General features: G+C 68.1%; 58 protein-coding genes (1 of these 58 only partly in view). 31 read left to right on the top strand and 27 right to left on the bottom strand.

The features are described 5' to 3' along the window. Positions 1-113: 113 nt before the first annotated feature. The 8 genes from nuoH to FDA38_RS41315 are packed head-to-tail and all read left to right on the top strand — an operon-like array spanning position 114 to position 9066. Positions 114-1427 (top strand): NADH-quinone oxidoreductase subunit NuoH, encoded by a 1314-nt coding sequence (gene nuoH / locus FDA38_RS41280; RefSeq protein ID WP_137256610.1) that lies wholly within the window; start codon positions 114-116, stop codon positions 1425-1427. Beyond that, positions 1420-1968 carry an NADH-quinone oxidoreductase subunit NuoI gene (gene nuoI, locus FDA38_RS41285; RefSeq protein ID WP_137256611.1) on the top strand — a complete coding sequence of 183 codons (549 nt, stop codon included), beginning with the start codon at positions 1420-1422 and terminating at the stop codon, positions 1966-1968. The genes nuoH and nuoI overlap by 8 nt, the downstream gene beginning before the upstream one ends. After that, the gene (locus tag FDA38_RS41290) at positions 1965-2765 is read left to right on the top strand and encodes an NADH-quinone oxidoreductase subunit J (protein ID WP_137256612.1); all 801 of its coding nucleotides are present in this window, start codon (positions 1965-1967) and stop codon (positions 2763-2765) included. The genes nuoI and FDA38_RS41290 overlap by 4 nt, the downstream gene beginning before the upstream one ends. Then, complete coding sequence (gene nuoK, locus FDA38_RS41295; RefSeq protein WP_130441814.1) at positions 2762-3061, top strand: NADH-quinone oxidoreductase subunit NuoK; 300 nt, start codon at positions 2762-2764, stop codon at positions 3059-3061. The genes FDA38_RS41290 and nuoK overlap by 4 nt, the downstream gene beginning before the upstream one ends. Before the next feature lie 11 nt (positions 3062-3072). Beyond that, entirely contained in the window at positions 3073-4941 is a 1869-nt protein-coding gene (nuoL, locus tag FDA38_RS41300) for an NADH-quinone oxidoreductase subunit L (RefSeq protein WP_137256613.1), read from the top strand. Continuing rightward, complete coding sequence (locus tag FDA38_RS41305) at positions 4938-6461, top strand: NADH-quinone oxidoreductase subunit M (protein ID WP_137256614.1); 1524 nt, start codon at positions 4938-4940, stop codon at positions 6459-6461. Before nuoL ends, FDA38_RS41305 begins: the two co-directional genes overlap by 4 nt. 5 nt (positions 6462-6466) lie before the next feature. Next, a complete protein-coding gene (gene nuoN / locus FDA38_RS41310; protein ID WP_137256780.1) occupies positions 6467-8047 on the top strand; it encodes an NADH-quinone oxidoreductase subunit NuoN in 1581 nt (526 codons plus the stop codon). Further along, positions 8044-9066, top strand: a complete 1023-nt coding sequence (locus FDA38_RS41315; RefSeq protein ID WP_137256615.1) for a polyprenyl synthetase family protein — start codon at positions 8044-8046, stop codon at positions 9064-9066. The genes nuoN and FDA38_RS41315 overlap by 4 nt, the downstream gene beginning before the upstream one ends. A gap of 6 nt (positions 9067-9072) precedes the next feature. On the opposite strand, the gene qcrB is transcribed toward FDA38_RS41315, so the two are convergent. The 5 genes from qcrB to rarD all read right to left on the bottom strand — a co-directional run bounded on the left by qcrB (position 9073) and on the right by rarD (position 14025). Continuing rightward, positions 9073-10434: a cytochrome bc1 complex cytochrome b subunit gene (qcrB, locus tag FDA38_RS41320; protein WP_137256616.1), complete on the bottom strand. Its 1362-nt coding sequence runs from the start codon at positions 10432-10434 to the stop codon at positions 9073-9075. A gap of 74 nt (positions 10435-10508) precedes the next feature. Next, positions 10509-12023 carry a phospholipase D-like domain-containing protein gene (locus tag FDA38_RS41325; RefSeq protein ID WP_137256617.1) on the bottom strand — a complete coding sequence of 505 codons (1515 nt, stop codon included), beginning with the start codon at positions 12021-12023 and terminating at the stop codon, positions 10509-10511. A gap of 24 nt (positions 12024-12047) precedes the next feature. Beyond that, entirely contained in the window at positions 12048-12512 is a 465-nt protein-coding gene (locus tag FDA38_RS41330; RefSeq protein ID WP_137256618.1) for a cupin domain-containing protein, read from the bottom strand. Positions 12513-12566: 54 nt separating this feature from the next. Further along, complete coding sequence (locus FDA38_RS41335) at positions 12567-13049, bottom strand: RrF2 family transcriptional regulator (RefSeq protein WP_137256619.1); 483 nt, start codon at positions 13047-13049, stop codon at positions 12567-12569. A gap of 58 nt (positions 13050-13107) precedes the next feature. Beyond that, complete coding sequence (gene rarD, locus FDA38_RS41340) at positions 13108-14025, bottom strand: EamA family transporter RarD (protein WP_137256620.1); 918 nt, start codon at positions 14023-14025, stop codon at positions 13108-13110. Between the two features lie 110 nt (positions 14026-14135). Between rarD and FDA38_RS41345 the strand changes: the two genes are divergently transcribed. Together FDA38_RS41345 and FDA38_RS41350 are read left to right on the top strand one after the other, a co-directional pair. Then, positions 14136-14690: a hypothetical protein gene (locus tag FDA38_RS41345; RefSeq protein WP_137256621.1), complete on the top strand. Its 555-nt coding sequence runs from the start codon at positions 14136-14138 to the stop codon at positions 14688-14690. Between the two features lie 63 nt (positions 14691-14753). After that, positions 14754-15506, top strand: a complete 753-nt coding sequence (locus FDA38_RS41350) for a sugar phosphate isomerase/epimerase family protein (protein WP_137256622.1) — start codon at positions 14754-14756, stop codon at positions 15504-15506. Here the strand turns inward: FDA38_RS41350 and FDA38_RS41355 are convergent. After that, a complete protein-coding gene (locus tag FDA38_RS41355; RefSeq protein ID WP_137256623.1) occupies positions 15503-17305 on the bottom strand; it encodes an HAD family hydrolase in 1803 nt (600 codons plus the stop codon). The genes FDA38_RS41350 and FDA38_RS41355 overlap by 4 nt on opposite strands. A gap of 5 nt (positions 17306-17310) precedes the next feature. Continuing rightward, positions 17311-17955: a hypothetical protein gene (locus FDA38_RS41360; RefSeq protein ID WP_137256624.1), complete on the bottom strand. Its 645-nt coding sequence runs from the start codon at positions 17953-17955 to the stop codon at positions 17311-17313. A gap of 173 nt (positions 17956-18128) precedes the next feature. Between FDA38_RS41360 and FDA38_RS41365 the strand changes: the two genes are divergently transcribed. Next, positions 18129-18869, top strand: coding sequence for a D-Ala-D-Ala carboxypeptidase family metallohydrolase (locus FDA38_RS41365; RefSeq protein ID WP_137256625.1), 741 nt, complete (start codon positions 18129-18131; stop codon positions 18867-18869). A 3-nt stretch (positions 18870-18872) separates the two neighbouring features. Here the strand turns inward: FDA38_RS41365 and FDA38_RS41370 are convergent, their stop codons facing one another. The 3 genes from FDA38_RS41370 to FDA38_RS41380 are packed head-to-tail and all read right to left on the bottom strand — an operon-like array spanning position 18873 to position 22328. Beyond that, entirely contained in the window at positions 18873-20120 is a 1248-nt protein-coding gene (locus FDA38_RS41370) for a DUF445 domain-containing protein (RefSeq protein WP_137256626.1), read from the bottom strand. A 35-nt stretch (positions 20121-20155) separates the two neighbouring features. Continuing rightward, the gene (locus FDA38_RS41375) at positions 20156-21352 is read right to left on the bottom strand and encodes an MFS transporter (RefSeq protein WP_233714922.1); all 1197 of its coding nucleotides are present in this window, start codon (positions 21350-21352) and stop codon (positions 20156-20158) included. Then, on the bottom strand, positions 21342-22328 hold the full coding sequence (locus FDA38_RS41380) for a hypothetical protein (RefSeq protein ID WP_137256628.1): 987 nt from the start codon (positions 22326-22328) through the stop codon (positions 21342-21344). The genes FDA38_RS41375 and FDA38_RS41380 overlap by 11 nt, the downstream gene beginning before the upstream one ends. Before the next feature lie 140 nt (positions 22329-22468). Between FDA38_RS41380 and FDA38_RS41385 the strand changes: the two genes are divergently transcribed. The 6 genes from FDA38_RS41385 to FDA38_RS41410 are packed head-to-tail and all read left to right on the top strand — an operon-like array spanning position 22469 to position 28182. Beyond that, positions 22469-23053, top strand: a complete 585-nt coding sequence (locus FDA38_RS41385; RefSeq protein ID WP_170989857.1) for a TetR/AcrR family transcriptional regulator — start codon at positions 22469-22471, stop codon at positions 23051-23053. Beyond that, entirely contained in the window at positions 23037-24668 is a 1632-nt protein-coding gene (locus tag FDA38_RS43335; RefSeq protein ID WP_137256630.1) for a nitrilase-related carbon-nitrogen hydrolase, read from the top strand. The genes FDA38_RS41385 and FDA38_RS43335 overlap by 17 nt, the downstream gene beginning before the upstream one ends. Beyond that, a complete protein-coding gene (locus FDA38_RS41395; protein WP_233714923.1) occupies positions 24556-25578 on the top strand; it encodes an alpha-hydroxy-acid oxidizing protein in 1023 nt (340 codons plus the stop codon). The genes FDA38_RS43335 and FDA38_RS41395 overlap by 113 nt, the downstream gene beginning before the upstream one ends. Then, a complete protein-coding gene (locus FDA38_RS41400) occupies positions 25575-26228 on the top strand; it encodes an HAD family hydrolase (RefSeq protein WP_137256632.1) in 654 nt (217 codons plus the stop codon). Before FDA38_RS41395 ends, FDA38_RS41400 begins: the two co-directional genes overlap by 4 nt. A gap of 51 nt (positions 26229-26279) precedes the next feature. Further along, positions 26280-27428: a serine hydrolase domain-containing protein gene (locus FDA38_RS41405; RefSeq protein ID WP_202877810.1), complete on the top strand. Its 1149-nt coding sequence runs from the start codon at positions 26280-26282 to the stop codon at positions 27426-27428. A 4-nt stretch (positions 27429-27432) separates the two neighbouring features. Further along, entirely contained in the window at positions 27433-28182 is a 750-nt protein-coding gene (locus FDA38_RS41410; protein WP_137256634.1) for an alpha/beta fold hydrolase, read from the top strand. On the opposite strand, the gene FDA38_RS41415 is transcribed toward FDA38_RS41410, so the two are convergent. After that, positions 28175-29254: a 2-oxoacid:ferredoxin oxidoreductase subunit beta gene (locus tag FDA38_RS41415; RefSeq protein ID WP_137256635.1), complete on the bottom strand. Its 1080-nt coding sequence runs from the start codon at positions 29252-29254 to the stop codon at positions 28175-28177. The genes FDA38_RS41410 and FDA38_RS41415 overlap by 8 nt on opposite strands. Then, positions 29251-31275: a 2-oxoacid:acceptor oxidoreductase subunit alpha gene (locus FDA38_RS41420; RefSeq protein WP_233714924.1), complete on the bottom strand. Its 2025-nt coding sequence runs from the start codon at positions 31273-31275 to the stop codon at positions 29251-29253. The genes FDA38_RS41415 and FDA38_RS41420 overlap by 4 nt, the downstream gene beginning before the upstream one ends. A 268-nt stretch (positions 31276-31543) precedes the next feature. Here FDA38_RS41420 and FDA38_RS41425 point away from each other — a divergent pair, with 268 nt between their 5' ends. Together FDA38_RS41425 and FDA38_RS41430 are read left to right on the top strand one after the other, a co-directional pair. Continuing rightward, positions 31544-32338: a hypothetical protein gene (locus FDA38_RS41425; protein WP_137256636.1), complete on the top strand. Its 795-nt coding sequence runs from the start codon at positions 31544-31546 to the stop codon at positions 32336-32338. 10 nt (positions 32339-32348) lie between these two features. After that, positions 32349-32705, top strand: a complete 357-nt coding sequence (locus tag FDA38_RS41430; protein WP_137256637.1) for an NADH-quinone oxidoreductase subunit A — start codon at positions 32349-32351, stop codon at positions 32703-32705. Positions 32706-32710: 5 nt separating this feature from the next. Here the strand turns inward: FDA38_RS41430 and FDA38_RS41435 are convergent, their stop codons facing one another. Continuing rightward, positions 32711-33610, bottom strand: coding sequence for an ornithine cyclodeaminase family protein (locus FDA38_RS41435; RefSeq protein ID WP_137256638.1), 900 nt, complete (start codon positions 33608-33610; stop codon positions 32711-32713). 22 nt (positions 33611-33632) lie between these two features. Between FDA38_RS41435 and FDA38_RS41440 the strand changes: the two genes are divergently transcribed. Both FDA38_RS41440 and FDA38_RS41445 read left to right on the top strand, forming a co-directional pair. Next, entirely contained in the window at positions 33633-34655 is a 1023-nt protein-coding gene (locus FDA38_RS41440; protein ID WP_137256639.1) for a dipeptidase, read from the top strand. A 168-nt stretch (positions 34656-34823) separates the two neighbouring features. Further along, positions 34824-35039, top strand: coding sequence for a hypothetical protein (locus tag FDA38_RS41445; protein ID WP_137256640.1), 216 nt, complete (start codon positions 34824-34826; stop codon positions 35037-35039). Here the strand turns inward: FDA38_RS41445 and FDA38_RS41450 are convergent. The 7 genes from FDA38_RS41450 to FDA38_RS41465 all read right to left on the bottom strand — a co-directional run bounded on the left by FDA38_RS41450 (position 35036) and on the right by FDA38_RS41465 (position 42332). Then, the gene (locus FDA38_RS41450) at positions 35036-37975 is read right to left on the bottom strand and encodes a helix-turn-helix transcriptional regulator (RefSeq protein ID WP_233714925.1); all 2940 of its coding nucleotides are present in this window, start codon (positions 37973-37975) and stop codon (positions 35036-35038) included. The two genes, FDA38_RS41445 and FDA38_RS41450, sit on opposite strands and share 4 nt — an antisense overlap. 110 nt (positions 37976-38085) lie before the next feature. After that, positions 38086-38256, bottom strand: a complete 171-nt coding sequence (locus tag FDA38_RS42550; RefSeq protein WP_170989858.1) for a hypothetical protein — start codon at positions 38254-38256, stop codon at positions 38086-38088. A 13-nt stretch (positions 38257-38269) separates the two neighbouring features. Then, positions 38270-38398, bottom strand: coding sequence for a hypothetical protein (locus FDA38_RS43520; protein ID WP_267901761.1), 129 nt, complete (start codon positions 38396-38398; stop codon positions 38270-38272). Between the two features lie 273 nt (positions 38399-38671). After that, positions 38672-38824 carry a hypothetical protein gene (locus FDA38_RS42555; protein ID WP_170989859.1) on the bottom strand — a complete coding sequence of 51 codons (153 nt, stop codon included), beginning with the start codon at positions 38822-38824 and terminating at the stop codon, positions 38672-38674. An 828-nt stretch (positions 38825-39652) separates the two neighbouring features. Further along, the gene (locus FDA38_RS41455) at positions 39653-40360 is read right to left on the bottom strand and encodes a GntR family transcriptional regulator (protein ID WP_137256641.1); all 708 of its coding nucleotides are present in this window, start codon (positions 40358-40360) and stop codon (positions 39653-39655) included. After that, entirely contained in the window at positions 40360-40875 is a 516-nt protein-coding gene (locus tag FDA38_RS41460) for a cysteine hydrolase family protein (RefSeq protein WP_137256642.1), read from the bottom strand. Before FDA38_RS41460 ends, FDA38_RS41455 begins: the two co-directional genes overlap by 1 nt. After that, positions 40875-42332 (bottom strand): purine-cytosine permease family protein, encoded by a 1458-nt coding sequence (locus FDA38_RS41465; RefSeq protein ID WP_170989860.1) that lies wholly within the window; start codon positions 42330-42332, stop codon positions 40875-40877. Before FDA38_RS41465 ends, FDA38_RS41460 begins: the two co-directional genes overlap by 1 nt. Positions 42333-42414: 82 nt before the next feature. Between FDA38_RS41465 and FDA38_RS41470 the strand changes: the two genes are divergently transcribed. Genes FDA38_RS41470 through FDA38_RS41485 form a run of 4 tightly spaced genes read left to right on the top strand, consistent with a single transcriptional unit; the run spans position 42415 to position 45554 of the window. Then, positions 42415-43263 carry an alpha/beta fold hydrolase gene (locus FDA38_RS41470; protein WP_137256643.1) on the top strand — a complete coding sequence of 283 codons (849 nt, stop codon included), beginning with the start codon at positions 42415-42417 and terminating at the stop codon, positions 43261-43263. 4 nt (positions 43264-43267) lie between these two features. Next, positions 43268-43819: an NADH-quinone oxidoreductase subunit B gene (locus FDA38_RS41475; protein ID WP_137256644.1), complete on the top strand. Its 552-nt coding sequence runs from the start codon at positions 43268-43270 to the stop codon at positions 43817-43819. Then, positions 43816-44622: an NADH-quinone oxidoreductase subunit C gene (locus tag FDA38_RS41480; RefSeq protein WP_137256645.1), complete on the top strand. Its 807-nt coding sequence runs from the start codon at positions 43816-43818 to the stop codon at positions 44620-44622. The genes FDA38_RS41475 and FDA38_RS41480 overlap by 4 nt, the downstream gene beginning before the upstream one ends. Continuing rightward, positions 44619-45554: a GNAT family N-acetyltransferase gene (locus FDA38_RS41485; protein ID WP_233714926.1), complete on the top strand. Its 936-nt coding sequence runs from the start codon at positions 44619-44621 to the stop codon at positions 45552-45554. Before FDA38_RS41480 ends, FDA38_RS41485 begins: the two co-directional genes overlap by 4 nt. On the opposite strand, the gene FDA38_RS41490 is transcribed toward FDA38_RS41485, so the two are convergent. From FDA38_RS41490 to FDA38_RS41500, 3 genes are read right to left on the bottom strand one after another with little or no spacing between them, the layout of a single operon-like run. Continuing rightward, positions 45545-45970, bottom strand: a complete 426-nt coding sequence (locus FDA38_RS41490; protein ID WP_137256646.1) for a PIN domain nuclease — start codon at positions 45968-45970, stop codon at positions 45545-45547. The genes FDA38_RS41485 and FDA38_RS41490 overlap by 10 nt on opposite strands. Beyond that, a complete protein-coding gene (vapB, locus tag FDA38_RS41495) occupies positions 45967-46188 on the bottom strand; it encodes a type II toxin-antitoxin system VapB family antitoxin (RefSeq protein WP_137256647.1) in 222 nt (73 codons plus the stop codon). The genes FDA38_RS41490 and vapB overlap by 4 nt, the downstream gene beginning before the upstream one ends. A 31-nt stretch (positions 46189-46219) precedes the next feature. Continuing rightward, positions 46220-47398, bottom strand: a complete 1179-nt coding sequence (locus tag FDA38_RS41500; protein ID WP_137256648.1) for an NAD(P)H-binding protein — start codon at positions 47396-47398, stop codon at positions 46220-46222. Positions 47399-47460: 62 nt separating this feature from the next. Here FDA38_RS41500 and FDA38_RS41505 point away from each other — a divergent pair, with 62 nt between their 5' ends. Then, positions 47461-48408, top strand: coding sequence for a complex I subunit 1/NuoH family protein (locus tag FDA38_RS41505; protein WP_233714927.1), 948 nt, complete (start codon positions 47461-47463; stop codon positions 48406-48408). Here the strand turns inward: FDA38_RS41505 and FDA38_RS41510 are convergent. From FDA38_RS41510 to FDA38_RS41525, 4 genes are read right to left on the bottom strand one after another with little or no spacing between them, the layout of a single operon-like run. After that, positions 48395-49594, bottom strand: coding sequence for an ABC transporter permease (locus tag FDA38_RS41510; protein ID WP_137256650.1), 1200 nt, complete (start codon positions 49592-49594; stop codon positions 48395-48397). The two genes, FDA38_RS41505 and FDA38_RS41510, sit on opposite strands and share 14 nt — an antisense overlap. After that, positions 49591-50256 carry an ABC transporter ATP-binding protein gene (locus FDA38_RS41515; RefSeq protein ID WP_137256651.1) on the bottom strand — a complete coding sequence of 222 codons (666 nt, stop codon included), beginning with the start codon at positions 50254-50256 and terminating at the stop codon, positions 49591-49593. Before FDA38_RS41515 ends, FDA38_RS41510 begins: the two co-directional genes overlap by 4 nt. Beyond that, positions 50253-51305 (bottom strand): peptidoglycan-binding protein, encoded by a 1053-nt coding sequence (locus FDA38_RS41520; protein WP_137256652.1) that lies wholly within the window; start codon positions 51303-51305, stop codon positions 50253-50255. The genes FDA38_RS41515 and FDA38_RS41520 overlap by 4 nt, the downstream gene beginning before the upstream one ends. Further along, positions 51305-51814 (bottom strand): hypothetical protein, encoded by a 510-nt coding sequence (locus FDA38_RS41525; RefSeq protein ID WP_137256653.1) that lies wholly within the window; start codon positions 51812-51814, stop codon positions 51305-51307. Before FDA38_RS41525 ends, FDA38_RS41520 begins: the two co-directional genes overlap by 1 nt. 106 nt (positions 51815-51920) lie before the next feature. On the opposite strand from FDA38_RS41525, the gene FDA38_RS41530 reads away from it, so the two are divergent. From FDA38_RS41530 to FDA38_RS41550, 5 genes are all read left to right on the top strand, one after another. Further along, the gene (locus tag FDA38_RS41530) at positions 51921-52577 is read left to right on the top strand and encodes a response regulator transcription factor (protein WP_137256654.1); all 657 of its coding nucleotides are present in this window, start codon (positions 51921-51923) and stop codon (positions 52575-52577) included. Then, positions 52574-53779, top strand: coding sequence for a sensor histidine kinase (locus tag FDA38_RS41535; RefSeq protein WP_137256655.1), 1206 nt, complete (start codon positions 52574-52576; stop codon positions 53777-53779). The genes FDA38_RS41530 and FDA38_RS41535 overlap by 4 nt, the downstream gene beginning before the upstream one ends. Positions 53780-53820: 41 nt before the next feature. After that, positions 53821-54165 (top strand): YciI family protein, encoded by a 345-nt coding sequence (locus FDA38_RS41540; RefSeq protein ID WP_137256656.1) that lies wholly within the window; start codon positions 53821-53823, stop codon positions 54163-54165. Continuing rightward, positions 54153-55358 (top strand): RNA polymerase sigma factor, encoded by a 1206-nt coding sequence (locus FDA38_RS41545; RefSeq protein ID WP_202877839.1) that lies wholly within the window; start codon positions 54153-54155, stop codon positions 55356-55358. The genes FDA38_RS41540 and FDA38_RS41545 overlap by 13 nt, the downstream gene beginning before the upstream one ends. Positions 55359-55473: 115 nt before the next feature. Beyond that, on the top strand, positions 55474-55875 hold the 5' portion of the coding sequence (locus tag FDA38_RS41550; protein ID WP_233714928.1) for a methylenetetrahydrofolate reductase. It continues 276 nt past the right edge of the window; only the first 402 of its 678 coding nucleotides appear in the window; the start codon lies at positions 55474-55476; its stop codon lies beyond the right edge, outside the window.

Raw genomic sequence — 55875 nt, forward strand, 5'->3', positions numbered from 1 at the left:
ACCCCGATGACCGACAACGTGGTCTGGCTGCCGACCAACTCGGCCGACTCCCACGTCCGCCGGTCACTGCACGCAGACCATGGCTCGATCGTGACGATCGCCGGAGGGAACGCATGACCATCCCACTCGCCGTGCCGGATGCGGGGGTCGGTCACGACCCCTGGTGGGTGATCCTGATCAAGGTCCTCTTCATCTTCGTCTTCCTGGTGGTGTTGACGCTGTTCAACATCTGGTGGGAGCGCCGGGTCGTGGCCCGGATGCAGCAGCGGATCGGCCCGAACGTGCACGGCCCGCAGGGTCTGCTGCAGTCGCTGGCCGACGGCGTCAAGCTGATGCTGAAGGAAGACCTGATGCCGAAGGGCGTCGACCGGTTCGTCTTCGTGCTCGCGCCCGCGATCGTCGCCGTACCGGCCTTCCTCACCTTCGCGGTGATCCCGTTCGGGCCGACGGTGCGGATTCCCTGGACCGACACCTACACCCGGCTGCAGCTGACCGACCTGCCGGTCTCGGCGCTGTACGTGATGGCGGTCGCCTCGATCGGCATCTACGGCATCGTGCTCGGCGGCTGGTCGTCGAACTCGACGTACTCGCTGCTCGGCGGTCTGCGCTCGAGCGCGCAGATGATCTCGTACGAGGTCGGCATGGGGCTGGCCCTGGTGACCGTGTTCCTGTTCGCCGGTTCGATGTCCACCTCGGAGATCGTGGCCGCGCAGTCGCACCAGACCGTGCACTGGTTCGGGACGGCGATCCCGCTGCCCGGGTGGTACGCGTTCCTGTTGTTCCCGTCGTTCGTGATCTACGTGATCTCGATGGTCGGCGAGACGAACCGGGCGCCGTTCGACCTGCCCGAGGCCGAGGGCGAGCTGGTGGCCGGCTTCCTGACCGAGTACTCCTCGATCAAGTACGCGATGTTCTTCCTGGCCGAGTACATCAACATGGCGACCGTGTCCGCGCTGGCCACCACGCTGTTCCTGGGCGGCTGGCGGGCACCGTGGCCGATCTCGATCTGGGACGGCGCGAACTCCGGCTACTGGCCGGTGCTGTGGTTCATGGGCAAGCTGATGGCCTTCATCTTCTTCTACATCTGGCTGCGCGGAACGCTGCCGCGGCTGCGCTACGACCAGTTCATGAAGCTCGGCTGGAAGATCCTGATCCCGATCTCGCTGGCCTGGATCCTGCTGGTCGCCACCGTCCGCGCGGTCGGCCGGGAGACCAACTTCAGCCGGACGACGCTGCTGGTCGCGGCCGCCGTGGTGCTGGTGATCGCGGTCATCAGCATGTTCGTCCCGCAGAAGCCGAAGGACGAGGACAAGCCTGAGGTTGCCGACGGCAAGGAATTCGACGCCTTCGCCGGTGGCTTCCCGGTTCCACCACCGATCACCACTCAACAGTCCGAGACGAAATCGGGGGCAGCCTCCCGTGGCTAGTGTCAAAGAGTCCCTCTGGGACCCGGTAGCCGGGTTCGGCGTCACCTTCCGGACGATGTTCCGGAAGGTGTTCACCGAGGAGTACCCGTTCGAGAAGAAGCCGACCGCACCGCGCTTCCACGGCCGGCACCAGCTGAACCGCTGGCCGGACGGGCTGGAGAAGTGCATCGGCTGTGAGCTGTGCGCGTGGGCATGCCCCGCGGACGCGATCTACGTCGAGGGTGCCGACAACACCGAGGGCGGCCGGATGTCGCCGGGTGAGCGGTACGGGCGCGTCTACCAGATCAACTACCTGCGCTGCATCCTCTGCGGTCTGTGCATCGAGGCCTGCCCGACCCGGGCGCTCACGATGACCAACGAGTACGAGCTGGCCGACACCAGCCGCGAGTCCCTCATCTACGAGAAGAAGGACCTGCTGGCGCCGCTGCTGCCGGGTATGCAGGAGCCGCCGCACGAGATGCAGCTCGGCGCGACCGAGAAGGACTACTACCTCGGTCTGACCGGTGCCGCCGTACCGGCCGAGGGGAGTGACGCGAAGTGATCACCCTGGTGACCGGCCCGCAGGTCGCGTTCTGGCTGCTGGCCCCGGTGATGATCCTGGCCGCGATCGGCATGGTGCTGGTCCGCAAGGCGGTGCACTCGGCGCTGCTGCTGGCGACCGTGATGATCTGCCTCGCGGTGCAGTACGCCGCCCAGGACGCGCCGTTCCTGTTCGCAGTACAGATCATCGTCTACACCGGCGCGATCCTGATGCTGTTCCTGTTCGTGCTGATGCTGGTCGGCGTCGACGCCTCGGACTCGCTGGTGGAGACGATCCGCGGTCAGCGGCTGCTGGCCGGGATCGCGTTCATCGCGTTCGGCGTACTGCTGGTCGCCGCCGTCGGCAACGCGACGTTCGGGCACCCGACCGGGCTGGCCGACGCGCAGCCGGACGGGAACCCGAAGGCGATCGCGGCGCTGTTGTTCGGCAAGTACGTCTGGGCGTTCGAGGTCACCTCGGCGCTGCTGATCACCGCGGCGATGGGCGCCATGATGCTGGCCCACCGCGAGCGGCTGACCAAGAAGCGCACCCAGCGTGACCACGCCGAGGAGCGGATCCGCAAGTACGCCGAGCAGGGCATCCACCCTGGTCCGCTGCCGACCCCCGGCGTACTGGCCCGGCACAACGCCGTCGACACGCCGGCGCTGCTGCCCGACGGGTCGATCGCACCGACCTCGGTTTCGCGCGTGCTCCAGGCACGTGGCACCGTGTTCCCCGAAACCGAGGAGCGCGAAGAGATCGAGACGGTCCGGGAAATCAGCGAAGGCGAGTACCCGGCAGAGGAGGACGACAAGTGAGCACCGAGCCGTACATCGTGCTTGCGGCGATTCTTTTCAGCATCGGCGCACTGGGCGTGCTGGTACGCCGGAACGCGATCGTCGTCTTCATGTGCGTCGAACTGATGCTGAACGCGACCAACCTCGCGTTCGTCAGCTTCGCCCGCCAGCACGGCAACCTCGACGGTCAGATCGCCGCCTTCTTCGTGATGGTGGTGGCCGCGGCCGAGGTCGTGATCGGGCTGGCGATCATCATGGCCATCTTCCGCACCCGTCGCTCGGCCTCGGTCGACGACGCCAACCTGCTCAAGTACTGAGGTAAGCACCGATGAGTCATGAGCTGACGTGGCTGCTGGTCGCGGTACCGGCGGTGTCCGCGGCGATCCTGTTGCTCGGTGGCAAGGCCACCAACGCATGGGGTCACCTGCTGGGCACGCTGGCGCCGCTGATCTCCTTCGCCTTCGGCGTCGTGCTGTTCTTCCAGATGCGCGGCAAGCCCGACGGCGAGCGGTCCGAGACGGTCAAGCTGTTCGAGTGGTTCTCGGTCGGCCACATCACGGTCGACTTCACCCTGCTGATCGACCCGCTGTCGATCCTGTTCGTGCTGCTGATCACCGGTGTGGGTTCGCTGATCCACATCTACTCGATCGGCTACATGGAGCACGACGAGCGCCGGCGGCGGTTCTTCGGGTACCTGAACCTGTTCATCGCCTCGATGCTGCTGCTGGTGCTGGCCGCCGACTACCTGCTGGTCTTCGTCGGCTGGGAGGGCGTCGGTCTGGCGTCGTACCTTCTGATCGGCTTCTGGCAGTACAAGACGACGGCAGCGGTCGCCGCGAAGAAGGCGTTCGTGGTGAACCGGGTCGGTGACATCGGCCTCTCGCTCGCGGTGATGAGCATGTGGGCGCTGTTCGGCTCCTCGGCCTTCGGCACCGTGAACGCCGGCGCCGAGCACCTGTCGAAGACCTGGGCCACACTGCTCGGCCTGATGCTGCTGCTGGCCGCCTGCGGTAAGTCCGCGCAGGTGCCGCTGCAGTCCTGGCTGCTGGACGCGATGGAAGGCCCGACCCCGGTGTCGGCGCTGATCCACGCGGCGACCATGGTCACCGCGGGCGTCTACCTGGTGGTCCGCTCGCACGCGATCTTCGAGCAGTCCGACGCCGCCTCGACCGCGGTGGTGATCGTCGGTACGGTCACCGCGCTCGCCGGCGCGATCATCGGTTGCGCCAAGGACGACATCAAGAAGGCGCTGGCCGGTTCGACGATGAGCCAGATCGGCTACATGATGCTGGCCGCCGGCCTCGGCCCGGCCGGGTACGTGTTCGCGATCTTCCACCTGCTCACCCACGGCTTCTTCAAGGCCAACATGTTCCTCGGCGCCGGATCGGTTATGCACGGCATGAACGACGACGTGAACATGCGCCACTACGGAGCCCTGCGGACGGCGATGAAGGTCACCTTCGTGACGTTCGGCTTCGGCTACCTGGCGATCCTCGGCATCCCGCCGTTCGCCGGCTTCTTCAGCAAGGACAAGATCATCGAGGCCGCGTTCGCGGACAACATCGTGATCGGTCTCTGTGCGCTGCTCGGCGCCGGTATCACCGCGTTCTACATGACGCGGGTGATGATGATGACGTTCTTCGGCAAGAAGCGCTGGGACGACGACGTGCACCCGCACGAGTCGCCCAAGGTGATGACGTGGCCGCTGATCATCCTGGCCGCGCTCTCCCTCGGCGGCGGTGCGCTGTACTTCGCCGGCCACTGGATCGTCGACTGGCTGACCCCGGTCGTCGGTCACGAGGAGGAGCACGCTCGGCTGAGTGCGACCGTGATGACGATCATCACGCTCGCGGTCGTTGCCGTCGGCATCGCGATCTCGGTGCTGATGTACCGCCGGGACATCCCGCGCGAGGCGCCGGCCGGCTCGCCGATCACCACGTTCGCGCGCCGTGACCTGTACGGCGACGCACTGAACGAGGCCCTCTTCATGCGCCCGGGCCAGTACCTGACCCGGACCCTGGTCTGGCTCGACAACCGGGGCGTCGACGGCCTGGTCAACGGCCTGGCCGCACTCTTCGGCGGACTGTCCGGCCGGCTCCGCCGGTTCCAGACGGGCTTCGTCCGTTCGTACGCACTCAGCATGGTCTTCGGCGCCGCATTCGTGGTCGTCGCCCTCCTCGCGGTGAGGTTGTCGTGAACATCGGTTGGCTGACCCTGTTACTGCTCCTGCCATTCGTCGGGGCCGTCGCGACGATGCTGGTGCCCAAGGCGAAAGGCCTGCTGGCCAAGCAGATCGCGCTCGGGTTCTCGCTCGTCACGCTGGTGCTGACCGTGATCGTTGCGATCGGCTACCACCGCAACGGCGCCGACGACTACGCCGAGACGTACACCTGGATCAAGGCCTTCGGCGCGCACTACGCGCTCGGCCTCGACGGTGTCGGCGTGGTGCTGGTGGTGCTGACCGCGCTGCTGTCGCCGATCGTGATCATCGCGTCTTGGAACGACGCACAGAACGGCCGCTGGTCGGAGAAGTCCTTCTTCGCCTGGATCCTCGGCCTGGAGGCACTGTCGATCGGCGTGTTCGCCGCGACCGACGTGTTCCTCTTCTACGTGCTGTTCGAGGCCACGCTGATCCCGATGTACTTCCTGATCGGCGGCTTCGGCGGTCCGCAGCGTTCGTACGCCGCGGTGAAGTTCCTGCTGTACTCGCTGCTCGGCGGTCTGCTCATGCTGGCCTCGGTCGTCGGCCTGTACGTCGTCTCGGCCAAGCACGGCGCCCCGTCGTACCTGCTGTCCGACATGGTGAAGCTGGACATGAGCCAGAACACCGAGCGCTGGCTGTTCCTCGGCTTCATGTTCGCGTTCGCGGTCAAGGCGCCGATGGTGCCGTTCCACACCTGGCTGCCGGACGCGGCCGGTGAGGCGACGCCGGGTACGTCGGTGCTGCTGGTCGGCATCCTGGACAAGATCGGCACCTTCGGGATGATCCGGTTCTGCCTGGGCCTGTTCCCGAACGCGTCCCAGTGGGCCACCCCGGTCGTGCTGGTGCTCGCGCTGATCTCGGTGCTGTACGGCGCGCTGCTGGCGATCGGGCAGACCGACATCAAGCGGCTGATCGCGTACACCTCGATCTCGCACTTCGGCTTCATCGTGATGGGTATCTTCGCGCTGACGTCGCAGGGCCTGACCGGGTCGACGCTGTACATGTTCAACCACGGTCTCTCCACCGCGGCGCTGTTCCTCGTCGCCGGATACCTGATCTCCCGGCGCGGGTCCGCGCGGATCGCCGACTACGGCGGGGTCGAGAAGGTGGCACCGGTGCTGGCCGGCACGTTCCTGTTCGCCGGCCTGTCCAGCCTCGCGCTGCCCGGTCTGTCGCCGTTCATCTCCGAGTTCATGGTGCTGGCCGGGACGTTCAGCCGGCACAAGGTGATCGCGGTGATCGCCGTACTCGGTATCGTGCTGGCCGCGCTGTACATCCTGCTGATGTACCAACGCACGATGACCGGTCCGGTCCGCGACGGGATCGAGAAACTGAAGGACCTGAACCCGCGTGAGGTGCTCGCGATCGCGCCGCTGGTGATCCTGATCATCGGCTTCGGTATCTACCCCAAGCCCGTGGTCGACATCATCAAGCCCGCGGTCGAATCGACCATGCAGCGGGTCGGCGTGACCGACAAGGCACCGCAGATCCCCGTGACGGAGGGACAGAAGTGAGCGCGATGTTGCTGCCGCTGGCGGACTTCACGGCGCCGAAGATCGAGTACAACGAGCTGGCTCCGCTGCTCGTCGTCTTCGGTGCGGCGTGCGTCGGCGTCCTGGTCGAGGCGTTCCTGCCCCGGTCCTTGCGGCACCTGGTGCAGCTGTCGATCACGGTGGTCGCCGTGGTCGTGTCGGGGGTCCTGACCGGCATCCTGATGAACGACAACAAGGAACTGATCGCCGCGCAGGGTGCGATCTCGGTGGACGGCCCCGCGCTGTTCACCTGGCTGATCCTGCTGGCGCTGACGCTGATCAGCGTGCTGCTGTTCGCCGAGCGGTCGATCGACGGCGGCCTGTCCGCGTTCGCCGGCCAGGCGGCCGCCGTACCGGGTTCCGAGGCCGAGCGGGAGGGTACGGCGGCCCGGATCGAGCACACCGAGATCTTCCCGCTGACCCTGTTCGCGGTCGGCGGCATGATGCTGTTCGCCGCGTCGAACGACCTGCTGGTGCTGTTCGTCGCGCTCGAGGTCTTCTCGCTGCCGCTGTACCTGCTCTGCGGCCTGGCGCGTCGTCGCCGGCTGATCTCGCAGGAAGCCGCGATGAAGTACTTCCTGCTCGGTGCGTTCTCGTCGGCGTTCCTGCTGTTCGGCATCGCGCTGCTCTACGGGTACGCCGGCACCATGTCGCTCGGCGGGATCGCGGACGCGCTGTCCACCCAGACCGGTGGCGACACGATCCTGCTGGCCGGGACCGGCCTGGTGGGTGTCGGCCTGCTGTTCAAGGTCGGCGGCGTACCGTTCCACTCCTGGACCCCGGACGTGTACCAGGGCGCCCCGACGCCGGTCACCGGCTTCATGGCGGCCTGCACCAAGATCGCCGCGTTCGTCGGTCTGATGCGGGTCTTCTACGTCGCCCTCGGCGGCACGCGCTGGGACTGGGCGCCGATGATGTGGATCGTCGCGATCCTCACCATGGTCATCGGTTCGATCGTCGCGATCACCCAGACCGACGTGAAGCGGATGCTGGCGTACTCGTCGATCGCGCACGCAGGCTTCCTGCTGACCGCGTTCGTCGGCCTCGCGCAGGCGGGCAGCGGCGTACACAACGGGATCACGTCGACCCAGGCGGTGCTGTTCTACCTGGTCTCGTACGGCTTCCCGACCATCGGCGCGTTCGCCGTCGTCACGCTGGTGCGCGACGCCGGGGGCGAGGCGACCCATCTGTCCCGCTGGGCGGGCCTGGGCAAGAAGTCGCCGCTGCTGGCCGGCATCTTCGCGTTCTTCCTGCTGTCCTTCGCCGGTATCCCGCTGACCGCGGGCTTCACCGGCAAGTGGGCGGTCTTCAGCGCGGCCTGGACCGGCGGCGCGTGGCCGCTGGTCGTCGTCGCCGTACTGTCGAGCCTGGTGGCCGCGTTCTTCTACGTCCGCGTGATCGTGCTGATGTTCTTCTCCGACCTGCCGGCCGACGCGCCGGACGTGGCGCTGCCCGGCTGGCAGACCACGTCGGCCGTTGCGCTGGGTCTCGCCGCCACGGTGGTTCTCGGTCTGGTTCCCGGACCGGTCCTCGACCTGGCGGCCCGAGCTGGTGAGTTCATCCGTTGAGTCCGACCCCGCTGCCGGCCGAGAGCCTGGGATTCGAGTTCGCCGACGCGGCGCTCGAGTCCCGGGTTCGTGCTGGGCTGGAACGGGTCGAGCAGGCCTTGCTCGACGCGACCCAGTCCGAGGCGCCGTTCGTCACCGCGGCCGCCCAGCACGTGATGCTTGCCGGTGGCAAGCGGTTCCGGCCGCTGCTGGTGCTGCTCGGCGCCGAGTTCGGCGCTGATGTCGCGTCCGACGAGGTGGTGAAGGCGGCGGTCGTCGTCGAGCTCACGCACGTCGCGACGCTGCACCACGACGACGTGATGGACGAGGCGGCGCTGCGGCGCGGCTCGTCCACCGCGAACGCGCGCTGGGACAACTCGGTCGCGATCCTGTCCGGCGACTGGCTGTTCGCCCGCGCGTCGGACCTGGTCGCGGACCTCGGGCCGGAAGCGGTCCGGATCCAGGCCCGCACCTTCGGCCGGCTGGTCGAGGGGCAGATCCGCGAGACGATGGGTGTCGGCGAAGGCCAGGACCCGTTGAAGCACTACCTGTCGGTGGTCGCCGACAAGACCGGTTCGCTGATCGCGACGTCCGCCCTCTTCGGCGCCCGGTACGCCGGTGCGTCGGAGGAAGTGCAGGAGTCGCTGCGGGCGTTCGGCGAGGAGATCGGCGTCGCCTTCCAGCTCGCCGACGACCTGCTCGACATCGCCTCCGAGTTCGACCAGTCCGGCAAGACGCCTGGCACGGATCTCCGTGAAGGCGTGCCGACGCTCCCGGTCCTGATCTTCCGCGCCCAGGCAGATCCCACGGATCCGAGGGACGCCCGGCTGCTGGATCTGCTGGACTCCGACCTCTCCGACGACGAGCGGTTGTCCGAGACGCTGGACCTGCTCCGCTCCCACCCGTCCTTCCAGCAGGCCGAGGACGACGTACGCCGCCGTGCCGCCGACGCCCGCAAGCTCCTCAGCACGCTCCCCGAAGGCCCCGGCCGGGAAGCCCTCGACACCCTCTGCGACCTGGTAGCCACCCGCTCCGTCTGACGCGAGTCACCTTCGGGTGAGGTGGAAACGCCGGTAGGCGGTGATCGGGCGGTGCTTCTCGACGTACCCGCCGTCCGGGGTGCGGGTGATCTGGCCGGTCTCGATGCCGTGTTTGACGACCTCCGCGTCCTGCTGCTGCAGGCCCAGGCAGATGCGACGGGTGATGGTGAAGGCGATCGGCGGGCCGAGGATCAGCAACGCCTGGAACAGGTGGATCAGCGCGTTCACCGACAGGTGGAACTGGACGGCCATCGTGTCGGCGCCGGCCGCGGCCCAGAGGACGCCGTAGAAAACGACTCCGGCCACACCGATGCCGGTGCGGATCGGGTTGCTGCGGGGGCGTTCGAGCAGGTTGTGCTCCCGTCGGTCGCGGGTCACTCGCTCCTCGATGAACGGGTAGATCCCGACGAGCGCGAGGAACAGCGTGCAGATCGCAACCGGGAGCAGGATGGCGAAGCTGATGGTCCTGCCCCACCACACGACCTCCCATCCCGGTGCCAGCCGCAGCGCTCCGTCGAGGAAGGCCAGGTACCACGCGGGACCGACTCCGGCCGACGTGTTCGCTGGATCGGCCGGACCGAACAGCCACACCGGGTTGATAGTCGCCAGCGCGGCCATCAGGCTCACCACTCCGGTGACGAAGCAGAACAGGCCCGCGCCCTTGACCACGGCGACAGCCGCCGGACTTCCCACCACGTTGTCCTCGGTTCGCCCGGGGCCGGCGAACTGCGCCGGCTTGTTCCTCAACGCGAGAAGCCCGCTGACGATGAAGAGCGCAAAGAGCAGTGCGGGTAGGACGATGACGTGCAGCGGGTAGAACCGCGTGATCACGTCGCCGGGGAAGTCTCCTCCGAACAGCAGCGCGGACAGTTGAGTACCCACGAACGGGGTCGCCTGCAGCACGCCGTCGAGTACGGCGAGGCTCGTGCCGGAGGCCATGTCGTCCGGGAGCGACGTACCGGTGAGGCAGGCGCCCAGCGTGATGATCAGCAGCCCGAAGACGACCACCCAGTTCAGTCGCCGCGGCCGGCGGAACCCGGCGGTGAAGAACAGCCGCAACAGGTGTAGCAGGATCGCCGCCACCATGATCAGCGCGCCCCAGTGGTGCATCTGCCGGATCAGCAGGCCACCGCGCATCTCGAAGCTGATCGACATCGTCGAATCGAGGGCCTGCGACATCTGTACGCCGTGCAGCGGTGTGTACGGGCCGTCGTACACAACGTGTTGGACCGACGGTTCGTACGGCACCATCAGCACGAGGCCGGTGAGCGTCACCACAACGAAGCTGTAGAAGGCGATCTGGCCGAACAGCAGCGACCAGTGGTCAGGAAAGACTCGCGCTCGCAGATTGCTCCAGGGACCATGCATGATTCGGCCCTCCTCATACATACGACCCCGCAGCACCCGAGACTGTGACGCCTCGTGTCACACCTCACAGGCTCCTAGAAGGAGTTCTGCCGGCGTGCGGCCCGTGGGCGGGCGTCGGGGTCGTAGAGGTGGCGGGCCAGCCAGGGGGCCCAGAGCGACTGGGTGCGGGTCAGGGGCTGTGGGTGATGGGCGCGGATGCGGCCCTGAGGGCGCGGGCCCTGCCGGTTTCCGGCGTACCACTGGTCAAGGCTGGCGGCGACGGACTTCCACTGCGCGAAGCCGGTGTGGGGATCGAGGTCGGGGGACTCGGTGCAGAGGTGCTCGGACCACAGTTCGTGGCGGAGGGAGCGGGCGAGTTCGGGGGAGTCGATTGCGCAGGTCAGTTCGCTGTCGTTGGTCCAGGAGCGGCGGTTGAAGTTGTCGGAGCCGCAGGTCATCCACCTGTCGTCGACGATGCAGACCTTGGCGTGGACATAGATCGGTACGCCGTTCTCGTTCTCGAGGTCGTAGATGGCGACCCGGTCGGAGTCGAGCCGGCGGAGTGCGTCCAGTTGGGCGTGCCGCGCGGGTGGTCCGCTGACCCGGCCGTCCTGGTCCGGGTACCGCGGTACGACGGCGATGATGCGCAGGTCCGGCGACCGCTGTAGGGCCGCGTGCAGTCCTTCGGTCACCGCGTCCGACCAGAGGTACTGGTCCTCGACGTAGATCAGCCTCTGCGCGCGCCCGAACGCCTTCAAATAGGCGCGCGCGATGCTGCGCTCGCCATCCGGCGCGAACGGGAATCCGGGATGCTTGTGTGCGTACGTCCGCAGTACCTGGACGGCATGCGGTCCGGCCGGCGGCGGGTCCGGGAACGCCTCCGGCAGGTTGCCCGGACGCCGCGGCATCCGGGCCAGCCGCTGCACCAGCATCCGGTACGGCGTACGCCGGTCCAGCGGGTGTGGATCGTCCCACCGTTCCACGAAGCACCTGAGCAGATCGCCAACCACCGGTCCGCGGACCTCGAGCGTCAGGTCGTGCCATGGCGCGCGGTCGCCGTACCGCGGATCCATCGGCGCGGTCTGCGGATCGCCCTGGTGGCGTTTGTCGTCGCGGCGGCCGTGGCACAGGTCGATGCCGCCGACGAACGCGACATCGGCGGCCGGATCGTCGTGGTGCCTGATGACGAAGAGCTTCTGGTGGTGCGAGGCGAGCCGGCGTACGCGTTGGTCGAGCAGGACCTCACCGCCGGCCTCGTTCAACTCGGTGCCGAGGTGCTGGTTTTGCTGGGCGTTGAAGCTGAGGCGATCGGAATGCGAGCGCCACAACAGCGCGCGGACCTCCACTCCGGACCGGGCCAGGTCGCAGAGCACCTCGCCGATGGACGGGCCGCCGTCGTACAGGACCTCGTCCGGATCGCCGCGCCAGTCGGTGAAGTAGACGCGATCACCCGGCCGCAGGGCGCACAGTTCGTCGTACAGATGCTGGAAGTACGTCGCGCCGTGCACCAGCGGCCGGACGAGATTCCCCTCGGTCCAGGCTCCGTCGGCATCGATGTCGGTGGCCGGATTGCCCCGCTCACCCGGCGTCAGGAACCACTCGTGCGTCATCTGCCCCAGGTGCCCCTACCCGGCTCAGTCCATGAGCCGACCCTGCCAGGTGGGGCTTTCGATGTAGTGGTTGTCGTACAGGTCGCTGGTCTTCGCGACCTCGGCCCAGTCGGTGTCGCCGCGGTACGCGCCTTCGAGCAGGCGGTAGTAGCCGAAGCGGGGCTTGGCCTGGGTGAGGACGAACAGGACCTCGGCGGGCTCGTCGCCCGCGGCCTCGAAGGCGTGCGGGGTGTTCGGTGGGACGAGCAGGAAGTCGCCCTGCTCGAGCGTGACGAGTTCCTCGCCGAGGAGCACGCGGAGCGATCCCTTCAGTACGAAGAACAGTTCCGCAGCCTCACGGTGCAGATGCGGGGGAGCGCCTTCCTTGCCGGCCTGGAAAACCGAACGGTGGCTGGTCAGATGCCCCTCGGTCTCGGTCACGTCGGCCAGCAGCGTGACACCGCTCGCAGCAAGTACTTCGGCCTCGTTGGCGCGGATCAGAACGGTCATGGCAGGATCTCCTTGGTATTCGAGATGTTTGATGTCCAGGATTAAGTCCTGGGTTCAGGACCTGAGGTTGGCGAAGCGATTTCGGGTGTTGTCCGGAGCGGCCGGGTTGAGGCGGACGACCTCGGCCGCGATGTCGGCGATCGACTTGCCGGCCAGCTCGCGGCGGTACGTCAGTTCGGCGCCGTGCATCGCCTGTGAGATCACGCAGATCTTCGTGTAGTCGGCCCGCGCGTCGGCGCCCGGACCCTCCTTGAGGATCTCCATGCAGCGGAACGCGTCATCCGGCCCGTCGATCGCGACGACGATGTCGAGCAGGCTGATGTTGCGCGGATCGCGGGCCAACTGGAAGCCGCCCTTCGGCCCGGAGACCGAGGTGAGGATGCCGGCCCGGGTGAGTGCCTGGAGCTGTTTGTTCAGGTACGCCGTCGGCAAGTTGTAGAAGGCTGCGAGCCGCTTGGCGGTGACCGCCTCGCCCGACGCCCAGCTGAGATTCACGCAGCTGTGCATCGCCCACTCGACGCCCTCGTTCATCTTCATAACCTGGATACTAAATGTCCTGAATAGCTGTCGTCAAGCGCGCCGCGACCGCTGGGCGTCAGATTGCGGAAGCGGTGACCGCGGCGCGTTCGAGGGCGAGAGTGCGGCGGCGGCTGTGCATGCTGTCGAAGGTGAACAGGGCCAGTGCGACCCAGACCAGGCCGAAGCCGGCCCAGCGCATCGGCGTCATCTGCTCGTGGAAGATCAGCAGGCCGCAGATGAACTGCATGATCGGCGCGATGTAGTTCAGCAGCCCCAGAGTGGTCATCGAGATCCGGGTGGCCGCGGCCCCGAAGAGCAGCAGCGGTACGGCGGTGATCGGGCCGGTCAGCAACACCAGCACGAGGTACGCCGTCCCGTGGTGCGTGACCGTCGCGTGGCCCTGCAGTCCGAGTACGGCGATCGCTATCAGCGCGAGCGGAGCAACGGTGCCGGACTCGACAGCCATGCCCTCGATCGCGCCGGCGCCGGCCTGCTTCTTCGCCAGGCCGTAGCACCCGAACGAGAACGTCAGGATGATCGCGACCCACGGCGGCTTGCCGTTCTCGATCGCCAGGCCGAGGACGGCCACGAAGGCGATCCCCAGCGCGGTCCACTGCATCGGCCGGAGCTGTTCCTTCAGTACGAAGACGCCGAGCAGGACGGTGAACAGCGGCGTGATGAAGTACCCGAGCGAGGTCTCCACGACGTGGCCGTGGCCGACGGCCCAGATGTACGTGCCCCAGTTCACCGAGATCAGGAACGCCGCCGCGATCAACGGCCAGCGCCGGCGTGGCTCCGCGAGTAGCGCCTTCACCCCGGCGAACTTCCGCAGTACGGCGACCAGGATCACGATCGTGACCAGCGACCAGAGGATGCGGTGGGCGAGCAGTTCGATCGCGCCGGAGTGGTCGAGAAGTTTCCAGTACAGCGGGAAGAGACCCCAGATCAGGTAGGCGGTGAACCCGTAGGTGAATCCTCTTCGCTGTTCCGGCACGGCGTCAGCGTAAGCCCGCGCGACAGTCGCATCCAACTACTTTGCTCATGACGTGAGACGGAGGGCCGTTAGTCTGTCCGGCGACCTGCCCCAACCACAGGAGGTAACCGATGTCGCCCCGACAGGAACTGCTCGACGCGTTGGTCGACGACGCGACCCGAACGGCGCTCGGGGCGACCGAGCTGAGCCCGGAGGATCGCGTCCTGGCCCGGCTGCGGGTGCAGGACGCGATCGAGCGGACGGCTACGCGAGCGCATGGCGATGTCATCGCTCTGGCCCACGGCGACGGTCATGGGCCGGAGGCGGAGCGGTTCGTGGCACATCTGGACACCAGGTACCAGGAGCAGGGCGGGCCGGATCCGGCGCTGCGGGACACGGCGGCCGGGAGACTGGCGGCTGAGCTGGTGGCGTCCGACGACAGGACGAACGGGTTCCACCCGTTGCTGAAGGGGCGGGCGGAGGACTACATCGCGCATTCGGTCACCGTCGCAGCGCAGGAGGCGGCGCAGAAGTTGCCCCATGGGCCGTCCCAGGCGCGTGCCGCCGCAGGGGCCGCCGCCGCGGCTGGTGCCGATGTGGTGGCTGCTCCGATCGACATCGCCACCAGCCGTCTGAACGATCTCCGAACCCACGACGCGAAGCGAGGCGGACCGTCGATCGGGTGATGTGGGGCGTGAGTCCGTTGGTGTGATGGGGTTGGATGGAAGGGTGAACACCAGGAGGCACGCGTGGGTGTGAGGACCGGTCTGGTCTCGGTGACGTTTCGGCAGTTGCCGGTCGACCAGGTGGTGGAGGTGGCGGCGAAGTCCGGGCTTGCGGCGATCGAGTGGGGCGGTGACGTGCATGTCCCGCTCGGCAATCTCGTCAACGCCAAACGGGTGCGGAACCTGACCGAGGTGCACGGCCTGCAGGTCGCGGCGTACGGCTCGTATCTTCGGGCCGGCAACGTCGATCGGGAGGAGATGCGCTCCGCGGTCGCCACCGCCGAGGCGCTCGGCGCACCCCGGATCCGGGTCTGGGCCGGCAACGTCGGTACGGCGGAAGCCGGCGTCGGCGACCGGATGGCGGTGACTCGCGGGCTGGGCGAGCTGGCCGATATGGCTGCCGGTGCTGGGATCGAGATCGCGATGGAGTTCCACCGCAACACGCTCACCGACGAGGTCGACTCGACGATCACGCTGCTGCTCGACGTCGGCGCGCCGAACCTCAAGACGTACTGGCAGCCGCCGGTCGACCTGGACGACGCGCAGTGCCTTCAGCAGCTCGAGGCGTTGATGCCGTGGCTGAGCACGGTGCACGTGTTCTCATGGTGGCCGTCCAACAATCGGCTGCCGCTCGCGGCCCGCGAGTCCTTGTGGCGCCCGGTCCTCGACCGCCTTGCCGTCGAGCCTCGCGAGATCAACGCGCTGTTGGAGTTCGTCGCTGACGACTCACCGGAGCAGTTCACCAAGGACGCCGCCGACCTGCACAGTTGGGTCTAACTGACGCGCTCCGAACCGCCCCGGCGCGCTCTGGCTGCGGCGTTGAGGCGGTCCGGGAGCGGGAGGTGAGCGACCCGGTTGAGGTAGCCCATGTCGCGGAGGATCGTGTGTGAGGCCGCGGCTGCCGCAGCTCCTGGCTGGTAGCCCGCCGCGAAGCCGACGGCTTCGAACATGTCGACGTCGTTGCTGCCGTCCCCGATCGCGACCGTGCGTTCGCGCGGGATCCCGAGCTCCTCGTTCCACCGACGGATCGCGGTGACCTTGCCGGGTCCGTCGACGAGTCCGCTGACCTCACCCGTCAGTACGCCGTCCTCGATCCCGAGCGTGCCCGCGGCGTACCGCTCGACGCCGAGACGTTCCGCGAGCGGCCCGACGATCGTGTCGAACCCGCCGCTCGCGATTGCGACCTCGTGGCCTGCCGCCTTCAGGTCGCGGATCAGATCCTCGACGCCTTCGCTCAGCTCGACGGTCTCCGCGACCTGGCGGACCAGCGAGGCGTCGACACCACGCAGTACGGCGATCTTCGCGCGGATCGACGTCTCGTAGTCCGGGGCGTGTACTGCGTTGACCTCGGGCAGCCGCCCGGCGAGCTCGGCCAGCGTGGCGAGGGTGTCGTGTTTGCTGATCGTCTGGTCGACGTCGAACACGAACAGGTGTTTCTGCATCGGAACGATGGGTTCCTTGTCAGCAGTCCCCGGGCTGAGCGCGTGACTCATCGCCGACGAGACCTCGCTCCGGACCGACGGCCGCCACTGTCCACGCGCCGGATCCCACACGCCGTTCGACTGATCCGCGGCGCCGTCCAGGAACGTGGTGATCGTGCCGACCATCTCCCCGAACTCCGGGTAGTCCTTAAGCTGCGCGATCCGCGACCGCAGCTGCTCGAACCCCTGGTGCCAAAGGATTTCGGTCTCGCCGTCCTGAGCCGGCGCCTGCCCGTAGAACCGATACGGGTACGGCGGTCCGCTGCGACCAGCCTCGCGCCAGTGCCAGTTCTCGGCCAACGCGTTCCGCAGCTTGTCGCCGTCCACCGGGCAGGTCTGCGCGATGTAGTACAGGTCGGCGATGTCCTTGAAGCGGGGAGCGAGGATGCCGTCGCCGACGCCGGGCTGGCAGGCGAGCGCCGCCATCTTGTCGGCCGCGAGATCCGCGACCGGCCGCAGCAGCGGCGTGATCGGCTGCAGACCAGGGAGTTGTACGCCGACGAGCGACCGCCGCGCGCGCTCGGACTCGCTCGTCCGCTGGATCATCGTCGGCAGCTTCACGTCGATCTCGATCGAGAAGCTGTCCCCGTCACGCCGTACGCCGAGTGGGCCGCGGGTGTCGTCGACCGGGTGTACGTCGACGGTGAAGACGGCATGTCCGCTGCCCGCGACCTTCACGTCCCGGGTCGTGTAGCGGACCAGTCCGCCGAGACCGACGCCGCCGTCGAGGGGCGCGCGGCCCTCCGGGGCGACCGCGAGGATGGCGTCGCGGACCTTGTCGACGTACTCGTCGGCGTCGAAGGCGCTGTTGTAGATGTCGAGATCGTTCGCCGTCCGCGCCATCTCGTACACCGGATCGATGTCGCCGCCGGCCGTCGCGGGCCAGCTTTCGGCGTACGCCGCGAGCGGGTTCGAACCGGTCGCCTCCCAGGTGTCGCCGTCCTGGTTCAGCAGGCTGATGAGGTCACCGGCGATCAGTTGGCGCTTCGCGCGGTCGGCCGAGAATCGCGGCGTACTGATGTCGTCGAGGTGCTTGGTGAGCGCAGCCCAGGTGCGGAAGGCGCGACGAAACTCGCGCACATCGAGGTGGCGCATGCCAGTCAGCCCTTCGCGGCGGCGTCGAGCGCGGCCTGGAGCCAGGCGGGCCCGTCGTACGCCTGATCGGCGAACTGCTCGGTGAGCTCGGTGCCGAGGCGGTCGGACGTCGTCCAGCCCTGGCTGATGAAGGACCGAGCCAGCCGGCCGAGGTCGGAAAGGTCGAGGCCTTGGCCGTCGGAGAGGTCGGCCAGGGTGCGCGCCGGGCCGGTGACCGGAAGGCCTTCGATCACAGTGCACTCGTCCTCACGGACCGAGCGCGGATGCACCGTGACGCCGTTGGGTAGGTCCTTCCGGGCTCGGCCGGAGAACTCGATCCCGTCTGCGCTGACGCTGCCGGCGCCGTACAGCTCGGCTGCGGATCGGTGCGACACGACCAGGGTGGTCAGGGGTCGTTCCCAGGCAGGGGTGGCGTCGGCCAGGAGCCAGGTCGCGTACAGCGTTTGATGTGCGTGGCTCGCCCCGGCCCGGACCCGGATCACGCCGTCGATGACGGGTTCGACGATCTCGGCGTCCTGCCATTGCGCGAGGACCTGGTCGGTCACCTGGTCGTGCAGTTGGGCGATCGCGACCAGGCCGTGCTGACCCTCGGCCAATGCGCAGAGCCGCGCGAACGCCTCCAGGTTCTTAGGCCGTGCGAAGCCCTTCATCGTCAACCCCGTAGCCGTATCGGTGGACAGTTGCCGCGATCATCATCCAGCCCTTGTGGTTCAGGAAGATGAACAGCTGGTGGTCGGAAAGTTTCGCTGAGTACTGGCCAATCGACGGATTGTGCCGGAATGCTGGGGTGCGACAGGTTCCTTCCCCGCCCCGGAGGTGTCCGATGTCCATCACGTTCCCGCGACTGTTCGCCGTACTGCTGCTGTTTGCCGCAACCCTGACCGCGTCGCAGGTCGTGGCCACGACGGTCGCGCACGCGGACGGTTGCTATACCTGGGGCCGCACGCTCAGCCAGGGGATGAACGGCGAGGACGTGCGGCAGTTGCAGATCCGGGTCGCCGGCTATCCCGGGTACGGCGGTCATCTCGCGACCGACGGTGATTTCGGGCCGGCCACGAAGGCGGCGGTGCAGCGCTTCCAGTCGGCGTACGGGCTGGGTGCGGACGGGGTCGCCGGGCCGGCGACGTTCAGCAAGATCTACGCGCTGCAGGACGACGACTGCACGCCGATCCATTTCACGTACGCCGAGCTGGATGACGGCTGCGGTGGGTCCGGGTACGACGGCGGGCCGTTGTCGGAGGCGGCGACCAAGGCGAACGCGCTGCAGACGATGTGGCAGCTCGAGGCGCTTCGTCACGCACTCGGCGACCAGGCCCTCAACATCTCGAGCGGCTTCCGCAGCATCCCGTGCAACAACTCGGTCGGCGGCGCGAGCAACAGCCAGCACCTGTACGGCCGCTCCGCCGACCTCACCGGCGTCCACTCCTTCTGCACAATGGCAAAGGAAGCCCGCAACCACGGCTTCGGCGGCATCTTCGGCCCGGGCTACCCCGACCACAACGACCACACCCACGTAGACATCCGCACCACAAACTCCTGGAGCGCCCCCAACTGCGGCATCTAGCCGTCAGAGGAGCTGGCTCACCGTGTGGATGATGAGGCCGACGAGGGCGCCGACGACGGTGCCGTTGATGCGGATGAACTGTAGGTCCCGTCCGACGTGGAGCTCGATGCGGGCGGAGGCCTCGCGGCCGTCCCAGCGTTCGATGGTGTCGGAGATGACGGAGACGATCTCGGTGCCGTACGTGCGTACGACGTACCCGACGGCCTCGGATGCGCGGGTGTCGACCCTCGTGCGGAGCCCTTCGTCGTTCTGGAGCCGGTGGCCGAGGTCCTGTAGCGCCTTCACCGCGCGGGCTCGCAGCGTGCTGTCCGGGTCGTTGATCGAGTCGATCAGCGCGGTCCGCATCGCGTCCCAGACCGCGGTCAGACTCGAGCCCATGTCGGGATGCGTGAGCATCCGCGCCTTCCACGCCTCGAACCGTTCCATCGTCTCCGGGTCGTGCTGCAGATCGTCGGCCAGTTGCGCAAGCAGCCGGTCGACAGCCCGCCGCGCCGGGTGCGCCTGGTTGTCGCGTACGTCGGCCAGCCACGCCAGCGCCTCGCGGTGGATCCGGTCGATCACCAGCCGGTCCACCCACTGCGGCGACCAGCGCGGCGCCCGCGGACCGACCACGTCCGCGAGCAGCTCCCGGTTATTCGCCAGCCAGTCGTACGCCTCGACCATCAGCAGGTCGAACAGTGCGTGATGCGCGCCGTCCTCGACCACCGACTGCACGAAGTGCCCCGCGATCGGGCTCAGCGGCTCCTTCACGAACCGCGGCAGCAACGACCCCCGCACGAACGCGGCCACATCCTCGTCGCCGAGCCTCGGCAACGCCGCCCCGATCGTCCGGGCGCCCTCCGCCACGATCCGCTCGGCGTGGTTGCCGTCCGCAAGCCACTCACCGGCCCGCCGGCTCACCTCCGCCGTACGCATCTTCTCCCCGACGACTTCCTCGGACAGGAAGTTCTCGGTGACGAACTGCTCCAGGCTCTCGGCCAGGCTGTCCTTCCGGGTCGGCACGATCGCGGTGTGCGGGATCGGCAGCCCGAGCGGGTGCCGGAACAGCGCCGTCACCGCGAACCAGTCGGCCAGCGCGCCCACCATCGCCGCCTCGGATGCCGCGTTCAGGTACGCCCAGCCGCCGCCGTGGTGCAGCGTCGCCACGTAGATCACCGCGGCGAGCACCAGCAGCGCCAACGCCACCGACCGCATCTGCCGCAGCCCACGCCGCCGTACCTGATCGGCCGCGCTCAGGGTCATTGTCGCCATACCCCGATTCAACCAAGTGGGCGGTGACGAGGAGGTCAGGCAAGCACCTGATTTGTCCCTCGACGTTCTATCAGGCCGGAAATCAGAGCCAGAAGCAGGCCCGCGACGGCGAGTGCGGAACCCAGCCGGCTCGGCCATTCGTAGCCGTAGCCGGCCGCGAGTACGACGCCGCCGAGCCAGGCGCCCAGTGCGTTGGCGATGTTCAGCGTCGAGTGGTTGAGCGACGCGGCCAGCGACTGGCCCTCGTGGGCAACGTCCATCAAGCGGGTCTGCAGCGCCGGCACGAGGATGCTCGCCGAGCACCCCATCGCGAAGACCGCGACCAGCGCCCCGGTCCGCGTCTGTGCGAGCCAGCCGAACGCCCCCAGTACGACGGCTACCGCGACGAGCCCGCCGTACACGCTGCCCATCAGCGACCTGTCGGCGAGCCGGCCGCCGACGACCGTCCCGACCGTCATGCCCACGCCGTACACGGCCAGCACGATCGTCACCGCGGACTCCGAGAACCCGGCCAGTTCCGTCATCGTCGGGGTGATGTAGGAGTACGTCGCGAACATCCCGCCGAAGCCGACCATCCCGACCAGCAGAGCCATCCACACCTGTGGCCGCGCCAGAGCGCTCAGCTCGCTGCGGATGTTCACGTCGCTGCCGACCGGCTGCGGCGCTACCCAGAACCACACCGCGACCAGCGTCAGCAGGCCCAACGCTCCGACCGCCAGGAACGGCACCTGCCACCCGAGCCGCTGTCCCAGCAACGTCGTCAGCGGTACGCCGATGATGTTCGCGATCGGCAACCCGACCATCGTCATCGACACCGCCCGTGCACGTCGCTCGGGCGCCACCATCGACGCCCCGACAACAGCGCCGATCCCGAAGAACGCGCCGTGCGGCAGCCCGGACAGGAACCGCGCCGCCATCAGGAACTCGTAGCTCGAGGCAACAGCCGACAACACGTTGCCGACCACGAACACTGCCACCAGGCCAAGCAGCAACCGCTTTCGCCCGGTCCGCGCGCCGAGCGCCGCGATCACCGGAGCACCGACCACGACACCCAGCGCGTACGCCGAGATGACGTGGCCGGCCGTCGGGATCGACACGTGCACGCCGTCCGCGATCTGCGGCAGCAGCCCCATCGAGACGAACTCGGTGGTCCCGATCGCGAAACCACCGGTCGCCAGCGCGAACAACGCCAGGCTGACATGCCGCGCAGTACCGCGTGTGTCAGGAGTCACCGAACTTGTCACACCTGATTGTCGCAGAGATCAGCAGGGCCACCGCGAGGAGGGCGAAGACCGCGTTCCCGATCAGATCGGCTGTCCGCGGGGCATCGAAAATGGGGGCTTCCGGGAAGGCGTGCCACGCGTAGGTGAGCATGGCGCCGCCTGCCACGGCCAGCGCGTGCATCTGGGTCCAGCCGGTCCGGCGCGAGCAGTACACCAGCACGGTCGCCGCCACGGCGTCGATGAGGAGCATGACGGCCGCGGCCAGCCAGGCGTTCTTCACCAGGTCACTCGTCACCATCCAGGCCGAGCTCAACGCCAGCGCCGCGATCGCGAACACCCAGGCCGGTGGCACTGTGCCGGTCGTACGACGCTGGGGCCGCCGGCCGACCCGGGCCGCGACGAAGACCAGGACGACGATCGCGATCACGACGCCGGCGAACTGGGCCGGGGATGCGACGAAGGAGTCCGTGCCGAGCTGGATGGCGGTCGTGGCGATGATGCCGACGACGAACAATGCGGCGTACACGCTGAAGCCGACCTTGCCGAGCCATGGTTCGCGGCGTCGTCGTGACATCGACTCGACCACGACGATCGGCACCGTGATGCTCCAGATCGTGTGCAGCCCGAGCACGAACACCGTCCACGGCGCACCCATCCCGAGGAAGCCGATGTGGCCGGGGTCGAGGAGTCGCTGGCCGGCGTAGTTCGGGTTGAACAGTGACTGGGTGGTGATGCCTTCCTCGAGGACTCCGTACGCGAGGGCGAGGATCACCACGCTCGGATAACCCCACCCGCGCCGCCGCACGACCTCCCGGATCAGGACCGCGCCGCCGCCGTACAGCGGGGCCAGGCCGATCAGAGCGAACAGCGCGGTGATCGGGATGTTCCCGAGCAGGAACTCCGCGACCAGGGGCGACAGGAAGAACAGGCCAAGGGCGGGCAGGGCTCGCTTCACACTCGTTTGCTGGGGCGCGGTAATCGTCATGCTCATCACTCTGAGGTCCGTGGGGCGGTCGTACGGATGCGATCCGTCCGGTTCCGGCGCTGACGGATGTCATGGCTCAGGGTTCGACCAGGGTCATTCTCCCTATACGGCGTATAGGGAATGTGTATTTAATGGTCGCTATGAACGACGTGACGACCAAGGACCGGATCACCGCCGCGGCGACGTACCTGCTGACCGAGCACGGCGCGGCCGGGGTGTCGATGCGGAAGGTGGCGGCCGCGGTCGGGATCACACCGATGGCGATCTACCAGTACTTCCCGGACCGGGAGACGCTTCTGAACGCGATCGCCGACGCGGCGTTCGTCGAGCTGGTCCGCCGGTGGGAGTCGGCGGAGCGTCCTACTGCGGCGGATGAACTGCTGCGGGAGATGCTGATCGATCACGTCGACTTCGCGCTCGAGCATCCCCGGCTCTACGACTACATGTTCACCGAGCGGCGTGACCAGGCGCGGAAGTTCCCCGCGGACTTCCGGGCCCGCAAGTCACCCACGCTCAACCTCGTCGCCGACGCGATCACCGCCGGCGTCGACCAGCAACTGTTCCGCGCCGACACGGACATCTGGGAAACCAGCCTGATGTTCGCCGCCCTGCTCCACGGCCTGATCCAACTCCACCACGGCGACCGCATCGGCATGCCGGAGCAATCCTTCCGCGCCCTCTGCCTCCGCCTGGGCGAAAGGATGATCGATGAACTACGTATCTAGATGGGTCGCGCTGGCAGCGGCCCTCGCGACAGGTGTGCTGCTGTACTTCGGGTCCGGCCTGCACACCGTGCCTGCGCTGACCTGGCTCGCTCCCGTTCCCGTGTTTCTGGTCGCTCCCCGCCTTCGACCCGGAGCGGCGTGGCTGACTGCGTTTGTGGGGTGGCTTCTCGGGCTGTCCAACCTGGCGCGGTATTTGCTGAGTGATCTCGAGTTGCCTGTTGTGGTGTTGGCATTCCTGCTTCTGCTAGCGGGGGTGTTTGCGGGCACCGTGTTGTTCTTCAGGGGACTTGTGGTGCGCGGGCATCCGGTGGTCGCGGCGTTTGTGGCTCCGGCTTTGTGGGCGGGGCTTGATTATCTGATTGCGAGCGTCTCGCCACACGGAGCGTTCACGAGTCTCGCGTACACGCAGGTAGAGGTTGCCCCGATCAACCAGATCGTGTCGTTGGCCGGGCCGTGGGGGCTCAGCTTTCTGCTGCTGTTCCCGGCTGCGGTGATTGCCGCGCGCAAGCTCCTGCTGGTCGGCGTGCTCGCGATGGTTGCCGCTAGCACCTGTGTGTACGGCGTTGTGCGGCTGCACGGGACGCCGCAGAGCGAGCCCGTCAAGATCGCTGTGCTGTCAGCGCAAGGAGCCGACGACGCGGGCTGGCCCGACGCTGCAGGGCCGGCGATTGTCGATCGCTACCTTCCGATGATCGGCGCGGCTGCCCGAGCCGGTGCGAAGATCGTGCTGCTGCCGGAGAAGATTGTCGATGTTCGGACGACCGATCTGCCACAGCTCTCGCAGCAGTTCCAAACGATTGCCACGAGCAACAAGATCGAGCTCGTCGTCGGTCTCACGGTGCTCGGCGACGGGGACCACAACCGCGCCCTGATGTTCCACCCCGACGGCGCCGCGCCGACGTCGTACGACAAGCACCACCTGATCCCGGGCATCGAGCCCTACACGCCCGGCGACCGGTTGGCGACGTACGACACCTGGGGTCTGATGATCTGCAAGGACCTGGACTTCCCCGCGCTGGCTCGGCAGTACGGCGAACTCGACACCTCGCTCCTGCTCGTCCCCGCGCTCGACTTCGTCGACGACGGCTGGCTGCACAGCCGGATGGCGTTGCTCCGCGGTATCGAGAACGGCATCCCGATCGCCCGTGACGGCAGCCAGGGCCGCCTGACCCTGACCGACGCCAACGGCCGCATCGTCGCCGAAACCACCGCCCCCGCAAACGGCCCGGCCGTCCTGATCGGCGAGCTCCGACCGGGGATCGATCACACGCTCTACACCGCCTGGGGCGACTGGTTCGCCTGGCTGTGCGGGCTCCTCGCACTGGTTGGGATGGTGTTGTTGAGGTCCCGCGGTGGGCGTGAAAGCATCCGGCATGGCCAACTTCGGGGACTACCAGTTGCAGATCTACCTGCAGGGGATGTTGCAGGGGACGACGCCGAAGATCACGACCGACCTGGCCCGGCTGGAGTCGCAGGCGGCCGGGAAGCTCCCGCTGGAGGCGATGGGGTACATCGTGCCGAGCGCGGGCGGCGGCGCGACCGCGCGGGCCAACCAGGCGGCGTTCGACCGCTGGCGTCTGGCGCCGCGGATGCTCCGCGGCAGCACCGACCGTGACCTGTCCTGCACCATCCTCGGTACGGCGATGCCCGCGCCGGTCCTGGTCGCACCGATCGGTGTCCAGACCCTCGCGCATCCCGACGGCGAACTGGCCACCGCTCGGGCCGCCGACACCCTCGGCCTGACGTACACGCACTCGACCCAGGCGAGCCACGCGATCGAGCAGATCGAAGCCGCCAACAAGTGGTTCCAGCTGTACTACCCGACCGACCGCGACGTCTGCCTCAGCTTTCTCCAGCGCGCCAAGGCGGCCGGGTACGGCGTACTCGTCGTCACGCTCGACACCGGGACGATCGGGTGGCGACCGGCCGATCTGGATCGCGGGTTCCTCCCGTTCCTGAAGGGGGAGGGGCTCGCGAACTACTTCAGCGACCCGGTCTTCCGGTCGAAGCTCGCGAAGCCGATCGAGGAGGATCCCGGCGCGGCGGTGATGCTCTGGGCGCAGATCTTCCCGAACGTCGGGCTGGCCTGGGACGACCTGTCGTTCCTGCGCGACAACTGGGACGGCCCGATCGTCCTCAAGGGCATCACCGCGGTCGAGGACGCCAAGCTCGCGGCCGAACACGGCGTCGACGGCATCGTCGTCTCGAACCACGGCGGCCGCCAGGTCGACGGCGCCGTCGCGTCGCTGGACGCGCTGCCCGCGATCGCGGACGCGGTCGGCGAACAACTCACAGTCCTGTTCGACTCCGGCGTACGCACCGGCTCCGACGCCGCGAAGGCGCTCGCCCTGGGCGCCAAGGCAGTCCTGCTAGGCCGCCCCCTCCTCTACGGCCTCGCCCTAGCCGGCCAGGCCGGCGTCGAGCATGTACTCCGGTGCTTCCTCGCCGAGCTGGACCTGACCCTCGCCCTCTCCGGCTACGCCAACCACCGCGAACTCAACCGCGACTCGGTGGTCCGCGCGTGAAGGCGGTGATCTTCGATCTCGATGACACGCTGTTCGATCACACCGGGTCCGCTCAACAGGCCGTTCGCGGTTGGGTGACGGGGCTCGGGATCGCGCCGACGGACGAGCTGATCGCGCAGTGGTTCGTGATCGAGGACGGGGTGTACCCGCGATACCTGGCGGGCGAGCTGACTCACCACGAACAGCGTCGCGAGCGGCTGCGTGCGTTCCTGCCGGTCCTCGGGCTGTCGGTGCCGGTGACGGATGCGGAGCTGGACCAGGTGTTCGACGGGTATCTGACCCAGTACAAGAGCAGCTGGACGGCGTTCCCGGACGCACGGCCCGCGCTGGAAGTTGCTCGGGGCAACGGTTTGCGGATCGGTGTGCTGACCAACGGGAACCCGGTGCAGCAGAACGCGAAGCTGGCAGCGATCGGCCTGGCGGACCTGATCGACGTGGTGCGCACGTCCGAAGAGCTCGGGGTCAGCAAGCCGGATCCGCTGACCTACCTGTCCACGTGTGAGGCGTTGGGAGTCGAGCCGGGGGAGACGTTGATGATCGGCGACAACCTCGAGCTGGATGTGCTCGGCGCGCGGGCCGCCGGGTTGGCGGCGCGGCATCTGGATCGGTCCGTGGGACAGAGTCTGCCGGAGCTGCTCGACCTGTTGTAGTCTTTGCGACAGAGATTGAATTCTCTGAAGCGATCATTACAGGAGGTCGCGGTGCGGAACGTGACGGCGCTGGTCCGGCGGTACGTCGACGACGGCCGGTTCCCCGGCACGGTCACGGTGGTCGCCCATCGCGACGAGGTCGTGTTGTTCGACATGTACGGGCGTCGTGACGTCGAGCGCGACCGTCCGATGACCGCGGACACGATCTTCCGGATCTACTCGATGACCAAGCCGATCGTGAGCCTCGGGCTGATGCAGCTCTACGAGGAGGGCCGCTTCCAGCTCGACGACCCGGTGGTGAAGTACCTGCCGGAGCTCGGCCGGCCGAAGGTGTACACGGACGGCTCGGTCCGCGAGTCGATCCGCGACATGACCGTGCGGGACCTGCTCATGCACACCTCCGGCCTCGCCGCCTCGAACGGGAGTCATCCGGTCAGCCTGCTGTACCAGGACGCCGGGCTGACCCGGACGTCGGACCTGACGCTCGCCGAGCTGCCGGCCCTACTGGCCGAGCTGCCGCTGCGGGCCGATCCTGGCACCCGCTGGATCTACGGGATCTCCACCGATCTCGTCGGCCGGCTGTGCGAGGTGCTCGGCGGCGTACCGCTCGATGAGTATCTGAAGACCCGGATCTTCGATCCGCTCGGCATGACGGACACCGGCTTCTCGGTGCCCGAGGCAAGCCTGTCCCGGTTCGCCGCGGCCTACGGGTACGACGATGGCGGCTTCACGCTGCTCGACGATCCACTGACCAGCGCCTACACCCAGCAACGGACCTACCTGTCCGGGGTGGCCGGGCTGGTCTCCACCGCGGGCGACTACCTGCGCTTCACCCGGATGCTCGCGGGCGGCGGTTCGCTCGACGGGACACGGATCATCGGGTCGCGGACGCTGCGGTTCATGACGATGAACCACCTGCCTGGGGGTCAGGATCTCGCCGCGTTCGCAGACTTCGGCGGTGAGACGAAGCGGGCTGGGCAGGGCTTCGGGCTCGGCTTCGGGGTGTTGCTCGATCCGACCGTCGCGCAGACCATCGGGACCCCTGGCGAGTTCTTCTGGGGTGGCAAGGCCTCGACCGCGTTCTTCGTCTCCCCGGCCGACGAACTCGTCGTCGTCTTCCTCACCCAACTCCGCCCCTCCGCCAGCTACCCGATCCGCCGCGAACTCAGAGCTGCTATCTACGCGTCCCTCGACGACTGACGCCATGCTGACAACGGATGACGGCTGCCGGATCTGGACCGACGTCACCGGCGACGGCCCGCGCGTCGTTCTGGTGCATGGCGGTCCGGGATGGTGGGACGTGTTCCACCACCTGTCGCTCCCCGGGTTCACCTTGCATAGGTGGGACCAACGAGGATGCGGCCGATCCGACCGCCGCGGCCCGTACACCCTCGACCGGTACGTCGCCGACCTGGCCACGGTCGCCGGCCCCGACCCGTGCATCGTCATCGGACATTCGTGGGGAGCTGCGCTCGCCTTGGAATATGCCCAAGCGCATCCACACGCCGTCGAGCGGTTGGTGCTGGTGTCGTCGGTCGGCCTCGACGGTCCGCCGGCCGACTACCGCGCGAGGCGTGCTGCGTTGCTGGCCGAGACTCCGGAGGACGATCCCTGGATCGCCCAGATCTCCGTGAACATCGCCGATCGGGAGACGGCCGTCGACTGGTCGAGGAAGTTGAACACGCCCTGGTTCGAGCCGAATCCGGTGTGTGCAGAGGCCTTACGGGCGGAGCTGCACGCCCTGCCGGATCGGGCCGCGGCCTGCGCGCGGGCCGTCGTACCGACGCTCCTGGTGCACGGCGCTGAAGACCTGCGGCCGCCGTACGTCACCGACAGCCTGCTGGACGCGCTGCCCAACGCAGAACGGGTAGTGCTCGACGGTGTCGGGCACTACCCGTGGGTGGAAGACCCGGACGGCTTCCAGAAAGTCGTCCGGGAGTTCCTCGCTAGCTGATCGTCCAGGTGTCGGCGCCGGTGACGAGGGCCTGCAGGTCGCCGGTGCCCTGTGCCTCCTGGGCGGTGGCGATCTGCTGACGGACCAGGTCGTCGTACGCCGGACGCTCGACCGAGCGGAACACGCCGATCGGGGCCTGGTGCAGCACGCCCGCATCGGTCAGCCGCGACAGCGCGAACGCGTACGCCGGATCGTCCGTGTGCGCGTCGTGGATGACGAGATCCGCCTCGCCGCCGGGCAGGTCCGCAACCTCGCGTACGGCGAGAGACGCGAACCCGTCACGCACCACCCCGAGATGCCCGTCCTTGCCGAAGCGGATCGGCTCGCCGTGAACCAGCGGGATGATCGCGTCGTCCCGGGTCTCCGGGTCCTTGAACGCCTCGAACGCGTTGTCGTTGAAGATCGGGCAGTTCTGGTAGATCTCGACGAAGGCCGTACCGCGGTGCTCGGCGGCGGCGCGCAGCACCGAGGTGAGGTGCTTGCGGTCGGAGTCGACCGTCCGGGCCACGAACGTCGCCTCCGCGCCGAGCGCCAGCGAGACCGGGTTGAACGGGTTGTCGACCGAGCCCATCGGCGTCGACTTCGTCACCTTGCCCGGCTCCGAGGTCGGCGAGTACTGGCCCTTGGTCAGGCCGTAGATCCGGTTGTTGAACAGCAGGATCTTCATGTTCACGTTGCGGCGCAGTGTGTGGATCAGGTGGTTGCCGCCGATCGACAGCGCGTCGCCGTCACCGGTGACGACCCACACGCTGAGGTCCGGACGCGACACCGCCAGCCCGGTCGCGATCGCCGGCGCGCGCCCGTGGATCGAGTGCATGCCGTACGTCGACAGGTAGTACGGGAACCGTGAGGAACAACCGATCCCGGACACCATCGCGACGTTCTCGCGCTTGATCCCGAGCTCGGGCAGGAACCCCTGGAAGGCCGCGAGTACGGCGTAGTCGCCGCAACCCGGGCACCAGCGGACCTCCTGGTCCGACACGTACTCCTTGCGGTTCTGCGGCTCGGTCGCGGCCGGTACGCCACGCAGGCCACCGGGCAGACTCGGCAGGCCGAGGTCGACCGTGCTCATCGTGCTCCCTCCGACTCGTGCAGTTGGCCGTTGGACTGACCGTTGGGCTGACCGTTGGTACGGCCGTTCGGCTCGGTGCGCAGCGCCTCGCCGTGCGTCAGTCCGGCGGCGGCCGAACCGAGGTGACGGGCGTCGTCGTCGATGCCGGCGGTCTCCTCGACCAGGTTGCCGATCACCTCGGCAAGCTCCGCGGCGCCCAGCGGCATACCGCGAACCTGCGCGTAGGAGACGACGTCGACCAGGTACTTCGCCCGCAGCAGCATCGCGAGCTGGCCGAGGTTCATCTCGGGGACCAGGACCTTGTCGTAGCTGCGGATCAGATCGCCGAGGTTCGACGGGAACGGGTTCAGGTGCCGCAGGTGCGCCTGCGCGATCTTTCCGCCGACCGCGCGGACCCGGCGGACGCCGGCGCCGATCGGGCCGTACGTCGAACCCCATCCGAGCACCAGGACCTTCGCCGTACCGTCGGGGTCGTCGACCTCGATCGGCGGGATCGACCGGGCGACCGCGTCCACCTTGGCCTGGCGGGTGCGGATCATCAGGTCGTGGTTGGCCGGGTCGTAGGAGATGTTGCCGGTCTTGTCCTCCTTCTCCAGACCACCGATCCGGTGGTCCAGACCCGCCGTACCCGGGACGGCCCAGGCACGGGCCAGGGTCTCCGGGTCGCGCAGGTAGGGGAGGTAGGTGGGCTCGCCCTTGTCGTTGGTCGCGTTCGGCTCGAGGGTGAAGTTCGGCTCGATCGTCGGAAGGTCGGCGACAGCCGGGATCTTCCACGGCTCGGAACCGTTCGCCAGATAGCCGTCGGACAGCACGATCACCGGCGTGCGGTAGGTGATCGCGATCCGGGCCGCCTCGACCGCGATCGCGAAGCAGTCCGCGGGGGACTGGGCCGCGAGGACGGGCAGCGGGGCCTCGCCGTTGCGGCCGAACATCACCTGCAACAGGTCGGCCTGCTCGGTCTTGGTCGGCATACCGGTCGACGGGCCGGCGCGCTGGATGTCGCAGACGACCAGCGGCAGCTCGAGCATCACGCCGAGACCGATCGTCTCGGACTTCAGGCTGATCCCCGGACCGGACGACGTGGTCACACCGAGCGCGCCGCCGAACGACGCACCGAGCGCCGCGCCGACACCGGCGATCTCGTCCTCGGCCTGGATCGTGGTGACGTTGAACCGCTTGAGCTTGGACAGCTCGTGCAGTACGTCGGAGGCCGGGGTGATCGGATACGCGCCGAGGACCAGCGGCAGGCCGGCGCGCTGGGCGCCCGCCACCAGGCCGTACGCCAGCGCGAGGTTGCCGGAGATGTTCCGGTAGGTGCCGGTGGCCATGCTGGCCGGCTTCACTTCGTACCGGACCGAGAACTCCTCGGCGGTCTCGCCGAAGTTGTAGCCCGCGCGGAAGGCGGCGATGTTCGCGTCCCGGATGTCCGGTTTGCCCGCGAACTTGGTCTGGAGGAACGTGATCGTCGACTCGACCGGCCGCTGGAACAGCCAGGACACCAGGCCGAGGGCGTACATGTTCTTCGCCCGGGACGCGTCCTTGCGGGTCAGGCCGAACTCCTTGACCGACTCCACCGTCATACCGGTCAGGTTGAGCGGGACCACGTGGTAGGCGTCGAGCTCGCCGGTCTCCAGCGGGTTCTCGTCGTACCCGATCCGCTTCAGGTTGCGGGCGGTGAAGTCCGCGGTGTCGACGATCAGCGTGGCGCCGCGAGGGACGTCCTTGAGGTTCGCCTTCAGGGCCGCCGGGTTCATCGCGATCAGCACGTCGGGCGCGTCGCCAGGCGTGAGGATGTCGTGGTCGGCGAAGTGGAGCTGGAAGGACGACACTCCCGGCAGGGTTCCGGCTGGTGCCCGGATCTCGGCTGGGAAGTTGGGCAACGTCGACAGGTCATTGCCGAACGAAGCTGTTTCTGCGGTGAACCTGTCCCCCGTGAGCTGCATCCCGTCACCGGAATCGCCGGCGAAGCGGATCACCACGCGGTCGAGCTGCTTGACCTCGATGGTCACTGTTCTTTTCATCTCCAAGTCGAAGCTTGGGTCGTCCGGCCGCCTTGTGGGCAACAGGCCGATCCCCCCGTCAGGGCGATAACCCCAATATTAGTTCGCCCTTAGAACAGAACCATGCGGAAGCCCCGGTGGTCCACAGCCTGGGACGCGGTCTTAACGGGTCGTTGGGTCAGGTACGGACGAAACCTTCCAGTGTCACACTCCGCAGCGGCTCGCTTGCGATCCGAAGTGAGAACCGGCAGGGTGTCGTCATCAAGCTGTGACTTCGAGGAGCTGTTTCATGCGTCGTGTGCTGGTCGGACTGCTGACGTTGCTGCTGGCCGGTTGCGCGGCCCCGATCGCCCCGGCGGACAGCGCGCTGAGTCTCGGCAGTACGGCGTCCGCGGCCGTCGCGGCGCAGGTTCGGACTGCGAAGATCGCGAGCATCCGGACGACGGACGCGACCAAGGGTGTGATCACGGTGGTCGGGACGCTGACGCCGGCGCCCACGGCGGGGACGCGGATCCCGCTGCATCAATGGATCCCGTCGTTGAAGCGGTGGCAGGAGGTCGCGCACGGGTACTCGTCCGGCAGCAGCGTGACGATCACCACGGTCCAGCCCGGGTCGATCCGGACGTACCGGATCGCGGTCGGTGCACAGGCGCCGTACGCCGCGGTGGTGTCGCCGATGATCAGCTTCAAGCACTACGTGTGGCGCGGGATGTTCAAGAAAGGGCTGGTCGCCGCGGGCGGAGCGGGGCAGCCGCAGTTCACCGTCGTACCGCCGAACGAAGGGCCGCGGCGGGCCGAGGCGGATCTGCTGGCGAACCAGGGCGGGTATGTCTGGGGCGAAGTGGACTCGACGGGGTGCCGGTACGTGCGGAACTGGCTCGGCAATCTGACCGATGGTCTCGTGCGGGTGTCGCTGCACAACGGGACGACGGCGATGACGTCGATCCGGATGCAACAGGAGACCGAGACCTGGCTGAACTACGACATCTCCGGCGTGACGCGGTTGCGGCTGCAGGTCGCGGACATCCGGTCCGGGTACGGCCCGTACGTTTCGATCGACTCGCTCCTGCTCTGCACGAACTAAGCTGCTGCCTGTGTCGGACAGCTATGGCGTCATCGCCGCGGTGGTCGCGCTCGGCCTGGTCGGGCTGCTCGGCGCGTTCGCGCTGAACAAGGCGCTGACGGTCACCTACCCGACCGAGGGCAAACTCAAGACCTACGAGTCCGGCGTAGACCCGGTCGGCGAGGGCTGGGCCCAGGTCCACATCCGCTACTACCTGTTCGCCTACCTCTACGTGATCTTCGCCGTAGACGCGATCTACCTCTTCCCCTGGGCCACAGTTTTCAGCACCCTCGGCTACGCCACTCTCATCGAGATGTTCATCTTCCTGGCCTTCGTAGCGGTAGGCCTCCTCTACGCCTACCGCAAGGGCGTCATCCGCTGGACCTAGTCGGTCTAGCTGTTCGCGAGGGCGGCGGCGATTGCCCAGTCTTGGGCGCCCACACCTACGGATTTGAAGACTGTGCGGCCTTCTCGCGTTGGTGGGTTGGAGAGCGCGGGGCCGAGTTCGACGAGGTCGGTTTCGGCGAGGGCTCCGGAGTTGATTGCGTCGATTACCTCGCCGGACTCCTCGAGGGCGGCTTCGCGTTGGTCGACTACGACTGTGGATGCGGTGGTGAGGAGGTTGCGGGGGAGTTCTCGCATGGTGGGGCGGAAGGCGCCGATGGCGTTGACGTGGACCGTGGTGGGGAGGGCGTCGGCGTCGAAGAGTGGGGTGGTGGAGGACGTTGCGCAGCAGATGATGTCGGTGTCGGCGATTGACTCTTCGACGCTGGTGCTTGGGGTGAACTTCGCCTCGGGGAATTCGGTCGCCAACTGGTCGGCGAGGGCCGTTGCGCGGTCAGCCGATCGGCCGGTGATGGTGATCTGAGTGATGGGTCGCACGGCGAGAACTGCGCGGACCTGGTCTGCGGCTTGGGCGCCGGTGCCGATCAGGGTGAGGCGGGTGGCGCCGGCTTGAGCCAGTAGATCGGTTGCGACGCCGACGACTGCGCCGGTGCGCAGGGTGGTGATCGAGCTGCCGTCGGCGACCAGTTGTTCGCCGTTGCCGGTCCAGATCACGGTGGCGCGGATCGCCGGTACCTGGTCGAGCGCGATCCCGATCTTCTTGACGACCGCGGTCCCGGTCGGCGTGTGGTACGCCGACATCACGAGCACCGTCCCGTCGCCGAAGATCTGCCGCGGTGGCAGCACGAAGTTCCCGGCCGCCAGCTCGCGGAACGCGTCCCGCACCGCGTCGACCGCCGTACTCATCGGAACCAGGCGGAGTACATCCTCAGCAGAAAGCACCTTCACCCGCCGAGCATATTCTGGCGCGATGGATCTGCACCGTGACGCAATCGTGGCCGATGGGCACAACGACCTCTTGATGCTGGTGGCAAGACGGCCCAAGGACGTCTGGTCGACGTACTTCCGGGAGCGCTGGATCCCGCAGTTGCGCGACGGCGGGATCGACGTACAGGTGCTGCCGGTGTTCATCGACTCGGAGTTCCTGCCCGAGGGCGCGCTCCGCGAGACGCTGCGGATGATCGAGGCTGCACACCGGATCGCGGCGGCGAACTCCGACGAGGTCGCGTTGTGTACGGCGCCTGGCGACATCGAGGCCACCACGGCCGCGGGCAAGATCGCGCTGGTACTCGCGCTCGAAGGCTGCCCGCAGATCGACACCGACGTCGAACTCCTGCAGACGCTGCACCGGCTCGGCGTACGGATGGTCTCGTTCACGCATTTCGGTCGCAGCGCGCTGGGTGACGGTTCCGGCGAGGACGCAACCGGCGGGCGGTTGACGCATGCCGGCGTCGAGGCGGTTGGATTGCTCGAGGAGCTCGGCGTACTGATCGACGTATCCCACGTCGGCCGCGCCGGGGTCGAGCACATCCTCGAGCTGGCGACCAAGCCGGTAGTCGCGTCGCACTCGAGCGCGTTCGCGCTGCGCGACCACCACCGCAACCTGACCGACGAGCAGCTCCGCGGGATCGCCGCGACCGGCGGCGTGGTCTGCGTGAACTTCTTCGCTGGCTTCCTCACCACCGAGGAGAAGCCGACGGTCGACCACCTCGCCGACCACATCGTCCACATCCTCGACGTCGCCGGCGAGGATCATGTCGGCCTGGGCAGCGACTTCGTCGCCGAGGTCTTCGGCGAGAAGATCCCCGCCTGCGACCGGCCCGTCGTCATCCAGGGCCTGGACGCCGAGCTCTACGTTCCCGGCCTAGAAGGGCCGGGCGGCATGCCCCTGGTCACCGACGCGCTGGTCCGCCGGGGTTTGCCGGAAGCAACGATTCGGAAAACCCTGGGCCAGAATCTGACCCGGATTCTGACTACTCACAGTAATCTCTGACCAGACGTCAAGCCTAGTTGCCTGGTCACCGTTTGTGATTGCGCTGGGCAACAAACATGAGTTTCAAATGCGCGTCTTAACGGTATGCGTACGGACTGTCGCCAAGTGGTCAGTTCAGGGCTATCGTGATTACACGGGGGAACGGGGCGAATACCGGACGGTGAGGCTATGTCGTGGCAACTGTGGGTAGTGATTGCACTCGCTGCTGCAGGTCTGGTGCTGGTGGCGGCGGCGCGAATGCGGCACGCCCGTAAAGTCTTCGACGACATCACCGATCTCAACCGCCCGATCCGCATGACTCCGCCGGTCACGGCCGACGACCTGGCCCGGGCTCGTGCACGGCACGCCCACCCCGAGCCCAATCGCCGCCGCCAGCACGGCTAATCGGCGTCGAGCAGTCCGTCCCGGCGCGCCACGGCCGCCGCCTCGGTCCGCGAGCGGACGCCGAGCTTCGCGAGGATGTTCGAGACGTGCACGCTGACCGTCTTCTCGCTGATGTACAGCTCGCGCGCCAGCTGCCGGTTGGTGCGTCCCTCCGCAAGCAACCGCAGTACTTCGGTCTCCCGCGACGTCAGCGCACTGGCGCCGGCGGTCTCGCCGCCACCGGTCTCGTCGAGCAGCGGCTTCGACCCCAGTTCACGACCGACCTCGGCGGCCATCGCTGTCTGCTCATTCGCCTCGGCGACCCGGCCCGCGGCCCGCAGCGCTGCGGACAAGCGGACCCGCGACCACGCCTGCTCGAAGACATACCCGTACCCGAAGGCGTCCGTCGTCCGCTCCCAGGCGGCGACATGCTCCTCCGGCGTCGGCGCGTCCACTCCGGCCAGCCACCGCAGCCGATCCCACTCCGACTCCAGCCGCGCAAGCCAGGCGAGTCCTTCGACGCCCATCAACCGTCCCGGCGGCATGCCCTTCTCAGCGGTCGCCTGCCCGGCCGCGACCAGCTCCGCGCCGCGCGAGACCAGCTCCGCGGCCGCCGACGGCTCACCGACGGCGCGGTGGCACAGCAGCTGCAGCCCGAGCGTCGCGAACCGGATCCGCCCCAGGAACCACTCCGTCTGGAACACATCGGCGCACAGCGCTGACACGTCGGTGATCAGCTTCTCCGCCTCGGCCGGCTGATCCAGCTGCCGGTACGCGTCGACGGCCGGCTGGAGCCCGATGATCGGCAGCATGATGTCGAGGTCCCACCACTTCCGGGACATCTCGAACTCCTCGGCGACCGCGGTATCACCACGCCCGCTCCGCACCGAGAACTCCACCGCCCGCAGCGCCGCCGCAGCCGCCGCCGGCGTCATCGAATCAGTCTGCGCCGTCGCGGCCGCCTCGTCCCACTCGCCGAGCATGAACTGGGTCAACGCCAGCATCCGCCGCGCGTCGAACCCGTACACGGCCCATTGCCGTCCGAGCTCACCCGCTCGCTTGGCTGCGAACGACAACGCGGCCTTCGCGTTCAGCAGGTCGCCCTGCTCGTAGTGCGTCGACCCGAGCAAGAACCGGCTTCGCACCTCGGCAGCGGGATCGCCGGTGAGCTGCGCCCGTACGGCGGCCTCCTCCAACTGCTTGGCCGCCGTCTCCGGATCGCCGGCCCGGCGGCGGAGCTGAGCGAGCGTGATCCCGGCGTCGCTGGCTGCGGACTCCTGACCGGCCTCGCGGGCGATCTCGAGCGCGCGATGCGCCCAGCGCTCTGCCTCCATCGGACGACCGAGCGCGTCGGACACCCGGGCGTAGAGCGACGCGACCTGCGCCTTGAACGCACTGGACGGATCGTCGTGGACCAGCTTGAGCGCCTGCGAGATCGCCTCGCTGGCCTCCTTGTCCTGGTCGATGATCAGCGCGATATCGGCCAGCGGCAGGAGCAGCTCGGCCCGCTGCAGCTTCGGTGCGTCCGGCGGCAGATCGGCCAGCGCCTTCCGGAGCAGCTTGAGCGCGCGCAGGTGCTGCGAGGACAGCGTGGCCGCCATCGCGGTGTCGACGATCAGCCAGGTCTTGTCGACCGTGCTTGTCGGCGCTGCGTTCGGGAACAGCTCGAGGGCCATCTCGTAGTGCTTCAACGCCTCCTGCGGCGCGGCGACGGACAGCGCTTCCTGCCCGGCCCGGACGCGAGCCTCGAACGCAGTGGCCAGGTCGTGCGACCGCGTGGCATGCCCCGCCAGCTCAGCCGCCGTACCCGCGACTGTCTTGTCTTCCAGGGCTTGCACGTACGCCGCGTGCTCGCGGACACGCTCGCCCGGCAGCAGATCGTCGTACACGGCCTCGGCCAGCAGGGCGTGGCGGAAGTAGTACCGATCGTTGGTCGGTACGTCGATGATGTGCGCGTCGATCAGCTCGCGCAGCGCGTCGTCGAGCTCGCGATCCGGCAGCTTCGCGACCGCCGTGAGGAGATCGTGCGGGACGCGGCGGCCGGCGACCGCGATCACGCGGGCGACCTGGCGCGCGTCGTCCGACAGCGGGTCGAGGCGGACCAGCAGCAGATCGGCGAGATCGGGCGGCACAGTGTCGCCGTCACCCATCGAGGCCGCGGCGGCCAGCTCCTCGGTGAAGAATGCGTTCCCGCCGGCGCGCTCGAGGATGCGACGCTCCTCGACCGCGGACAGCGGCTCGGCGAGCAACGAGTGGAGCAGCGTGCGGGACTCGTCGGCGTCGAGGGGGAGCAGGTTCACCCGGCGTACCCGAGGGTTGCGGGACCACTCGGCGATCGGCCGGCGGAGCGGATGGCGGCGGTGCAGGTCGTCGCTGCGGTACGACACGACCAGGGCCAGGCGCTGCGAGGTCAGTCGGGTGATGAGGAAACCGATCAGGTCCCGGGTCGAGTCGTCGGCCCAGTGGGCGTCCTCGATGATCACCAGGATCGGCTCGCTGGTGGCGAGCGCGGTGAACGCTCCGAGCACGGCATCGAACAGCGCGGCGCGGTCGAGCTGACCCTCTTGCGGCACGGGCTGCGCGCTGAGCAGACGGTGAGCGGGGAGCAGCCGGCTGATCGCGGGGAAGTTGGCCAGCACACTCTCGACGAGGTCGGGGCGGTCGCCGGCGAGGCGGCCGAAGATCTCGGAGAACGGCTGGTACGGCAGGCCGGCGTCGCCGAAGTCGGTGCAGTGTCCGACGAGTACGCCGAAACCGCGCTCGTGCGCACCGGTTGCCACCTCGTCCAGCATCCGGGTCTTGCCGACGCCGGCATCACCGGACAGCAGTACGGCGCCGGCGCGACGCGTTTTCGCGTCGTCCACGGCGCTCAGCAGGGCAGCCATCTCGGTCGAGCGGCCGACGAGAGGTGTCGAGTTCCAGGGCACGTCGTCCATCTTCGCCCCTGGAGCCGACACAAATCGACGGTATCCCGTCCGCGGAGCCCCGGTTCTGCTGTCAGCGTGAGACTTTGCGGGAAAAAGAGCGCCGTCCCTGATCGCGTGATCAGGGACGGCGGCTGGGGCGGTCATCGGGCCGTGGTGGGTCGGAGGGCCCGGCGCGAGTGCCGCGGCTCGGGCTGCGAACCCTTCGCCGGGCGCTGCTTGCGGGTCACGTTCCCGAAGTCACGCTTGGTCCGCTCGAGGCGGTACGCGGTCTCCGCCTTGATCGTGTCCTGGCTCAGAGGAGTGTTGAACATTGTTTCCCTCCCTTCAGGCTTTCCGGCCGAACAGCTGGCTGATGGTCCGGCGGGCCCCGGTGTTCCGGTGCTGCCGGAAGTCACGGCTGAGACGCTCCCTGCGGTACGCGACCTCTGCCTTGACCGATTCGTTCGTGTACATGTCTTCCTCCGTCTTTCGGTGCCAGCTCCTTGCTGACAGGTACCAATCTGCTCGTCTGAGGTAGGCCCGCACATCGGAACTCCTCCCTATCCCCGGGGGCCGCTCTGCCTTAGGTGTTCTTAGGGGGTCCTAGGAGGTGCCTAAGGCGCTCGAAAACGGCGGGGTCCGCGGGCCTGCGGGCTGTTGGGAGATGCCCTGGAAGACGGCGGCGCGGCCGGCCGCGGAGCGCCGCCCGCGCCTGTGGGGAGGGGGCCTGGGGCGGTGACCTGGCGGTCACATCGCCGGACGGGCACGCAGCTCGGGCGCACAGGGCGCGGGCGGCTGCTGCTTCTGCTTGCGCTGGAACCAGAACGGACGCTGGAAGTCGTGCCGGATGCGTTCCTGCCGGTACTTGATCTCGGCCCGCACCGCGTCGGTCGAGTACATGAACATGATCTCCTCCGAGCTCCTGTCGATGAGAAGACAGTGCGCCCCTGAGGAGGCGGCCCACATCCGCACAACTCCCTATGCCAGAGGCAACTAACGCCTTAGGTACGCCGGGACCGCCTACCCCGCGTGCTACGCGGATGCTTTCTTCGTCGCGCTGCTCCTCAGCGCACCCGCTCCGCACGCACCCGCCCACCCCCGGCTCAGCGCCGTGCATCCCCTTCCGGCTATCGCCGGACGTGCCGGCTGTCGCCGGAGTTGCCGGCTTATCGCCGGGTGTGCGGCTTATCGCCGAGTTGCCGGCTGCCGCCGGAGTTCCTCGCTGCGCTCGGAGCGACCGCACCGTGGCGGGGCGTGCTCGTCGTCGGTGAAGTGGACCCGCAGCGGCGGCCCTCAACCCGGACGCGTCGCCCTGCCGGAGTACATCGACGCAGGTGGCCGAGACCGGTGGCGCGCAGGCCAACGGGTCCACAAGTCGCTCGACCGTCTACGGTCAGGCCGCACCCCGAGGCGGTCACCGCGCGGCAGCGCGCACGGGTACGGGCGGCAGCCCGCAGACCCGGCGATAAGCCGGAAACCCGGCGATAGCCGGCCACTCCGGCGGCAGCCGGCACTCCCGGCGATGAGCCGAACACTCCGGCGGCAGCCGGCCACTCCCGGCGATAAGCCGGAAGCACCCGGCGGCAGCCGGCACGGTCCGGCGATAGCCGGAAGGGGATGCACGGCGCTGAGCCGGGGGTGGGTGGGGTGCGTGTGGAGTGGGTGCGCTGAGGAGTGGAGCGACGAAGAAAGCGCCTGCGGAGCAGGCGGGGGAACACGCGCGGGAGGTCAGCTGCGGTAGGACAGGCTCAGTTCGTAGTGTTCTGGGTCCAGGAGTTCGTCGGCGTGTTCGGCGAAGCGGTCGTCGGCGGTCCAGCTGGTGCGGGTGGTGTGGAGGAACCAGGTGTTGTCGGGGCGGTTCAGGTGACCGGCTTCGACGGGGGTGAGTGGGCGGCCGCGGAGGCGTTGTTCGCAGTGGTCGAGGTAGAGGCCGGCACGGTTGAGTGTGACGCTGATCGAGTCGTTGTACAGACCGCGTTCGGGCAGATCGCGGAGGGAGTCCAGCGCCGGGATCCGGCTGCGTTCGAGCGAGATCGCCGTACCGTCCGTCAGCTGTCGGACCCGCTCGATCACCACCACCTCCGCCGACTCGAGGCCGAGCCGCGACGCCAGCCCCGGATCGTCCTCGCGTTCGATCCGGACCGTTCGCATCCGGGTCTCGACGCCCTGCGCCGACAGCGCGTGCGTCCACCCCAACCGCCCGTCCAGCGGTCGCCCGTCGAACAGCACATACGACCCCTTGCCGGTATGCGTCGCGATCAGCTCGTCCTCGGCCAGCACCGCGAGTGCCGCCCGGACCGTGTTCCGGCTGACCGAGAATCGGCGAGCCAGTTCCACCTCGCCCGGCAGTTGCGCGCCTCGCCGTACGACGCCGGACCTGATCTCCCGCGCGAGGACCCGCGCGACCCGTTCGTGTTTCAGGGAGATCCGGCGCATCACCGCAACTGCTCCACGCTCACGATCTCGATCATCGGTGCATAGAGACGCATGATGTCGAGCGCCTTGTGGTGGTTCTCGTCGGTCGATCCCGCGCACGCCTCTTCGACCACTTGGACCTGTACGCCGGCGTCGACCGCGGCCAGCGCCGTACTGATCACGCAGCAGTCCGTCGTCACCCCGCCCAGCACCAGCCGCCCATCCGCCCGCGCCGCGAGCGCAGGACCCCAGGCACCAAAGGTCGTCTTGTCCAGAGTTGGAGCGCCCTTGAACTCGTCGACGAGCTGATAGTCGTCAGCATCCGGCGGCTGCAACGCAAATGGAAACTCCTCGTAGTACGGCACCCACGCACCGCTCGGCTTCTCCGGCGCCACGAACCGCGTGAAGACGACATCCGCCCCGAAGATCGAGATCAGCTGCTTCGTCGGCTCGATCACCCGCTCGAACCCCGGCGTCGCCCAGCCGGACTTCGGATCCGCGAAGATCCGCTGCAAATCGATCAGTGCCAGCACCATCAGGCAGCCGCCTCCTGCCGGCGTACGGCGGCCCCGCGGCCGAACCACTGCACGAGGAACCCGATCACCAGCGCCACCAGTACGCCGAGGTTCGCGTACGCCCACGCGCCGTCCTTGCCGCCGAGGGCGAACGGCCCGAGCAGGTAGCCCTGCCAGGTCAGCCACGACGCCAGCGTGTTCGTGACGAGTCCCCAGCCGATGCCGGTGGCAACGAGCATCGTGGCCACGGGCAACCACTGCACGTCGCCGTACCGCCCGTTCGCCCGGTACAGGTCGTCCTCGGCGTAGTTCCGCTGCCGGGCCGCGATGTCGGCGAGCATGATCCCGCACCAGGCCGCGATCGGTACGCCGAGCGTGATCAGGAACCCCTGGAACTGCCCGAGGAAGTCGCCGCCGTAGAAGACGACGTAGATCGTCCCGCCGATCATCACGACACCGTCGATGAACGCCGCGACGTACCGCTTGACCGGCAGGCCGAGCGACAGCAGCGCGAGCCCGGACGAGTAGATGTCGAGTACGGCGCCGCCGACCAGACCGAGCACCGCGACGATCACGAACGGCACCAGGAACCACGTCGGCAACGCCTCCGCGAGCGCGCCGATCGGGTCGGCGCCGATCGCCTTGCTCAGGTCCGGGGACGAACCCGCGAGCAGCAGACCGAAGATCAGCAGTACGACGGGAGCCACCGAACCGCCGAACGTCGTCCAGCCGACCACGCCGCGACTCGACGCCCGGCGGGGGAGGTACCGCGAGTAGTCCGCGGCCGCGTTCACCCAGCCGAGCCCGAAGCCCGTCATCAGGAACACCAGTGCGCCGATCACCGCCTGCGCAGAACCGCTCGGCAGCGCGGACACCGTGCTCCAGTGGATCTGGTCGGCGACCAGGATCATGTAAACGACGGTGAGTACGCCGGTGACAATCGTGATGACCGTCTGCGCGCGCATGATCAGGTCGAATCCGAGTACGCCGCAAGCGACCGTCAGCAGACCGACGACGACCAGCGCGATCACCTTGGTGACATTGCCGCCGCCCCAGCCGAGCCGCTCGAACACGGTCGCCGTCGCGAGCGTCGCGAGGATCGTCAGCACGGTCTCCCAGCCGACGGTCAGCAACCACGAGACGAGCGACGGAAGCTTGTTGCCCCGGACACCGAACGCGGCGCGGCTGAGCACCATCGTCGGCGCCGATCCGCGCTTACCGGCCAGTGCGATCAACCCGCAGAGCAGGAACGAGAACACCACCCCGATCACGCCGGCGATCACCGCCTGCCAGAACGAGATCCCGAACCCGAGCGCGAACGCGCCGTAGCTCAGCCCCAGGACGGAGACGTTCGCGCCGAACCACGGCCAGAACAGCTGGCTGGGACGGCCCTTCCGGTCCGCGTCGGCGATCACGTTCAGCCCGTTGCTCTCCACCGAGAGCGCCCGGGTCTGCTGCACCTCGAGCTGATCAGCCATGGTGTCTCCCCACCGGAGTGGACCTGTTCAGTCCTGTTCAATCACGGTAAGCCCGGCCGGTCGGGTGGTCAACAATGAACCCATGGAGCTCAGCGCAGAGGTCGACGGGTTCAGGCTGGCGTACGAACGGGAGGGTGAAGGGCCCGCGGTCGTGCTGCTGCACGGTTGGCCCGGGGACCACACGGACTACAGACGGCTCAGGCCGTTGCTGGTCGAGCGCGGTACCGAGGTCGTCGTACCGGATCTGCGCGGGTTCGGTGAGTCGGACGCGACCGACACCGACCCGGCGCAGTACGCAGCCGCCGCGCAGGGGCGAAGCGTGCTGGCGCTGATCGAGGAGCTCGGGCTGGATCGGCCGGTGCTCGTTGGATACGACATCGGCAGCCGGATCGCCCAGGCGATCGCGCGTTCGCAGCCCGAGCTGATCGAGGGCCTGGTGATCGCGCCGCCGCTGCCGGGGATCGGGAAGCGGGTGTTCTCCGAGCACGCGCAGGCGGAGTTCTGGTACCAGTCGTTCCATCGGCTGCCGGTGATCGAGGAGCTGATCGACGGGAAGCCGGAGGCGGTCCGCTCGTACCTGAACCATTTCTGGACGCACTGGTCCGGGCCGGGGTTCGAGCCGGAGCTCGACCACCTGGTGGAGGCGTATTCGCAGCCGGGCGCGTTCACGGCGTCGATCCAGTGGTACCGGGCGGGGGCTGGGGCGGTCGCGGTGTCTGCGGCTGAGACGGCGCCGCCGTTGTACGACCGGATCGCCGTACCGACGGTGGTGCTGTGGCCGGAGTTCGACCCGTTGTTCCCGCGGGCGTGGTCCGATCGGGTGGACGACTTCTTCAGCGACGTCCGGGTGCGGTACGTCGACGGTGTCGGCCACTACGCGCCGCTCGAATACCCGGAGGTCCTCGCGGAGGAGATTGTCGGACTAGGCTGAGCGCATGACCGAGCTGGGGATGCCGACGGTGCGACCGGCAGTCGGCGCGCTGGCGAGGCTCGCGCCGGAGCCGGTCCGGTACCTGCTGAACTGGGGGCGTAAGTACTCGCTCTGGGTGTTCAACTTCGGGCTGGCCTGCTGCGCGATCGAGTTCATCGCCGCGTCGATGGGCCGGCACGACTTCATCCGGCTCGGCGTGATCCCGTTCGCGCCCGGTCCGCGGCAGGCCGACCTGATGGTGGTGTCGGGCACCGTCACGGACAAGATGGCGCCGGCGATCAAGCGGCTGTACGACCAGATGCCCGAACCGAAGTACGTGATCTCGTTCGGCTCCTGCTCGAACTCGGGCGGTCCGTACTGGGATTCGTACTGCGTGACCAAGGGCGTCGACCAGATCATCCCGGTCGACGTGTACGTGCCCGGCTGCCCGCCGCGGCCGGAGGCGTTGCTGCAGGGGATCCTCAAACTGCAGGAGAAGATCGCGGGCGAGGCGCTTGCCGATCGGTACGACGAGCCGTCCGCCGCCGCGCTGACCCGCGGATTGGTGCAGCCTTGAGCGCCGACGCACTGGAGGCGCTGACGAGTGCCGGCATCACAGCGACGTCGACGGACAGCTTCGGCCCGACGGCGATCGACGTACCGGCGGAGTCGTGGGTGGCGGCGCATGAGGTACTACGGGATGCCGTCGGGCTCACGTTCTTCGATTTCCTGAGCGCTTCGGATGAGCTCACGGACGGGTTCCGGGTGGTGTCGCATCTCGCGGACTTCTGGGGTGGGTCGCATGTCGACCACGTGCTGGTCCGGACGCTGGTGCCCCGGGACAAGGCGGTGCTGCCGACGCTGTCCGAGGTGTACGCCGGGGCGAACTGGCATGAGCGCGAAACGTTCGAGATGTTCGGGATCAGCTTCGAGGGGCATCCGAACCTGATCACGCTGCTCCTGCCGGACGAGTTCGAGGGCCACCCGCTGCGCAAGGAGTTCGTGCTGGCGTCCCGGGTAGCCAAGCCCTGGCCCGGTGCGAAGGAGCCCGGCGAGTCCGACCACGCTCCCGTCGGCGCGCCGAGTCGCCGCCGCACCCTCCCACCCGGCGTCCCCGACGCGGAAACCTGGGGCCCCCGCCCACCAGGCTCCCCCGACCCAGACCCACTGGCAGCAGCCCAAGCCGCCGCCACCCCCGCCCGCCCCCGCCGCGCGGGCGGGGCCGCAGGTGCAGGCGGAGGCGCAGGAGCCGAACGCCGCACCCGCCGCCAATCCGCACCACCACCCAACGCACCCGCCCCTGCACCTGCCGCGGACCCAGCCCCCGGCGAGGAGGCTGGTGGTCGGTCGGGGGATGAGTCGCCGGGCGAGTCGTCGTGATTCCTTCGGCTGAGTTGTTGGCTCGGTACACGCTCGAGCGGCAGCATCCGTTGACCCGCACGTGGGTTGACGACGACGCGCGCCGCCTGGCCATCCTCACCGAAGAGCATGCGGCGCTCGACATCCTGCTGGCCGAGGATCTGCAGGTCGCCACCTACCGCGCGAAGCGCCTCGCCCCCGGCAAGTCGCCCGAGCAGATGCTCAACCGTTGGGTTGCCGTAGGCAACGACCTCGAAGTGATGTTCAGCATCCGCTTCGAGAACATGAACCTCGCGAAACCGTTCGTCGACGCCACCCCGATGAGCCGCTCACCCGAACCGCGCGACCTCCAAGCACTGGCCGCCGCAGCGCTCGAGTACTACGGCGTCCACAACCCGCTCTACCTTCGCCTCTGGAGCGCGGACGCCGGCGTCGACGGCACCGTCCCCGACCGCCGCTTCCTCGGCGCACCGATCAGCGAGCTGCAACCACACGACGTACCGCCCGGCCTCGCCCTCCGCCCGGCGAAGAGCGTCGAACACTACGACGAGGCGCGCCGCGCGTACGAGGACGTCGACACCGCCCACCCGCACCACACCGAAGAAGCCGCCATCCAGGACCTGGATGATCTCCAGGAGTCCGCCGACGACGGTCTGCTCTTCGACATCACGGTGAACGACGACTGGGCCGGGTACGCCGCCGCCATCATCAAGCCCGACGACGCCCTCGGCCTCCCGGCGTACGTCGTCCGCGAACTGATCCTCGCCAAGAAATACCGCGGCCACAGCTACGGCCCCCACCTGAGCACCCTCCTCGCCCAGGCCCTCCCCGACCCCACCCGCATCTTCATCGGCACCATCCACTCCGCCAACCAAGGCGCCCGCACCGCAGCCCTGACCGCCGGCCGCCACGACGTAGGCGGCTGGCTTCAACTCCCGCTACCTCAGGCCTGAGCGAGTCGCTCTGTCGGCTGCCCGGTGAGGTCGGCGATGAGTTCGAAGTCCTTGTCCAGATGGAGAAGAACAAAGCCGGTCTGCTCTGCGGTTGCAGCGATCAGCAAGTCTGCCACCGAAGGCGCTCGGTGCTGCCCGGCGGATGCGAGCTGCGACTGTATGACGACGGCGCGACGCTCAATCGCGGGGGTAGCGTTCTCCAGTGGCATGGCGGCGATGGATGGCTGATGCAAGAACAATCGATGCTCGTCCGCGGACCGCGCCGAGAAACCGAGTTCGAGCAAGGTGACGGTGGTGATGTGTACCAGTCCCCGGTTGATGCGGTTGGCCCATTCCTCCCTGTCAGGAGTCGTGTTCAGCCGCACCACGGCCGACTTGTCGATCAGCCAGCGCCGGGAGTCGACGGACGGCGTCATGACCAGGCCTGCTCCATGACGTCAGGATCCTCGACGTCGCGGGTCAGTTCCGCCAACCGCTCCAGGTCGGCGACAGTCACGACCACCTGTGAGCGCGCAGCCTCCTGGCTGAGTTGCCGGCGCAGATACTCACTCCTGGACAGTCCTAGACCTGCTGCTCGGTTGTCGATCACGGCGAGTACGTCGTCGGGTACGTCGCGAATGAGGACATCAGTCATGGCGTCACCTCCCAATCGGTATCACATGATATCAGGACGGCGCGGGCGTGTTGTAGAAGACCTCCTCGCGGGTGATCTGGCCGGACTCAACTGTGCAGAGGGAGAGTTTGGTGGTTTGGGAACGGGCGCCGGTTTGGGTGTTGCGTTGGGTGAAGGTGAAGCGGATGGCGAAGTGGTTGTCGTGGAGGAGGGGGCCTAGCGTTTCGACGGCGAGGTATTCGACGTCTGCGTTGAGGCGGCGGATGTTTTCGAGGATTGCTGCGACGCCTTTGAGTTCGGTTGTGGATTCGAGTGGGGCGGTGCGGATGATGTCGGGGGCGAGGAAGGTCAGGGCTGTGTCGAGGCGGCCGGATGACAGTGCGTCGGCGTACCCGTGGGCGACCTCGGGGGTGGAGAGGATGCGGAATTCGTCGGCGTGTTCGTGGGCCCATTCGGTGAAGGTGAGGGCGGGGCGGCCGGTTAGTTCGGTGACGGTGGTGGTGACGGGTTCGGGGTTGTCGACGAGTGAGGCCCAGTAGCTGACCGCGCTCGCGGCCAGGGCCGGGTCGGCGCCTTGGTCGAGCATGGCCTGGCGGGCGGCGTCCTCGGTCAGGGGTACGACGTGCAGGTCCTTGCCGACTGCACGACCGATCGTCGCCACCTGCTCCGCCTGCGTCAGCGCCTCAGGGCCGGTGAGCTCGTAGATCTGGCCGACGTGGCCGGGGTTGACGAAGCTGAGTACGGCGACCGCCGCGATGTCGCGCTCGTGGATCATCGACCGCGACGCCTCCGGGTACGGAAGCCGGAGCGTGTCACCCGAACGGAAGTCCTCGGCCCACGACTGCGCGTTGACCGCGAACCCGCTCGGCCGCAGGAACGTCCACGCCTTGCCCGCATCGCGCAGCAGCCGCTCGACATCACCCCAGACCCCACCCTCGGCGGCATTGAGCGAGGACAAATACACCACCCGCGAAGGCAACGCCGGGACGATCTCCCCGGCCCCGTCCGCGCTGAACGACGGCCACAGCAAGAACGCGGCATCCACGTCGGCCGAGGCCCGGCGTACGGCGTCTGCGTCGGTGATATCGCCCTGGATCAACTCGACCTCGGGCGGGAAGCCGGCGAGCTCCGGCGTACGGACGAGGGCTCGGACGGTGACGCCGGCGGCGCGCAGTCCGTCGACAACGTGGCGGCCTACGCGGCCGGTGGCTCCGGTGACAAGGATTCTCATGTGCCCCACCCTTTGACCTCAACGTTGGTTGAGGTCAAGCCGGAACCACTAGGCTGACGGTCATGCTGGAGTTCGTGGTGCGGGTGGTGGGCGTCCTGGTCGCCTTCCTGGTGGCGCCGTTGCTGGTCGGTCAGGCCGAGCACAAGGTGATGGCGCACATGCAGTCACGGCTCGGCCCGATGTACGCCGGTGGGTTCCACGGCTGGGCGCAGCTGGTCGCGGACGGGGTGAAGTTCGTCCAGAAGGAGAGCGTCGTCCCGGCGGCCGCGGACAAGCGGGTCTTCGAATGGGCCCCGATCGTCGCGATCCTGCCGTACCTCGCCGCGCTCGCCGCGATCCCGCTGGCGCCGGGCATCGTCGGCGCCGATCTCGACGCCGGCCTGTTCTTCGTACTCGCGGTGATGAGCATCGGCGTCCTCGGCTCGCTGATGGCGGGCTGGGGCAGCGGCAACAAGTACAGCCTCCTCGGCGGACTCCGGGTCGCGGCGCAGCTGATGAGCTACGAGCTGCCGTTCGTCCTGTCCGCGGCGAGTGTCGCCGTCGCGGCCGGTTCGCTGAGCCTGACCGAGATCGGGCACGCGTGGAACCCGTGGTGGCTGCTCTGGCAGCTGCCCGGCATGGTCGTGTTCTTCATCGCCGGTCTGGCCGAGCTGCAGCGGCCGCCGTTCGACATGCCGGTCGCGGACTCCGAGGTGATCTTCGGCCCGTACACGGAGTACACCGGCCTCCGCTTCGCGATGTTTCTGCTCGCGGAGTACGCCGGGATCGTCGTACTCGCGGGGCTCACAACGGTGCTGTTCCTCGGCGGCTGGAGTGGCCCCGGACCGGAATCGATCGGCTGGATCTGGACGCTGCTGAAGGTCGGTGTGGTCTCGGTCGTGGTGATCTGGGTGCGGGTGTCGTTCCCGCGCATGCGCGCCGACCAACTGCAGAAGCTCGCGTGGCAGGGCCTGGTGCCGGTGGCGCTGTTCCAGCTCGCGCTCACCGGCATCGGCGTCATCCTGTTCTGAGTGCTTCCGTCGGGGAGAGTCGGGCGGCCCGGATAGCCGGGTAGAGACCGGCGAGCCCACCGATGACGAGCGTGGCGACGACTCCTCCGGCGAGTGCCCAGACCGGGATCACCGTCAGCCAGCTCTGGTACGACGCGTACGCCGCCGTGACTGCGGATCCGAGAACCGCGCCGCCGATTCCGCCGAGCGCGGAGAGCAGCAGCGACTCCGTGAGGAACTGCGTGCGGATCCGACCGCGGGTCGCGCCGAGCGACCGGCGGAGGCCGATCTCCGCACGGCGTTCGAGCACCGAGATCACCATGATGTTCGCGACACCGACGCCGCCGACCAGGAGTGCGACCGCGCCGAGTCCGAGCAGCAGACCGGTGAATGCCTGCCCGGCAGCCTGTTTCGCGGCGAGCGCGTCGGACGGCCGCGAGACCTCGACCTCGTTCGGCGCCTCCGGGTTGGCCGTTGCCCCGAGCACCGATCGGACCGCCGGCACCTGGGCGTCGTCCGATCGCATGTAGATCGTGGTCGGGTGTCCGTCGAACGACAGCTTGCTCGCCGCCGGCCAACCCATCAGGGCGGCGCTGTCCAGCTCGGGTGCGAGCGCGGCCGGTTCGAGGATGCCGAGGACGGTGAACCAGACATTGCCGATCAGGACCTGCGTGTCCTGCCCGGCCTTGGTGATGCCGAGCCGATCGGCGGCGCTCGCGCCGAGCACGGTCGCCGGGTACGAGCCGGTTGCCGCGTCGATCCACTTGCCGCTGCGGACCGTCGCGCCGATGGTGTCGAGCAGGTTGGTGCGGGCGGCGTACGCGATGATGCCGTTGGTCTCGACGTCCGGGATCTTGTTGGTCCGGTAGACGGACGTGTCGTCGACCTTGCCGACTGCGGACTCGGCGCGAACCGGGGCGATCCGGCGGACCATGGCTTCGGCGGTCAACGGGAGTTGCGCCTGCTCGCCGGTCAATCGAGTGCCTGGGGCAACTGTCAACAGATTGGTGCCCAGCGCATCGAGTTGCCCATCGAGCTCCGCCCGCGAGGACGACGAGATCCCGACGACGGACACCATTGCGGCGATGCCGATCGCAATCCCCAAGGCCGACAGGAACGCGCGGGTCGGTCGGGTGCGTAGACCAACCGCGCCGACTCGCACCACATCTCTTAGCTTCAAGGATGCTGGTTTGAGTTCGCCTCTCATGATCGCACCTCCTCGACGATGACGCCGTCCCGCATGCGGACCTGGCGGGGCAGCGAGGCTGCGATGTCCCGGTCGTGGGTGATGACGACGACAGTCGTGCCCGCGGCGTGCAGGTCCCGGAGCAACTGCATGACGCCGGCGCCCGACGCCGAGTCGAGTGCCCCGGTCGGCTCGTCGGCCAGCAGTACGGCGGGTTCGCCTGCGACTGCCCGCGCCACCGCGACCCGCTGCCGCTCGCCACCCGACAGCTCCTGGGGCTCGTGCTCCAGCCGATGCCCCAACCCAACACGTTCGAGGGCCGCCGCCGCCCGCTTCCGCCGTACCGACAGACGCAGACCGGAGTACAGCAATCCGTCGGCCACGTTGTCCAAGGCGCGCACGCCCGCGGACAAATGGAACTGCTGGAACACGAATCCGATCCGTGTCGCCCGCAACGCCGACAGCCCCGCGTCGGACAACCGCGCCACGTCATAAGAGTCGATCCGCACAGTCCCGGAGGTCGGCCGGTCGAGCGTGCCCAACACGTTGAGCATCGTCGACTTCCCGGAGCCCGACGGCCCGACGATCGCGACCAGCTCGCCGGCCTCGATCCGCAAGCTGACTCCGCCGAGCGCGTTGACGCCGCCCGGGTACACCTTGGTCACCTCGCTCAACTCGATCACTTCGGGATCCCGACTGTCGTGCCGGCCTTGATCCCGGCGCCGCTGACCTCGACCTGACCACTCGCGAACAGCCCGGTTTTCACCGGCACGTACCGCGACGTCGTACCGTCCGTGACCTCGACACCGAACCCGCCTTCGCGCAGCGCAACCAGCGCCGCGACCGGGACGGTCAGCACGTTCTTCCGCTCCGAGGCGGTAAAGGTCACATCGGTTGCCGCCGACGACCAACTGGCCACTGCCTTCTGGTTGGCGATGGCAACGATCACCTCGACCTTCGTCTCCGGGTCCTTGTCCGGGCTCTCCGCCGGGATGATCACCGTCGACACCTTCTCGATCCGGCCCGGCACGGTCTTGCCGTCCGGAAGCGCCACCGTCACGGCCGCGTTGAGCGTCGCGAGCCGCTGGTCCGCTGCATCTAGCTGGACCGTGACGGCCCGAGTCGTGCCGGTGTAATTGAGCACCGGCTGGTTCGGACCTAGCGGCGTACCCTCCTGACCCTGCACGCTGTCCACCCGGATATGACCGGGCGCGAACAGCACACTGCCGAGCTCGACCACCCCGGTCTCGTCCAGCCCGAGATCGTCCTGCCACTCCTCAACCGCTGCGGCAGTGGCGTCGGTGTACTCGTCGTCCACGGTGAAACCCGTGTACCCCATCGCCTTCAGATTCTGCTCGAGCTGCAGTACATCGTTGCCCTCGGCCCCGATCGACAACCTGCGGTACGCCGGGAGCGCGCCGTACAGCAGGATCGTGGGCTTGTTGTCGATGCTGTAGATCGTGTTCCCGCGAACCAGCTCACGCCCGCTGTCCGGTACGGCGGTCACGGTGCCGGCGACCCGGCTGACCGCGGAGGACGTCGTACCGAAGCCGAGTTGGCCGTCCTGGGTCTCGGTGTCCTTCAACGTCTGCTGCGTGACCTTGGTGGTGTTGACCGGCAAAGCCTGCGCGGATGGGTTCGTTGCCTGGCTGGTGTCGCCCCGGCTGACCAGGAACGCGCTCGCGGCGCCCCCGGCGGCCAGGACGACCACAGCCGTCAGTGCTTTGCGCATCAGCGTGCCGCCAGGATGCTCTGGCAGGCGCCCTGCGCCTTCTGGAAGTCGGGGTCGTCGGCGACGCCCGGGCCGATCATGATGCCGGGCTGGTCCGGCTTCGGGTCCGGGAACTTCTCGACACCGTTCTTCCGCATGCACTCGGCGTACTTGCGGCCGTTCTCCGCCTGCTGCGGGTTCGCGCTGCCCTGCGCCTGCGGGTTGTACTGGCTGCACGCCTCCATCGCCTTCTGGACCTGCTCCTGGGTGACGCCGGAGTTCTTGTCGAACTTGAGCATCGGCCCCTTGCCCGGCTCCGGGTCCGGGACGTTCAGGCCGTTCTCCCGCAGGCACTGGGTGAACTTGACCGCCATCTCGTCCTGACTGAGGCTGGCCGGCGCACTGCTCGGTGCAGTCGCCCCGGCGCTCCCGGAGCCGGACGCGACCTGGGTGTCGGGCTTGTCGGCGCCACAACCGGTGATGAGAACGGCGGCTGCCAGCGCGGTGGCGGCCAGGATGGTCTTGCGCATCGGTGCGCTCCTCTCGTTTCCCCGAAGCCTTCGCCGTACGCCGTTTCCCCGTGGTTTCCGAGTCCGCTAACGCGGGGGAAACACGGGCGTCGGGGATCATGGGGGCGTGCGGGTTCTGGTGGTCGAGGACGAACCGTTGCTGGCGGCAGCGATCGCGGAGTGGCTGCGTGACGAGTCACATGCGGTCGACGTGGCCGGTGACGGCGGCGCTGCGCTCGAACGGCTGTCGGTGAACGCGTACGACGTACTCGTGCTCGATCGCGACATCCCGGTCGTGCATGGCGACGAGGTGTGCCGGCAGTTGGTGCAGTCCGGGTCGGACACCCGGGTGCTGATGCTGACGGCTGCCGCTGCGGTCACTGACCGGGTCGAGGGGCTGGGGCTCGGTGCGGACGACTACCTGACCAAGCCGTTCGCGTTCGCTGAGCTGGCTGCCCGGGTGCTCGCGCTGGGGCGGCGGAGTCGTCCGGCCGATCCGCCCGTACTGCGACGTGCCGGGGTGACGCTCGATCCGGCGCGGCACGAGGTGTTCCGCGACGGCCGGTACGTGCCGGTGTCGAAGAAGGAGTTCGCCGTACTCGCGGAGCTGCTGCGGGCCGACGGCGCGACCGTGTCGGCCGAACAACTGCTGGAGAAAGCATGGGACGAGCACGTGGACCCGTTCACCGGGGCGGTGCGGCTGACGATCCTCAAGCTGCGCCGCAAACTGGGCGAGCCGGGGCTGGTCGAGACCGTTACCGGCGTCGGGTACCGCATCCCATGAGGCGGCTGACGCTGCGGGGCCGGCTGACGTTGCTGTACGGCGGTCTGTTCATGGTCGCCGGTGTCGTGCTGCTGGGGGTGACGTATGCGCTGTTCACGGCGAACCTGGGGCAGAAGTATCAGGTGATCGTGAAGGGGACTTATCTGAGTCCGACGACCGGTGCTACGACCAAGCCGCCGCCTCCTGACCAGGCGTACGTGCTGAACAAGGACGGTGCGCTGCTGACCGGCTCGGACGCCGAGCGTGTGATGAACGAGCAGCGGGAGCAGGTGCGGCAGGCGGCGATCGAGTCGTTGCTGATCCAGGGGAGCGTTGCGCTGGTCGTTGTCGGTGGGTTGGCGGCTGGGTTCGGGTGGCTGGTGGCCGGGCGGGTGCTGGCGCCGCTGCATCGGGTCACTGACACCGCTCGGCGGATCTCGGCTTCACCTGCGGCTCTGCATGAGCGGATCGCGTTGCAGGGGCCCGATGACGAGGTGAAGAACCTGGCTGATGCCTTCGACACGATGGTCGAGCGGCTGGACCATTCGTTCGACGGCCAGCGGCGGTTCGTCGCCAACGCGTCGCACGAGTTGCGTACGCCGTTGACGCTCGGGCGGGCGCTGGTCGAGGTCGCGATGCATCGACGTACTGCGTCTGCCGATGTGAAGGAACTGGGCGAGAGCCTGCTCACGATCAACGCCCGGCATGAGCAGCTGATCGAGGGGCTGCTGATCCTGGCGGACTCGGAGAAGCAGCTGACGACCGTGTATCCGGTGAACCTCGCCGACGTCGTGACTCACGTCTGTAGTCAGTTGGCGGGTGAGGCCTTGGCGGCTGGGGTGGAGGTTGAGCGCGGGCCGGGGGAGGCGCCGACCCGCGGGGACGCGCTCCTGCTCGAGCGGCTGGTCCACAACCTCGTCGAGAACGGCATCCGCCACAACACCCCCGACGGCTGGGTCCGCGTGATCAGCAAGACGGTCGGTGACGAGGTGCAGGTTGTGGTGACGAACACCGGGCCGGAGATCCCGCCGTACGAGGTCGAGAGTCTCTTCAAGCCGTTTTACCGGCTCGGTGCCGAACGGCTGGTCAGCGGTCGAGGTGCCGGCTTGGGGTTGTCCATCGTCCGCTCGGTAGCGGAGGCGCACGCTGGCACGGTAACCGCCGTACCCCGCCTCGGCGGTGGTCTGGAAGTCACTGTGGTGCTACCTGTCGATCTGGGGTGATGGGGTTCGTGTAGGTGGTACAGAGTGACTAGGAGGTTGTGATGAACCAGTACCTGCTCAGCATCTACCAGCCGGACGGCGTGATTCCCGAGCCTGAGGTGCTGGATCCGATCCTGCGTGACCTCCAGGCGTTGAACGAGGAGATGCAGTCGGCCGGGGTCTGGGTGTTCGCCGCGGGGCTGCACCCGCCGGAGACCGCGACCATGCTGAAGGCCCAGGGTGACGAGGTGCTGATCACGGACGGCCCGTTCACCGAGGGCAAGGAGCATCTGGGCGGCTTCACGGTTATTCAGGTCGAAGATCTCGACGCCGCTCTCCACTGGGCTCGCCGCCTCGCCAAGGTGTTGCGCAATCTGTCCGTAGAAGTCAGACCATTTCAGTCGTGACGCCTGACCTTGCGGCAATCTTCCGCGCTGAGCACGGGCGGGCGGTTGCTGTGTTGGCGCGGGTGTTCGGGGATCTGGAAATTGCCGAGGACGCCGTACAGGACGCGTTTGCGACGGCGGTGGAGAAGTGGCCGGAGAGCGGCGTACCGCCGAGTCCTGCGGGGTGGATCATCACGACCGCGCGGAACCGGGCGATCGATCGGCTGCGGCGGGAGTCGGCGCGGCCCGACAAACAGGCCGAGGCGGCGCTGCTGCATGCCGAGGGCGAGCCGGAGGAGGTGGGCGCTGTGTACGACGACCGGCTCCGGCTGATCTTCACCTGCTGCCACCCCGCCCTCGCGCTGAATGTCCGTGTCGCGCTCACGCTCCGCATGCTCGGCGGCCTCACCACGACCGAGATCGCGCATGCGTTCCTGGTTCCTGAGCCGACGATGGCGCAACGGCTGGTCCGCGCGAAGGCGAAGATCCGCGCGGCGGGCATCCCGTACCGCGTCCCGTACGAGGCGGATCTGCCGGAGCGGGTGCGCGGCGTACTCGCCGTCGTCTATCTGATCTTCAACGAGGGGTACGCCGCGTCGTCCGGCGAGTCGCTGGTCCGCGACGAGCTCGCACTCGAGGCGATCCGCCTGGGCCGCCTCCTCGTCGAACTCATGCCCGACGAACCCGAGGCCGTCGGCCTACTCGCCCTGATGCTCCTCCAACACTCCCGCCGCCCCGCGCGGGTCGGTCCGGACGGCGCCCTGATCCGCCTACCCGACCAGAACCGGGCCCTGTGGGACCGCGAGCTGATCACCGAGGGCCAGACCCTGGTCCGCCACTGCCTCCGCCGCAACCACCCCGGCCCGTACCAACTCCAAGCAGCCATCAACGCCGTCCACGCCGACGCCCCCACCCCCGACTCCACCGACTGGCGCCAGATAATCCACCTCTACGACCACCTGCTGACGGTTGAGCCGTCCCCCGTGATCGCCCTCAACCGCGCGGTCGCGGTAGCCGAGGTCGAAGGTCCGTCTGCCGCGCTGACGCTGGTCGACGCGCTCCCGCTCGACACTTACTACCTCTTCCACGCGATCCGCGCCGACCTCCTCACCCAACTCGCCCGCACGACCGAGGCCCACCAGGCGTACAACCGCGCCCTCTCCCTAACCCCCAACGAAGCCGAACAAAACTTCCTCCGCACCCGCCTGCAGTAGCCCGCGCACCTTCGGCGTTCTGTAGGGTCCACCCGTGCGGGGATTTGAGTTGATTTGTGAGGTGGAGCCGCCTACTCGGCCTGATCTGAAGCGGGTTCGGCATCAGATTGGGGTGATGAGTCCGATTGCGGACGGGTTCTTGATACCGGACAACCACATCGGGCGGGCGACCGTGTCGAGTGTGGCGGTGGCCAACGAGGTGCAGCTGATGGGGGCGCGGGGTATCGCCTGCCTCAACTCGCGGGACCGGAATCTGCTCGGCTTCCGGCGGGACCTGCTGACAGCCGCGGCGTACGGCGTGGAGCAGTTCCTGTTCGTCCACGGTGACGACCCGGCCGAAGGCGCCCGGACCAGCCAGCTGACGGTACGCCGGATGATCGAGCAGGCGCGCGAGACGTCGTACCCGGGCTGCAACCCGTTCCAGGTCGGCGCCGCCACCCGCCTGGCGAAGGTCCCGAGCTGGAAGGCCGAGGCTGACTTCCTGTACGTGCAGGTCAGCTACGACCTCGACGAACTG

This window comes from Kribbella jiaozuonensis, assembly GCF_005233875.1.
GTDB classification, from domain to species: Bacteria; Actinomycetota; Actinomycetes; order Propionibacteriales; family Kribbellaceae; genus Kribbella; species Kribbella jiaozuonensis.

Coding starts and splice junctions, on each gene's coding strand:
- nuoH (WP_137256610.1), top strand. CDS start 114: ATGACCATCCCACTCGCCGTGCCGGATGCGGGGGTCGGTCACGACCCC.
- nuoL (WP_137256613.1), top strand. CDS start 3,073: ATGAGTCATGAGCTGACGTGGCTGCTGGTCGCGGTACCGGCGGTGTCC.
- nuoN (WP_137256780.1), top strand. CDS start 6,467: ATGTTGCTGCCGCTGGCGGACTTCACGGCGCCGAAGATCGAGTACAAC.
- qcrB (WP_137256616.1), bottom strand. CDS start 10,434: ATGCATGGTCCCTGGAGCAATCTGCGAGCGCGAGTCTTTCCTGACCAC.
- FDA38_RS41325 (WP_137256617.1), bottom strand. CDS start 12,023: ATGACGCACGAGTGGTTCCTGACGCCGGGTGAGCGGGGCAATCCGGCC.
- FDA38_RS41330 (WP_137256618.1), bottom strand. CDS start 12,512: ATGACCGTTCTGATCCGCGCCAACGAGGCCGAAGTACTTGCTGCGAGC.
- FDA38_RS41335 (WP_137256619.1), bottom strand. CDS start 13,049: ATGAAGATGAACGAGGGCGTCGAGTGGGCGATGCACAGCTGCGTGAAT.
- FDA38_RS41345 (WP_137256621.1), top strand. CDS start 14,136: ATGTCGCCCCGACAGGAACTGCTCGACGCGTTGGTCGACGACGCGACC.
- FDA38_RS41355 (WP_137256623.1), bottom strand. CDS start 17,305: ATGCGCCACCTCGATGTGCGCGAGTTTCGTCGCGCCTTCCGCACCTGG.
- FDA38_RS41360 (WP_137256624.1), bottom strand. CDS start 17,955: ATGAAGGGCTTCGCACGGCCTAAGAACCTGGAGGCGTTCGCGCGGCTC.
- FDA38_RS41365 (WP_137256625.1), top strand. CDS start 18,129: ATGTCCATCACGTTCCCGCGACTGTTCGCCGTACTGCTGCTGTTTGCC.
- FDA38_RS41370 (WP_137256626.1), bottom strand. CDS start 20,120: ATGGCGACAATGACCCTGAGCGCGGCCGATCAGGTACGGCGGCGTGGG.
- FDA38_RS41380 (WP_137256628.1), bottom strand. CDS start 22,328: ATGACGATTACCGCGCCCCAGCAAACGAGTGTGAAGCGAGCCCTGCCC.
- FDA38_RS41385 (WP_170989857.1), top strand. CDS start 22,469: ATGAACGACGTGACGACCAAGGACCGGATCACCGCCGCGGCGACGTAC.
- FDA38_RS43335 (WP_137256630.1), top strand. CDS start 23,037: ATGAACTACGTATCTAGATGGGTCGCGCTGGCAGCGGCCCTCGCGACA.
- FDA38_RS41395 (WP_233714923.1), top strand. CDS start 24,556: ATGGGGTACATCGTGCCGAGCGCGGGCGGCGGCGCGACCGCGCGGGCC.
- FDA38_RS41410 (WP_137256634.1), top strand. CDS start 27,433: ATGCTGACAACGGATGACGGCTGCCGGATCTGGACCGACGTCACCGGC.
- FDA38_RS41415 (WP_137256635.1), bottom strand. CDS start 29,254: ATGAGCACGGTCGACCTCGGCCTGCCGAGTCTGCCCGGTGGCCTGCGT.
- FDA38_RS41420 (WP_233714924.1), bottom strand. CDS start 31,275: ATGAAAAGAACAGTGACCATCGAGGTCAAGCAGCTCGACCGCGTGGTG.
- FDA38_RS41425 (WP_137256636.1), top strand. CDS start 31,544: ATGCGTCGTGTGCTGGTCGGACTGCTGACGTTGCTGCTGGCCGGTTGC.
- FDA38_RS41440 (WP_137256639.1), top strand. CDS start 33,633: ATGGATCTGCACCGTGACGCAATCGTGGCCGATGGGCACAACGACCTC.
- FDA38_RS41445 (WP_137256640.1), top strand. CDS start 34,824: ATGTCGTGGCAACTGTGGGTAGTGATTGCACTCGCTGCTGCAGGTCTG.
- FDA38_RS42550 (WP_170989858.1), bottom strand. CDS start 38,256: ATGTTCAACACTCCTCTGAGCCAGGACACGATCAAGGCGGAGACCGCG.
- FDA38_RS43520 (WP_267901761.1), bottom strand. CDS start 38,398: ATGTACACGAACGAATCGGTCAAGGCAGAGGTCGCGTACCGCAGGGAG.
- FDA38_RS42555 (WP_170989859.1), bottom strand. CDS start 38,824: ATGTACTCGACCGACGCGGTGCGGGCCGAGATCAAGTACCGGCAGGAA.
- FDA38_RS41455 (WP_137256641.1), bottom strand. CDS start 40,360: ATGCGCCGGATCTCCCTGAAACACGAACGGGTCGCGCGGGTCCTCGCG.
- FDA38_RS41460 (WP_137256642.1), bottom strand. CDS start 40,875: ATGGTGCTGGCACTGATCGATTTGCAGCGGATCTTCGCGGATCCGAAG.
- FDA38_RS41465 (WP_170989860.1), bottom strand. CDS start 42,332: ATGGCTGATCAGCTCGAGGTGCAGCAGACCCGGGCGCTCTCGGTGGAG.
- FDA38_RS41470 (WP_137256643.1), top strand. CDS start 42,415: ATGGAGCTCAGCGCAGAGGTCGACGGGTTCAGGCTGGCGTACGAACGG.
- FDA38_RS41475 (WP_137256644.1), top strand. CDS start 43,268: ATGACCGAGCTGGGGATGCCGACGGTGCGACCGGCAGTCGGCGCGCTG.
- FDA38_RS41490 (WP_137256646.1), bottom strand. CDS start 45,970: ATGACGCCGTCCGTCGACTCCCGGCGCTGGCTGATCGACAAGTCGGCC.
- vapB (WP_137256647.1), bottom strand. CDS start 46,188: ATGACTGATGTCCTCATTCGCGACGTACCCGACGACGTACTCGCCGTG.
- FDA38_RS41500 (WP_137256648.1), bottom strand. CDS start 47,398: ATGAGAATCCTTGTCACCGGAGCCACCGGCCGCGTAGGCCGCCACGTT.
- FDA38_RS41505 (WP_233714927.1), top strand. CDS start 47,461: ATGCTGGAGTTCGTGGTGCGGGTGGTGGGCGTCCTGGTCGCCTTCCTG.
- FDA38_RS41510 (WP_137256650.1), bottom strand. CDS start 49,594: ATGAGAGGCGAACTCAAACCAGCATCCTTGAAGCTAAGAGATGTGGTG.
- FDA38_RS41520 (WP_137256652.1), bottom strand. CDS start 51,305: ATGCGCAAAGCACTGACGGCTGTGGTCGTCCTGGCCGCCGGGGGCGCC.
- FDA38_RS41525 (WP_137256653.1), bottom strand. CDS start 51,814: ATGCGCAAGACCATCCTGGCCGCCACCGCGCTGGCAGCCGCCGTTCTC.
- FDA38_RS41535 (WP_137256655.1), top strand. CDS start 52,574: ATGAGGCGGCTGACGCTGCGGGGCCGGCTGACGTTGCTGTACGGCGGT.
- FDA38_RS41540 (WP_137256656.1), top strand. CDS start 53,821: ATGAACCAGTACCTGCTCAGCATCTACCAGCCGGACGGCGTGATTCCC.